Genomic DNA, 56,358 nt, shown 5'->3' with positions numbered 1-56,358 from the left:
GGACAGAAGAACAGTAACGCACCAGGGGCGGTACATTCGTACCGCCCTTCCCCCCGGCGATTCTCGCCATCCCCCGCCTTTCACATGACCAGCCACATGAGCTTCTTCGCGCCCTGACCGCAGTACTGTCGCGCATCCGGCAGATGCGCTGGCTGGATAGGCAATCGAGTGTGCGTTTTATCGTAGGCCGCTGGCGCTGTCCTGGTGCCCGTACTGTCGCGAATCCCGCACGCCACCAGGCATTCGTACAGGTACGATAAGCTCCAGGTCGCGCTGTACGATCCTGAAGCCATACATTATTTATTCCAATCCTGAAACACTGCCCATATCAAACAACCACTTCGATAGCGATCAATCGAATAACCACCCGCCACTCTCACCGCATGCATTAGCGATATGGAAGTGGCAATCAGCGGCCAAATACCCACACGACTGGAACTTCCATCGCCTCTTCAAACCAACACTCCGTGAACAGGACTATCGGTCGCAGTGTCATTCAGTCACACAGCCTATGCAATAACAGCCGCGCCCGTCCACGCTGCATGAATTGACTCGATTTCCGTGACGATAGCGACTATCAGGTTCAGGTAGGGGGCGCCGTCTGCACCTGAGCCGGGAAGCCCGCGTGCATGGCGGGTCCTGGCTCGCGAGATCGTGAACAGGCTCTTAACGCCCTTCATTATTTCCTGTCGTTTGACAGCCAATTACGGCAAGGAATAACCGGAAATAATAAATACCCATCAGTTAAACCAATAATCCGCGACAGGATGCCGCGACATATCCACTTGCAATCTCTTTGTAATACTCCTAACTTCTCATCCAGCAATAATATTATCCATGCAAGGAGCAACATGATGCGCAGACTTCTGAATATATTAAAAGATGACGAGCGCGGAGTATCCGCATTGGAATATGCCATCCTGGCGGGAATACTGGTAGTCGTGATAGTGACCGGCGTCACCAACTTCAAGGGCGATATCGAGACACTATTTGAAAACGCTGGAACCGCCATCACTAATGCCGCGACAGAATCGACACCAGATTAACGCCAATGCTACCCGGCGGTTACCTGTCACTGCCGCTGGCGGCGATCTTCTGGCAACTGGCCCGCGCCGATCTGCTCCGGCGCCGCCTGCCGAACCGCTGGGTGCTGCTGTATGCCGGGCTGTTCCCGCTCAATGCATGGCTGGGCGAGATGGGCTGGAGCGCGTTAGCCCTGCATGGCCTGGCCGCCGCGCTCACCTTCCTCTCGCTGTTGCCGCCCTTCATGCACGGCGGCATCGGCGGCGGTGATGTCAAGCTGGCGACGGTGCTGATGCTGTGGGCCGGGCCGTCCGGAGCACCTGCCGCGTTGCTGGCGACCGGCCTTGGCGGCCTGCTGCTGGGCATCGCCGGCTGGCTGGCGGACCGCTGCCCGGGCAGCTCGCCGAGGGGCTTGCGCCATGCCCTGTCGGCGCGGCGCGGGGTGCCCTACGGGGTGGCGCTGGTGCTCGGCGGTATCGTCGTGCTGCTGCTCGAACAACGGGGCTGACAGCCAAGGGGCGGATGTCCGGTTGCGCACGGCCCCTACGGGCACTGATCCATATGCCGGCATTGATACTTGACGCCACACCAGGGAGTGATCGATGTCATCGGTATTGAAGCTCGCCTTGATCCTGCTCGCCGCCGCCGCCCTGGCGCTGCTGGCGCGGGGCTGGTTCGTCAGCCGTACCCCGGAGCCACCGCCGCAGGCGCTGCGCATCAGGGCCGCCGCCGCCGCGCTACCGGCCGGCCTGCTGCTGCGCGAAGGTGACCTGGAATGGCGGGCGGTCGCCGCCGACAGGCTGCCCAAGGGCGCCCTGGCCGAAGGCACGGCAGGCAGCGAATTGCACGGTGCGCTGATGCGCGGCGCGAAACCGGCCGGCGCGCTGATCCTGGAAGGCGATGTGATCCGCCCGGACGCCCCCGGCTTCCTGGCGGCGGCGCTCAAGCCAGGCATGCGGGCCGTTTCCGTGCCGGTCAACGATGTATCCGGCAACGCCGGCCTGATCCAGCCGGGGGATTTCGTCGACATCATCCTCACCCAGAAACTGAGCCAGGCCGGCAAGAATGGGGCGCGCGCCACGACCCTGGTGGTGAGTGAAACCGTGGTGGAGCGGGTACGCATCATCGCGGTGGGCTCCAGGTTCCAGGGCAACGCGCAAGACAACAAGCCCAGCCGCGCCAGAACCATCACCTTCGAGGTGGCGCCGCGCGCGGCGGAAGCCGTCACCGTCGCCACGCAACTGGGCAGCCTGTCCATGGCCTTGCGCAGTTTCGCCGTGGAGGAGCGCGAGGCGCGGGCCGATGCCCAGGCGCCAGCGGCCTCCGTGGTGGCCTGGGACAGCGCCAGCGGCGAGGAGCGTCGCCCGGTGTGGGGCGGCGATGTGTCCCGTGTACTGGACGGCACGGCAACGGAAAACAGCCAAGGCCCGGCGGCGCCACGGCGGGTACTCATCCTGCGCGGCAGCCAACGACAACAACAGGAATTCGACACTCATGCACGCTGACAAGCCGTTGAACAAGCTGGGCGAGGCCGTTTTTCGACGGCCGGCCAGGCACGCATTCCAGGCACTGCTGGTCGCCGGCCTGCTGGCGAGCGCACCGGCCTGGGGGCAGTTGGCGCTGGCCGTCGGCGAAGGTTCGCTGCTGCGGGTGGGCGGCGAACTGGCGACGGTCTTCGTCGCCGACCCGAAGATCGCCGACGTGCAGTCGCCCACCGCCGGCACCCTGCTGGTGCTCGGGGTGCGGGTGGGCAGCACCACGCTGTACGCGCTGGACGCCAACGGCAGGACGCTGCTCAAGCGCCAGTTGCTGGTGCGGCACAACCTCGCCGAAATGCAGGCCGCACTGCGCCAGCGCTTCCCGGCCCTGCGCCTGTCGCTGGCCTCGGCGCCCGGCTCGCTGATGGTCTCCGGTGCGGTGCCCGATGCCGGCACCGCCGAGGCCATCCTGCAGACCTTGCGCCCCTGGCTCGGGGAGGAGGACCAGGTGGTCAACCGGCTGGGCCTGTCCAGCCCGGTACAGGTATACCTGCGGGTACGCGTGACCGAGGTGTCGCGCGCCATCACCCAGCAACTGGGCATCAATTGGCAGGTGCTCGCCTCGCCGGGCAGGTTCACCCTCGGCCTGGCCAACGGGCGGGACTTCACCGGCACGGACGGCTATGTCTACTCTTCCGACGCCTACTCCTTCCTCGGCGGCTACAGCAAGGGCGGTACCTCAATCCAGGCGATGATCGACGCGCTGGACCAGGAGGGCCTGATCAGCATCCTGGCCGAACCCAACCTCACCGCCATTTCCGGGCAGACCGCCAGTTTCCTGGCCGGCGGCGAGTTCCCGGTGCCGGTGCGCCAGGAAGAGAACACCACCACCGTCGAGTTCAAGGCCTTCGGCGTGGCGCTCGACTTCACCCCCACGGTGCTGGCCGACGACCGCATCAGCATCAAGGTGCGCCCCGAGATCAGCGAGATCGACACCGACAACAGCGTGACCGTGGACAACATCAGCATTCCCGGCATTTCCGTGCGGCGGGTGGAAACCACGGTGGAAATGGCCAGCGGGCAGAGCTTCGCCATCGGCGGGCTGCTGCAGAACAACATCAGCGACGTGCTTTCCAGGGTACCCGGCCTGGGCGCCATCCCCGTGCTGGGCAAGCTGTTTTCCTCGTCGGACTACCGCAACAACAAGAGCGAACTGGTGGTGATAGTGACGCCCTACCTGGTCCGCCCCACGTCTCCCGGCCAGTTGGCAACGCCGCTGGACAGCATGCGGGCCAATTCCGATATCGAATACATGCTGCAGCGCAAGAGTGGCTACGACCCCTTGCAGAGCAGCGTTCCACGCCTGACCGGGACGGCTGGCTTCGTCTACTGACGGCACCTGGCCGTCCGCCCAGAGGAGACTGCGAATGGCAATCCACACGGAAATATACCGCCCCGCCACGACACTGCTGGTGGCCGGGCTGGCATTGCTGCTGCCCGGCTGCGCGAGTTGGCAGCGGGATGCCCAGGGCGTACCGGACGCGTCGGTCATCCAGTTGCAGCGCTTCGGCGAACACTGGGTCGGCGTAGCGCCCGATTGCCGCGCCCTGGAACAGCCCGCCAGGCGCCAGGGCGAGGACCGCCAGCGCTGGCGGATCGCCTTCGGCTGCGCGACCTACGGCAACCTGGCGGCGAGCCTGGCACGCCCGCAGGACCTGGCGCAGCCCCTGCGGTATCCGGGCATGCACGCCGACGCGGCGGCCCTGGCGGTCACCCGCTACCGGGAAAACAAGGTGGAGGCGCTACGCGAAACCGCGTCCACCGAAGATCTGGACAACTGAAACGGATGGGGATGAATGAACCTGCCAGGTGATAGGGAACGTGCCGAGCAACGCGTGCTGACATTCGCCGCATTCGTCACGGACAGCGACAGCAAGCAAGCGCTGGGCAGTTTTTTCAAGGCCAGCACGCCAACCGACTACCGGGTAGAGCGTGGCGATATCGACGACTGCATCGGTTGGCTGAAAAAGGCCGGGCGCTCGCCACAACGCCTGCTGGTGGACATCTCCGGCTCCAGCGGGCCGCTGGATGAACTCGAACGGCTGGCCGACGCCTGCGAGCCCTCGGTGAAGGTCTATGTGGTGGGCGAGCGCAACGATGTCGGCCTGTATCGCAACCTGCTGTCACGCGGCATCCAGGACTACCTGGTCAAGCCACTGGGCATGGAGTTGCTGCGGCGCGTGCTGCTCGACGAGGGCAACCGTCCAGTGCGCCAACGACGCCTGGGCAAGACCGTCGCGGTGGTCGGCAGCCGCGGCGGCGTCGGCACCACCAGCGTGGCGGTACATCTGGCGCGCTGCCTGGCCAACGCCGGGGCGCACCGGCGCGTGATCTACATCGACCTGGACCTGTATGGCGGCTGTGGCACCAGCATGCTCGGCCTGGGCGGCGGCAGCGCGCTGATCGAACTACTGAACAATGTCCGGCGCCTGGACCCGCAGTACCTGGAACAGCTTCTGAGCACGGTCTCCGGGCGGCTGTACGCGGTAGGCGCGGAACTGGACTACATGGACGCCTACACGATCGCCGAAGGCGTACTGGGGCAACTGCTGGCCGTACTCAGCCAGCACTACCACTACATAGTGCTGGATGTGCCACAGCGCGGCGGCACGCTGGCCAACGAAGCCTTCCTGCACGCCAACCTCGCCTGCGTGGTGGCGGAGCCTTCGGTCCATTCGGCCAGGACACTGGTCAGGCTGGTGCGCAGCATCGAGGCACAGCCCACGCCGGCGACGGTATACAGCATCATCAACCAGCCACAGCCGCACAATCGCAACAAGGTCGCCATCAACGACTTCATCGACACGGTCGACATCCCCATCGCGCTACAGATCGGCTACGACGCCCAGGCCCTGTCGCTGGCGGAAAACCTGACGCAGTCCATGCCCGAGCGCAGCGAATTCGCCCAGGGCATCGCCCGCCTCGCCAGCCTGCTGACCGGAGAGACAGCAACGGCGCCCGGCAAACCCTGGTGGCAACGCCTGGCCAGCAAGGGGGCGGCATGAGCTTTGGTCGCAAATCGTCAGCCCCTGCACCGCCCGAGGCCGGGCAACCGCAACAGTCCCGCGCGTCCGCGGGCACGCCGGCTGCGGCGGCCGGCACGGGGCATGACGAAGTGCCCTCCCAGCGCCCGGGCGATAGCGAAGACAGCATCGTCCGCTCCGACAGCTATGCCCATATCCGCCAGACGCTGTTCGCCACGCTGGACATTTCCAGTGCCCTGGAGCGCCCGCGCGACGACGTGCGCCGGGAGGTCGAGACAATCATCGCGGAAACCGTCGCCGGCGAAGGCACGCCGGTGCCGCACAGCGAGCAGTTGCTGATGGCGCAAGCGATCCTCGACGACATGTTCGGCGTCGGCCCGATAGAGCCCCTGCTGCAGGACGATAACGTCAGCGACATCATGGTCAACGGCCCGGACCAGATCTACGTCGAGCGCTTCGGCAAACTGGAATTGACGCTGCTGAAGTTCCGCGACAACGCCCACGTGGTCAACGTCGCCCAGCGTATCGCCTCATCGGTGGGGCGCCGGGTCGACGAAAGCAGCCCGATGGTCGACGCCCGCCTCGCCGACGGCAGCCGCGTGAACGTGGTATTGCCACCGCTGGCGATCGACGGCGCGGCCATCTCTATCCGCAAGTTCTCGCGCAAGGACCTGACGCTGCAGCGCCTGGCGGCGAAAGGCAGCCTGTCCCAGGCGATGGCCCGGGTGCTCGAGATCGCCGCGGCGAGCCGGCTGAACATCCTGATTTCCGGTGGCACCGGCTCGGGCAAGACCACCCTGCTCAATGCCCTGTCGCGCTTCATCTCGGTGGCGGAGCGCATCATCACCGTGGAGGATGCCGCCGAACTGCAATTGCAGCAGCCCCACGTGCTGCGCCTGGAAACCCGGCCGGCCAACCTGGAGGGCGGCGGCCGGGTCACCCAGGGCGACCTGGTGCGCAACGCGCTGCGCATGCGCCCGGACCGCATCATCCTCGGCGAGACCCGTGGCGCGGAGGCGCTGGACGTGCTGCAGGCGATGAATACCGGCCACGACGGCTCGATGACCACCCTGCACGCCAACACCCCGCGTGACGCGCTGATCCGCCTGGAAAGCATGGTACTGATGGCCAACGGCAACCTGCCGCTGTACTCCATCCGCCGCCAGATCGCCAGCGCGGTGCAATTGATCGTGCAGGTGGAGCGCATGCGCGACGGCAGCCGCCGCGTCACCAGCATCGTCGAGCTGGCGGGCATGGAGGGCGATGTCATCGTCACCCAGGAACTGTTCCGCTTCAATTACGACGACAGCGCCTACGACGACCTGGTCAAAGGTACCTACGACAGCAGCGCCATGCGCCCGATTTTCGCCGAGCGCGCCCGCTACTACGGCATGGAAAGCGCCCTGCTGGAGGCGATGCAGCCATGAGCCGCGCGGATATCGTCATGCTGGCCACCTTTCTCGCCTGCGTACTGCTGGGGCTGGCACTCGGCGTGCTGCGCGACGCCCTGCGCCAGCGCCCGGCGGCGCGCATCCAGCAGCGGCTGCAAGGGCTGCTCAGCGAGTCGTGCGACGTTTCCCGGCAGAAAATTCTCCAGGAACTTGCCCAGGCCCGGGCCGAGGCGCGGCGGCGCCAGCGCCACCAGGCCATGGGCAGCCTGGGCTACTACCTCAACCGGCTGGACACGCTCGGCGGCCGGCGTGGCTACCGGCTGCTGCTCGTGGCCGCCGCCGCGCCGCTGCTGGGGGCGGTCGCGCTGATGGCATTCGGCTGGTTGCCGCTCAACCCCTGGAGCATCGCCCTGGCGCTGTTCGCCGCCCCGCTGCTGACGGCCGTGGCGGTCTACCGCAAGCTGCTGGCGAACTTCCAGCTCAGGTTCCTCGACCAGTTGCCGGAGGCGATGGACAGCATCACCCGCGCCAGCCAGGCGGGGATTCCGGTCACCCAGTCGATCCGCAACGTCGGGGCGCAGTTCGCCGCCCCACTCGGCCCGGAGTTCGCGCGCATGGGCCACAGCCTGGTGCTGGGCAACGACATCCAGAATGTCATGGACGAAGCGCTGCTGCGCATCGAACTGCCCGATTTCGCCTTCTTCGCCGTATGCCTGGCGCTGCAACGGGATACCGGCGGCTCGCTGGTGGAAGCCCTGGGCAACCTGGCCACGATCATCCGCACCCGCCGCGACCTGCGCCTGAAGACCCGGGCGATGACGGCGGAAGGCAGGCTCTCCGGCATGATCCTGGCCGCCTTGCCGTTTTTCATCGCCGGCTCGCTGTTCCTGCTGAGCCCCGACTACGTCGGCGTGCTGTTCTCCAGCGAGGCCGGGCAGGAGCTGCTGTGGCTGGCGGCTGTCATGCTGGCGCTGGGCGTGCTGTCGATCCAGCGCATCGCGCGGCTGGAGGTATGAGATGCCGCTACTGAACCTGCTTTCCCTGCTGTCGCTGTTCTGCGCATCGCTTGGCGGCGCCCTCTACCTGTATGCCCGCGCCGGGCGGCGGGCCAGGTTGCTCGAACGGATGCGCTGCGAAGTGCAGCGCAAGAGCCAGCAGCCGCCGCGACTGGCCGCCAGCCACTGGCAACGCCACCTTCTCGCGCAGCGGCTGCTGGCGGTGCTGCGCGGCATCGGCCAGCGTGTGCCGCTGCTGAGCATGGCGCAACGCATGGAGGTCGCGGAAAAACTGCTGCGCGCCGGCTTCCGCGGCCCGCAGGCGATCATGGTGGTCACCGCGCTGGCCTTGCTCTGCATGTGCCTGTGCGTGGCGCTGGTACTGCTGTTCGTCTGGCCGTTGCTGGGCGACAACCGGCTGTATGCCGCGCTGCTCTGCCTGCTGGCGATCTACCTTGGCCTGCTGCTGCCCCGCCTGCTGCTGGATCGGCTGGTGGTACGACGCCAACGCGCCATCGAACGAAGCCTGCCGGATGCCCTCGACCTGCTGGTGATCTGCAGCAACGCCGGGCTCGGGCTGAACAGCGCGATCGCCCGCGTCGCCGAGGAAATGACTTCGGTCTGCCCGGCGCTGGGCGAGGAACTGGGGCTGACCTCCAGCGAGCTGCAACTCAGCAGCGACACCGAACGGGTGCTGCAGAACCTGGCGCGGCGCACCGGGCTGGAATCCATGAACTCACTGGTCAATACCCTGCTGCAATCGCGCCAGTACGGCACCGCGATCACCCAGGCGCTGCGCATCCTCGCCGCCTCGGAACGCACCGCGCGCATGATGCGGCTGGAAGAGGCGGCCGCCAAGCTGGCGGTGAAAATCACCCTGCCGATGATGCTGTTCATCCTGCCAACCGTCCTGATCGTGGCGGCCGGCCCTGCGGTACTGGGGCTGGCTGCGTTTTTCGGTAGCCAGGGATAACCCCGGAGGAAAAGCCAATGACAGAGCGATATCGCATACTGGCGCTCCTGCTGCTGGTACTGCAACTGGCCGGCTGCGCCGGCCTGCGCAGCCCGGCGCTGCACACCGATGGCTCGCTCGAACAGGCCGCGCAACGACTGGAGGCCGGCGAATTGCGCATCGCCGGCAGCGCGCTGCAAAGCGGCGACCTCGACCTCGCGCTGTCACTCTACGAACGGCTGGCGCGGAAGAACCCCGAGGTCGCCTCGGTCTGGCTGGGCCTGGCGGATACCCGCTTCCTGATGGGCACCCTGGCCGCCGCCAACGATGCCTACGCCACCGCGCAACGGCTGGCGCCGGAGAACCCCGCCAGCCAATTGGGGCAAGCGCGTATCCTGCTGCGCCAGCGCCGGCTGCCCGAGGCCATCGCCCGTTTCGAGGCGATCCTCGCCCGCTTCGCGGACCACCCGCAGGCCCTCGCCGGCCTGGGCGTGGCCCATGACCTGGGCGGCGACCCGCGGCAGGCGCAACGCATCTACCGCCAGGGCCTCGCGCGCTATCCCGACGACGCCGCCCTGCGCAACAACCTCGGCCTGTCGCTGGCACTGGACGGCAAGCCGCGCGAGGCCGTGAACATACTGCTGGGCACCCAGGGCCTGTCCGGCCAGTTGCCGCAGGAACGCGACAACCTGGCGCTGGCCTACGGCCTGCTCGGGCGCGACGAGGCCGCCGAGGAAGTCCTCGCGGGCAATCAATCCCGCGACCGGGTACAGGACAACCTGGCGTTCTACCGCTACCTGCGCCAGCTCAGCGAGGTGCCCGATGCAACGGCGATCGCGCAATAGCCTGCGGCGCCTGGCCGGCGACCGGCGTGGCGTGACGGCGCTGGAATTCGCCCTGGTGGCGCCGTTGCTGTTCGGCGTGCTGTTCGTCGTCGTCGAGATATCGGTCATCATGCTGGCGGACGCGCACCTGGACGTCGCCGCCAACCAGGTCGCGCGCCTGGGGCGCCTGCGGCTGGATGGCGATTGCGGCCCGCAGGTGCGCAAGGTGATGAGCGATACCCTGGCGCACTGGGTGGACGCCGCCAGCATGCGCATCGATGCCAAGGTCTATACGCCGGGCGCGAACAACGCGTTCGACGAGGTGGGCGAGGACTACCAGCCCGTCTGCGACACCGGCGAACGCGGCGACATGGTGATCTACCGCCTGGGCTTCGATCGCGCCGGGCTGACCGGCTTCATCGGTTGGCTGGGCGGCGACCGGCTGCGCTTCGAACGCGTGGTGCTGATCCAGAACGAACCCTGAGGGCAGCGCGATGAAAAACCTCTCCCGTCTTGGCAGGCTCTGGCGACGCAGCGCCCTGCGCCGCCTCGGCCTCGCCAGCGGCGGCTCGGTGGCGATAGAAGCGGCGCTGCTGCTGCCACTGGGGCTGTTCGCCGGCATTGGCGCCTGGGAACTCTACAGCTACTACCGGGCCGTGTCGGTGGTGGACCGTGCGGCATTCATGATCGCCAACAGTGTCGCCATGCAGCGGCAACTGGTGGATGGCGGCGACTGCGACCTCTCTGACCATATCTGCACCTATGGCGCCCTGGCGCCGGACCTGTTGCAGCCTCTCGGCTACCGCGAGGGCGGCGGCCTGGTCATCAGCCTGTTCGCCACGCAAACCCTTGCGGACGATGCTACGCCGGCCTGGGAAGAACAGCAGCGCTGGCAGAGGGCCTACCAGGGCAGCGCCAACCTGGCCAGGCTGGCGTCGCGGCTCGATCCACCGAGCGGCTTCCCGCAAGCCTCGACCGGCGACACCATGGTCGTGGTGGAGGTCTTTTACGACTACAGGCCGTTTTCCATGAGCACGGCCTTCTGGCAGAGCCTGGGCGGCGAAAGAACCATCGCCAGCCGGGTGTTCCAGCGCCCGCGCTTCACCTCGCTGCAGGCGCTGCAGTGAATCTAGCCGCCGCAATGGCAAAGGAGGCCCCATGAGCGCGCCACGCACCTTGCCCCACCTGTGCCGCGACCAGCGTGGCGCGGTGGCGCTGACCTGCCTGCTGTGCCTGCCGCTGATCGTGCTGATGCTGGTCGGCGCGCTCGACTTCATCCGCTACAGCATGGCGCAGGGCAAGCTGCAGAACGCCCTGGACAGCACGGTGATCTCGGCGGGACGGCGGCTGGACACCCATACTCCGACGCCCGGCTCCGATGCCGAAACGAGCTGGAAAGACGACGCCCGCAGCTACTTCGCCAGCAATATGCCCAAGGGCTACCTGGGCAGCGACATCGCCACCGACGACCTGATGATCACCTACCTGCCGGCCAGCGCCGACGACAGCGCGGAGCGCATCCGCATGCGCGCCGACGGCAACCTGCCATTGCTGGTCAGCGGCCTGATGCGGCGCAGCGCGTTCAGGCTGGCGGCCAGCAACCAGGCTGAGCGCCGCACCCGCAGCGACCTGGAAATGGTGCTGGCGCTGGATCTCACCGGATCGATGGAGGGCACCAAGTTCGACACACTGAAGACCGAGTCGAAAAACCTGGTCAGCACATTGCTGGATTCGGCGCGGAACGCCGATAACCTTGAACGGACCTTCATCGGCATCGTGCCCTTCGCCGACACCGTCTATGTCGGCCCGCAACGCAGCCACTGGCTGACGGAACAGGCACAGGCCTATCCCTATATCCAGGCGGGCGACATCTGGGGCGGCTGCGTGGTGGAGCCCTATGCATCCGGCCGTTTCAACGCGGAGCCGGGAGAGCCGCCGGGACTGTTCGAACCGCTGATGACGGTGGGTACCCTGAGCAGTGCCAACGGCCTGGTCGGTACCGAGCAACTGAAGCAGCGCTATGCCAACGACAGGGGCCTCGGCTACAACCAGGTGGTAAGCGAATTCCAGGTCCTCGACTCTCCCGCACCCAGCATCAGCGGCAAACGGGCGATCCGCGTCGATCTCGACGGCAGCGGCAACCTGGTACCGCAGTTCGCCTTCAACCCCGACTGGCTGTACCTCAGCGCTACCGGCACGCGCTACCGTTTCTGCCAGGCGGCCAGGGCGATGACCTTCCTGGACAACGCCAGGGATGGACTGAACGCCAAGATCGACGCGCTACGGATCGACGGCGGCACCATCATCCCGCTCGGACTGCTGTGGGGCTGGCGCATGCTCGACCCCGCCTGGCGCGGCAGCGATGGCTGGGGCGACGAGGCCAAGCCACGCGACGCCGAGGCCGGGCTGAACAAGATCATCGTGCTGCTGACCGACGGCAACAATGGCCTGGACCCCAACTGGGACAACGGCAGCAGGTATGACAATGGCGTGGCCATCGACGGCGAACGCAATATCACCGGCAGCTATACCCTCGGCTACAGCTACCGGGCCAGGATATGCAACCGCCAGGGCCAGTCCTGCAGCACGGAAACGGGAACGCGCAGCGATACCCTCAGCCTGCCAGCCAGCGGCCTGAACGACGACAACCATTATTTCAATTGCGGCGCCTATTGCATGTACGCCAGCCGCTCCGACTTCAACTCGTTGCGGGTGGGCAGCAAGGCCGAGCTGCAGAACAGCGACACCCGGCTCAGCCCCTACGGCCAGTTGTATGCAGGCAACAGCGGCGGCCAGGAGGACTGGCAATACGGCAACCCCACCCTCAATGAACTGACCGACGAACTGTGCGCCAACATCAAGGCGCAAGGCATCATCCTCTATACCGTGGTGCTGGGCAGCGGCGTCAACGACCAGACCAAGGACCTGATGCAGGGCTGCTCCAGCGGCGCCCAGGCCGGCTATTACTATGATGCCTCCAACGTCGGCAACCTGGCCGCCGCGTTCGCCTCCATCGCCAACTCCCTGACCGAACTGCGCATCACCGAGTAACTGCGACCCTGGCCGCCAATCAGGCATTCGCACAGGGACGATGAGCCCGGGATCGCACCCTGCCAGCGGCCTACGAAAGAGGTTCCTACAGGGCGCGCCATAGTCACTGGTTTCAATATGCGCACTTCCCGCCAGGTTCTTATATATGCAGCACTATTTACACTCGCTTATCGTTTACATTTGAAACTTCCATTCATGCGACTTTCTGCCGCATTAATTATCCATAAATATCATTTCCCCTTTCGTGCCAGGGCCGCAAACTCGAGCAGGTCCAACATGGTCCGCGCAATACCGGGAAAGCGCCGCCCCGACTTCTCGCGGGCGTCCGCCCGGATACGGTTGCACGGCCTTGAACGGCGGCGGGTGCGGTTTGCATTACCCCCCTCCTTTATCCATACTTGCCGCCGCTTTACCCTTAATAAAAAAATGCCTATAGCGTGGAAGCCTTGTATGAGCACTGCGATAACAGAAACTGCTTATAACTATAAAGTGGTTCGCCAATTCGCCATCATGACGGTGATATGGGGGATCATCGGGATGGGCCTGGGTGTACTGATCGCCGCACAACTGGTGTGGCCTCAGCTCAACTTCGACCTGCCGTGGACCAGCTTCGGCCGTCTGCGCCCACTTCACACCAATGCGGTGATCTTCGCCTTCGGCGGCAGCGCATTGTTCGCCACCTCCTACTATGTAGTACAACGCACCTGCCAGGCCCGGCTGATCTCCGATGCGCTTGCAGCCTTCACCTTCTGGGGCTGGCAACTGGTCATCGTATTGGCGGTCATCACCCTGCCGCTGGGCTTCACCAGTTCCAAGGAATACGCGGAGCTGGAGTGGCCGATCGATATCCTGCTGGCCGTCGTCTGGGTCACCTATGCCGTGGTGTTCTTCGGCACCATCATCAAGCGCAAGGCCAGGCACATCTATGTCGGCAACTGGTTCTTCGGCGCCTTCATCCTGGTTACGGCGATGCTGCATATCGTCAACAACCTGGAAATCCCGGTCACCCTGCTCAAGTCCTACTCGATCTATTCCGGCGCCACCGACGCCATGGTCCAGTGGTGGTACGGGCACAATGCCGTGGGCTTCTTCCTGACCACCGGCTTCCTCGGCATGATGTATTACTTCGTGCCCAAGCAGGCCGAGCGCCCGGTCTATTCCTACCGGCTGTCCATCGTGCACTTCTGGGCGCTGATCACCCTGTATATCTGGGCCGGCCCGCACCACCTGCACTACACCGCCCTGCCCGACTGGGCGCAATCCCTCGGCATGGTGATGTCGATCATCCTGCTGGCGCCGAGCTGGGGCGGCATGATCAACGGCATGATGACCCTCTCCGGCGCCTGGCATAAGCTGCGCACCGACCCCATCCTGCGCTTCCTGGTGGTGTCCCTGGCCTTCTACGGCATGTCCACCTTCGAAGGCCCGATGATGGCGATCAAGACCGTCAATGCCCTCTCCCACTACACCGACTGGACCATCGGCCACGTGCACGCCGGCGCCCTCGGCTGGGTGGCGATGATCACCATCGGCTCCATGTACCACCTGATCCCGAAGGTATTCGCCCGCGAGCGGATGTACAGCATCGGCCTGATCAACGCGCATTTCTGGCTGGCCACCATCGGCACCGTGCTCTACATCGCCTCGATGTGGGTCAACGGCATCACCCAGGGCCTGATGTGGCGCGCGGTGAACGACGACGGCACCCTGACCTACTCCTTCGTCGAAGCGCTGGAAGCCAGCCACTCCGGTTTTATCGTGCGCGCCCTGGGCGGCGCATTCTTCCTCACCGGCATGCTGCTGATGGCCTACAACACCTGGCGCACCGTGCGTGCCGCCAAGCCGGCCGAATATGAAGCCGCCGCGAAGATCGCCTGAGGAACCGAGCAGAAATGACAACGCATAACGAGACCAAGCACGAGAAAATCGAGAAGAACATCGGCCTGATGGCCATTCTGATGGTCTTCGCCGTGAGCATCGGTGGCCTGACGCAAATCGTCCCGCTGTTCTTCCAGGACGTGGTCAACGAGCCGGTGGCGGGCATGAAGCCCTACACCGCGCTGGAACTGGAAGGCCGCGACATCTATATCAAGGAAGGCTGCGTCGGTTGCCACACCCAGATGATCCGCCCGTTCCGCGCCGAGACCGAACGCTACGGGCACTACTCGGTCGCTGGCGAGAGCGTCTACGACCACCCCTTCCTGTGGGGTTCCAACCGTCGCGGCCCGGACCTGGCCCGGGTAGGCGGTCGCTACTCCGACGACTGGCAGCGCGCGCACCTGTACAACCCGCGCAACGTGGTCCCGGAATCGAAAATGCCGGCCTACCCATGGCTGGTGGAAAACGTACTCGACGGCAAGGACACCGCCAGGAAAATGCAGGCGCTGCGCGCCCTGGGCGTGCCCTACACCGACGAAGACATCACTGGCGCCAGAGACGCCGTCAAGGGTAAGACCGAGATGGACGCCATGGTCGCTTATCTGCAAGTGCTCGGCACTGCACTCACTAATAAACGGTAACGCATGATGGACATCGGGACTCTTCGCGGTTTGGGCACTCTACTGGTATTCGTCGCCTTCACTGGCATCGTGGTGTGGGCTTACAGCAGCAAGCGCAAGAAAAGCTTCGACGAAGCCGCCAACCTCCCTTTCGCTGACGACGAGCCCGCTCCCAAGAAGCGTGATGAAGAAGAAGCATCCGGAGAAAAGTAAATGACGTCGTTTTGGAGTTGGTACATAACGCTGCTGACCCTGGGCACCATCGCCGCGCTGGTATGGCTGCTGCTTGCCACGCGCAAGGGGCAACGCATCGGCGCTACCGAAGAAACCGTCGGCCATTGCTACGATGGCATCGAGGAATACGACAACCCGCTGCCCAAGTGGTGGTTCATGCTGTTCGTCGGCACGGTCATATTCGCCCTCGGCTACCTCGCCCTCTACCCGGGCCTGGGCAACTGGAAAGGCCTGCTGCCCGGCTACGAGGACGGCTGGACCCAGGCCAGCGCCTGGCAGAAGGAAATGCACAAGGCCAGCCAGCAATACGGGCCGCTCTATGCGAAATACGCCGCCATGCCGCTGGAGGAAGTCGCCAGGGACCCACAGGCACTGAAGATGGGCGGACGACTGTTCGCCTCGAACTGCTCGGTCTGCCACGGCTCGGATGCCAAGGGCGCCTATGGCTTCCCCAACCTGACCGACGACGACTGGCTGTGGGGCGGCGATGCGGCCACCATCAAGACCACCATCCAGCATGGCCGCATCGCCACCATGCCGGCCTGGCGCGATGTGATCGGCGAAGAGGGCATCCGCGATGTCACCGGCTATGTGCGCAGCCTGTCCGGCCGGGAGAATCCCGAGGGAATCGCCATCGACCTTGAGCGTGGTCAAAACATATTCGCCAGCAACTGCGTAGTCTGCCATGGCTCCGATGGGAAAGGCCTTGCCATGCTCGGCGCACCGAACCTGACCGACAATGTATGGCTCTACGGTTCGAGTTTCGCCCAGATCCAGCAGACCATTCGCTACGGGCGCAATGGACGCATGCCGGCCCAGGAGAACATCCTGGGTAACGACAAGGTGCATTTGCTCGCCGCCTATGTGTACAGCCTGTCCCGGAAAGCACAAGACTGATCCGCCGCTCAGTGCAATACCCCCCAGGGTGTAGTAGTCAGTGACGCACTGTCGCACCAGCCACCCTGGCTTTCGGGAGTACCATTGGCGCAGGATCAAAGAGATCCCGGTCGGCACGTATCGGCCGGGGCACCCACTTTCCGCCGTGGTACGCATTAGATGACTGAGCATCAGATACCCGTTCGGGATGTCACACCGCCGAACACCAAGAACGCCTCCGCCCCCTTAGACCTCTACGCTTCTCGCGCTCAAATCTACACCCGCGCCTTCACCGGCCTGTTCCGCAACCTGCGCCGGGCGGGTGGAGCGCTGCTGTTCCTGCTGTTCTTCGGCACGGCCTGGCTGCAATGGAATGGACGCCAGGCCGTCTGGTGGGACTTGCCGGAACGCAAGTTCCATATATTCGGCGCCACCTACTGGCCACAGGACTTCATCCTGCTGTCGTCGCTGCTGATCATCTGCGCCTTCGGCCTGTTCTTCATCACCGTATTCGCCGGTCGTGTCTGGTGCGGCTATACCTGCCCGCAGAGTGTCTTCACCTGGGTATTCATGTGGGCGGAGAAGATCACCGAGGGTGATCGCAACCAGCGCATGAAACTCGACAGGGCCCCGATGACCGGGCGCAAGCTCGCCCGCAAGGCGGCCAAGCACGCCATCTGGCTCGGCGTCTCGCTGCTGATCGGCATCACCTTCGTCGGCTACTTCACGCCTGTCCGCGAGTTGGTGGCCGACCTGCTGACCCTGCAGGTCGGCGGCTGGGCGGCCTTCTGGATCGGCTTCTTCACCCTGGCCACCTATGGCAATGCCGGCTACCTGCGCGAGCAGGTGTGCATCTACATGTGCCCCTACGCACGTTTCCAGAGTGTGATGTTCGACAAGGACACCCTGATCGTTTCCTACGACCCGCGCCGTGGCGAGAAACGTGGCCCACGCAAGAAAGACACGGACTACAAGGCTGCCGGCCTGGGCGACTGCATCGACTGCACCATGTGCGTACAGGTCTGCCCCACCGGCATCGACATCCGCGACGGCCTGCAGATCGAATGCATCGGCTGCGCCGCCTGTATCGACGCCTGTGACGCCATCATGGAGAAGATGCACTATCCCAAGGGGCTGATCAGCTACACCACCGAACACAACCTGTCCGGGCAGAAGACCCGCCTGATCCGGCCACGGCTGATCGGCTATGCTATCGCCCTGGTCACCATGATGGGCGTCTTCGCCTATGCCGTGGCCGAGCGCCCGCTGGTCAAGCTGGATGTACTGAAGGACCGCGTGCTCTACCGCGAGAACGAAAAGGGCTACGTGGAAAACGTCTACACCCTGAAGATCATGAACAAGGCCCAGCACCCGCAGACCTTCAGCATCCGCGCCTCGGGGCTGGATGGCCTGAACTACGAAGGGCGCCGGGAGGTCCGCGCCGAGGCGGGAGAACTGCTCACCTTCGCGGTGGAGCTGTCCATCGCGCCGGAGAAACTGCCATCGAGCACCAACGAGATCATCTTCCACGTCCAGTCGGCAGATGATGCATCCATCAACGACGACGCCGACAGCCGCTTCATCGGCCCGAGCGTCCGCTGAGAAAAGGCCGTACATGCGTTCCGATAACGAGCAAGTCACCCGTTGGTACACCCAGCCCTGGGCCTGGTTCATCATCGCCATCCTGGTGACCTCGGTGGTCCTCGGCAGCGCCCTGCTGACCATCGCCATCCGCAACCCGGTGTCGCTGGTGGTGGAGAACTACTATGACGTGGGCAAGGGCATCAATACCTCGCTGGAGCGGGAGAAGCTGGCCGAGCGCCATGGCATCAGGGCACAGCTGCGGCTCGACGAAGAAACCGGTACGGCCCGCCTGACCCTCGAAGGCGACAGCCGCCCGGCGCAACTGGTGCTCAACCTGATCTCCCCGACCCAGCCGGAGAAGGACCGTCGCATCGTCCTGCAACCCCAGGGTGAAACCGGTGACTATGAAGGCTTCATGCAGGAAGCGGTGACCGGCCGCCGTTTCATCGAGCTGCTGGGCAGCGAGGGTGAACAGGACTGGCGTCTTTACGAAGAGGAAACCATCGTCAGCGGGCAAGCCATCGAACTGACTCCCTGACACACGATGAGCCAACCGACTCCCTGCTATCACTGTGGCCTGCCGGTTCCCGCCGGCGGCACCTTCCATGCCGATGTACTGGGGCAGACACGTGATTTCTGCTGTCCGGGCTGCCAGGCGGTGGCACAGGCCATCGTCGCCGGCGGGCTGCAAAGCTACTACCAGCACCGCAGCGACACCGCTATCAACCCGCGGGAACTGCCGCAGGTCCTCGGCGAGGAGATGGCGCTCTACGATCGTCCGGATGTCCAGCAGCCCTTCGTCAGCCACGATGCCGAGCTGGCCAGTACCGCGCTGCATATAGAAGGGATCAGTTGTGCCGCCTGCGGCTGGCTGATCGAGCGCCACCTGCGCTCACTGGATGGGGTCGGCGAAGCGAGCCTCAACCTGTCCAACCACCGGCTGCGCGTAAGCTGGGACGACAGTCGGCTGCCGCTCAGCGAACTGCTCGGGCAATTGCGCCGCATCGGCTACGCCGCCCACCCCTACCAGCCCGACCAGGCTGCCGCGCGCATCGCCCGGGAAAACCGCCGCGCCATGCGCCAGCTCGGCGCCGCCGGCCTGCTGTGGATGCAGGTGATGATGGCCACCATGGCGACCTGGCCGGAGTTCAACCTCGACCTCTCGGCGGGCATGGCCAGCATCCTGCGCTGGACCGCCCTGCTGCTCACCACGCCCATCGTCTTCTACTGCTGCAGCGACTTCTTCCGTGGCGCCCTGCGCGACCTGCGCACCCGCCACCTGAGCATGGATGTCTCGGTATCCCTGGCCATCGGCGGCGCCTACCTGGCCGGCATCTGGTCGACCCTCACCGGCCAGGGCGAGCTGTACTTCGACGCGGTCGGCATGTTCGCCCTGTTCCTGCTGGCCGGCCGCTACCTGGAACGGCGGGCGCGGGAGCGTACCGCCGCCGCCAGCGCGCAACTGGTCAACCTGCTGCCCGCCTCCTGCCTGCGGCTGGACGAACACGGGCAGAACAGCCGTGTCCTGCTCAGCGAACTGAACACCGGCGACCATGTGCTGGTGCAACCCGGCGCCCTGGTGCCGGCCGACGGGGAAATTCTCGAAGGCCAGTCGAGCATCGACGAATCCGTCCTCACCGGCGAGTACCTGCCGCTGCCGCGCAGCGTCGGTGACGCGGTGACCGCTGGCACGTTGAACGTCGAAAGCCCTCTGGTGATACGCGTACGCGCCCTCGGCGACGACACCCGCCTGTCGGCGATCGTGCGCCTTCTGGAACGCGCCCAGGCGGAAAAACCACGGCTGGCGGAACTCGCGGACAAAGTCGCGCAATGGTTCCTGCTGGTGGTGCTGCTGGCGGCGGCGGTGGTCGGGCTGGTCTGGTGGCAGATCGACCCGCAACGCGCCTTCTGGATCGTCCTCGCGCTGCTGGTCGCCACCTGCCCCTGCGCCCTCTCGCTGGCGACGCCAACGGCGCTGACCACCGCCACCGGCACGCTGCACAAGCTCGGCCTGCTGCTGACCCGCGGCCATGTGCTGGAAGGCCTCAACCATATCGACACGGTGGTGTTCGACAAGACCGGCACACTGACCGAAGGCCGCCTGACCCTGAGCGCCATCCAGCCCCTGGGCGAGCTGGATGCCGACACCTGCCTGGGCCTCGCCGCCGCCCTCGAGAACCGCTCGGAACACCCCATCGCCAAGGCCTTCGGGCGGGCCCCCGAGGCCGCCGACAGTGTCGAAAGCCACCCCGGCCTGGGGCTCTCCGGCAACCTCGGCGGGCGGGCCCTGCGCATCGGCCAGCCGGCCTTCGTCGCGGCAGGCTACGCCGGCACTGCGCCGCCGATACCGGGCGCACAGGGTCAATGGCTGTTGCTGGGCGACCAGCAGGGGCCGCTGGCCTGGCTGGTACTCGACGACCGCCTGCGCGGGGACGCTCCGGCACTGCTGGAGGCCTGTCGGCGCCAGGGCTGGCACACCGTCCTGCTGTCCGGCGACAGTTCACCGATGGTCGGCCAGATCGCCGCCCAGTTGGGCATGGACGAAGCCGTCGGCGGGTTGACGCCGGACGCCAAACTGCAGCACCTGCAAGCGTTGCAGGCGCGGGGACAGCGCGTACTGATGCTCGGCGATGGCGTCAACGACGTACCGGTACTGGCCGCCGCCGACATCAGTATCGCCATGGGTTCGGCCACCGACCTGGCCAAGACCAGCGCCGACGCGGTGCTGCTGTCGAACCGCCTGGACAGCCTGGTGCAGACCTTCTCGATTGCCCGGCGCAGCCGCCGCATCATCATCGAGAACCTGCTCTGGGCCGGTCTGTACAATGGCCTGGTACTGCCCTTCGCTGCGCTCGGCTGGGTCACTCCGCTATGGGCGGCACTGGGCATGTCGCTCAGTTCATTGCTGGTAGTATTGAACGCCCTGCGGCTGACCCGGCATTGACTGCCATGTGCAACATTGCCCGCCAGTCGCCAGCAAGCCCCTTTCCCGTGGTCATCCCGGAGGCCCCATGGCCGCCTTGTACGTTCTGATCCCCATCGCCGTGGTGCTGGTCGCCCTGGCCATCTGGGTCTTCTTCTGGGCGGTCGACAGCGGCCAGTACGACGACCTGGAGGGACCGGCGCACAGCATCCTGTTCGACGACGACCTGCCGCCGCCGGATTCCGGGCAGAAAGCCGAAACGACCGACGAAACCCCGCCGGAGCGCCCGGAGCGTGACTGAGCTGCTGCCGCTGATGCTCTCCGCGCTGGTGCTGGGGCTGCTTGGCGGCGGCCATTGCCTGGGCATGTGCGGCGGCCTGATGGGTGCGCTGACCATGGCCATTCCGCCGCAGCAGCGCGCCCGCCGCTTCGGCCTGCTGCTGGGCTACAACATCGGCCGGGTCCTCAGCTACGCACTGGCCGGCTTTATCCTCGGGCTGGCCGGCTGGGCGCTCGCCAACGGCCCCCTGGCAAGCGCCATGCGCATCGTCGCCGGCCTGCTGCTGATCGCCATGGGGCTCTACCTGGCCGGCTGGTGGAGCGGGCTGACGCGCGTGGAAGCCATCGGCAAAGGGCTCTGGAAACTCATCCAGCCCCTGGCCAGCCGACTGCTGCCGGTCAGCAGCCTGCCCCGCGCCCTGCTGCTGGGCGGGCTCTGGGGCTGGCTGCCGTGCGGGCTGGTCTACAGCACGCTGCTCTGGGCCGCCAGCCAGGGCGACGCCGTGGACAGCGCCCTGTTGATGCTCTGCTTCGGCCTCGGCACCTGGCCGGTGTTGCTGGCCACCGGCCTCGCCACCGAACGCCTGGGCGCTTTCCTGAGAAACCGCGGCGTACGCATGGCCGCCGGGGCGCTGGTCATCCTCTTTGGCCTATGGACCCTGCCCGGCCCGCACCGGCACTGGTTGATGGGGCACTGAAAAAGCAGCCGTAAGCTTCAAGCCTGAAGCCTGAAGCCTGAAGCGAAGTTTCCGCCATTCTGCTCGGCTTGTAGCTTGAAGCTGCTCAAGGCTCCTTCGGCTGTTGCCGTTTGTGCGCCGTCCTGTCGTAGGTGTCGATGATGATCCGCGCCACTTCAGGATCGACAGGGCGCCCCAGCAGGAAAGCGTCGATATCCTGGTAACTCACGCCATGCGCTTCTTCGTCGGGCTTGCCGGGCGCCAGCTCTTCCAGATCGGCGGTCGGCACCTTGTGTACCAGTTGCTGTGGAGCACCGAGCGCATCGGCCAGTTGCCGGACCTGGCCCTTGACCAGCCCGGCCAGCGGCGTGAGATCGCAGGCGCCGTCACCGAACTTGGTGAAAAACCCCATCACCGCTTCCGCCGCGTGGTCGGTCCCCACCACCAGCCCCTGGCGGGCATTGGCGATGGTGTACTGGGCGACCATGCGGATACGCGCCTTGGTGTTGCCCAGGGCGAAGTCCCTGGCCGCCGACGACAGCCCCTGCAACGCCTCGACCTCCCCCGCCAGCGCCTGTACCGAAGGCGCTATGTTCACGGTATGCGACTCGTCCGGCGCGATGCTGGCCACCGCCAGGGCGGCCTCCTCTTCGTCATGCTGGAGCAGGTAGGGCAGGCGGACGGCGATAAAGCGGTAATCGTCCCCTTCCCCCGCCTCGCGCAACGCTCTCACGGCACGCTGGCAGAGCAGCCCCGCCGTGGTCGAATCGACACCGCCACTGATCCCCAGCACCAGGGTCTTCATGCCCGACTGGCGCAGGCAATCCTGTATGAACGCCACCCGACGGGCAATTTCGGCAGCCACCGCGGTTTCATTCTCCATGGGGTCCCGCACCCCCAGGGCAGTTGCGATTTCCTGTTGGCGACTCTGCATCTCTATCTCCTGGCGATTGAATGAACTTATCCGGTCGGCGGTAAACGGCAACACGCGCCGCCAAGGGTCAAGGCAAGCTTGATACAGGTCAAGTCAGCTCGGCAACCTCCAACCTAGAATCCGGCTACCGTCACCCAAACCGGAAAAGCCACATGCTAGACGCCATCCGTTGGGACGCAGACCTGATCCGCCGCTACGATCAGGCGGCGCCTCGTTATGCATCCTACCCATCGGTGGTCAGGTTCGACGGTGGCATCGGCTCATTCGACCTGCTGCATGCCCTGCGTGACAGTCGTCGGGCAGGCCGCCCCCTTTCGCTCTACCTGCACCTGCCGTTCTGCGCCAACGCCTGCTACTACTGCAACCGCAACAAAGTGATCACCAAGGACCGGGGGCGCGCCCAGGTCTATCTCGACAGCCTGGAGCACGAGATGGCCCTGCTGGCCAAGCACATCGGCACCGGGCAGTACGTCGAGCAACTGCGGCTGGGTGGCGGCACCCCGACGTTTCTCTCGCACCAGGAACTGCGGCGCCTGATGGCCTCCCTGCGCAAGCATTTCAACCTGCTGGACGACGATTCCGGGGACTACGGCATCGATATCGACCCGCGCGAAGCGGACTGGCCGACCATAGGCCTGCTGCGCGAACTGGGCTTCAACCGTATCAACCTCAGCGCCCAGCCGTTGTCCGCCGAAGTGCAGCAGGCGATCAACCGCCTGCAGACCGCGGAACAGACCCGCGCCATCATCGAGGCCGCGCGCACGCTGCAATATCGCTCGGTCAATATCGTCCTGCACTACGGGCTACCCCGGCAGAACCTGGCGAACTTCTCGCAGACGCTGGATTCGATCGTCGAACTGCAGCCGGACAGTCTTTCGATCAGCCGCTACCGGCACCAGCCCGAATATTATGTGAGCCAACGCCGGATAAAAGCAGAAGAACTGCCCGACGCGAGCGAACAACTCGCCATGTTCCAGCATGGCATCGAGCGCCTGACCGAAGCCGGCTACCGCTACATCGGCATCGACCACTTCGCCCTGCCCGATGACGACCTGGCCATCGCCCAGGAAGACGGCACCTTGCAACGCAACCTGCTCGGCTATACCACCCATGGCCATTGCGACCTGCTCGGCCTGGGCGTCTCGGCCATCAGCCAGATCGGCGAACTCTACTGCCAGAACCATACCGACCTGGCCCGCTACCAGCAGAGCCTGCAACAGGACCAACTGGCGACCCAGCGTGGACTGCACTGCAACAAGGACGACCTGATCCGCCGCTCGATCATCCATTCGTTGATCTGCGATTTCGAGCTGGATATCGCCCAGATCGAAACCAGGTTCTCCATCGACTTCGAAGAGTATTTCCTGGATATCCGTCCGCAACTGGCACAGATGGAGGCCGACGGCCTGATCGCCCTCTCGCCCGAGCGCCTGCTGATAATGCCGCCTGGGCGCCTGCTGGCACGGGCTGTCTGCATGCTGTTCGATCACTACCAGGCCAGCCAGTTGGAACCGAAACACTGGTATCAACCGGCCTGAAAGACTCCGCGCCGGCATTTTGGTTCCATAGACGATTGGCGACATGCACCAGGGTGGGGTAACCTTGCACGGCCAGTAAGGTTTTTCAGGAACCCCGAATGTCCGAATCCATCAAGATCCGTACGCAGCGACAAGCTCACTGCAAGGATTGCAGCCTTTCTGCCCTGTGCCTGCCATTGTCACTGAACATGCAGGACATGGATGCTCTGGATGAGATCGTCAAGCGTGGCCGCCCCTTGAAAAAGGGCGAAACGCTGTTCCGCCAGGGCGAGACGTTCAACTCCGTATTCGCGGTGCGTTCCGGTGCGTTGCGGACCTTCAGCGTCACCGACAGTGGCGAGGAACAGATCACCGGCTTCCACCTGCCCAGCGAACTGGTCGGCCTGTCCGGCATGGACACGGAAAGCTACCCGGTTTCCGCACAGGCTCTGGAGACCACGTCCGTCTGCGAGATCCCCTTCGAGCGCCTGGATGAACTGAGCATTTCACTGCCGCAGTTGCGTCGCCAACTGATGCGCATCATGAGTCGGGAAATACGTGACGATCAGCAGATGATGCTGCTGTTGTCGAAGAAAACCGCCGACGAGCGCATCGCCACCTTCCTGATCAACCTGTCGGCACGCTTCAGCGCCCGCGGGTTCTCGGCCAACCAGTTCCGCCTGCCGATGTCACGCAACGAAATCGGCAACTACCTGGGCCTGGCGGTGGAAACCGTTTCCCGGGTATTCACCCGCTTCCAGCAGAACGGCCTGATCGAAGCGGAAGGCAAGGAAGTGCGCATCATCGATTCGATCAGTCTCTGCGCCCTGGCTGGCGGCACACTGGAAAGCTGAGCGGGGAGGCGGCGAATGATCTTCGATGAGTTCAGCATCAAGAAACTGGTGCGCCCCGTGCCGGACTTCCCGAAACCCGGCGTGGTGTTTCGTGATATCACCCCGCTGTTCCAGTCGCCGCGCGCGATGCGCATGGTCGCCGACAGCCTGATCCAGCGCTATGTGGAAACCGAGTTCAGCCATATCGGCGCACTGGATGCCCGGGGCTTCATCATCGGCTCCATCCTCGCCTACGAGCTGAACAAGCCGCTGGTGCTGTTTCGCAAACAGGGCAAATTGCCCGCGCAGGTACTCAGCCAGGGCTACAGCACCGAATATGGCGAAGCCTTCCTCGAGGTGCACGCCGACAGCCTGTGCGAAGGCGATTCGGTACTGCTGGTCGATGACCTGATCGCTACCGGCGGCACGCTGCTGGCCGCCGCGCAACTGGTGCGACGTATGAATGCCAGGGTGCATGAGGTAGCGGCGGTGATCGACCTGCCGGAGCTGGGCGGCTCGCGGAAACTGCAGGAAGCCGGGATCGCCGCCTATACCCTCACCGCCTTCGCCCTCAACGAGCGCTGACAGGGAAAACGCAGGAACCACGCCCTCGCCGCCTGTCGCGCCGCGGAGGCGGGCTTGCCCGCGAAGTTCTGCCATCCGCGGGTCATCGCGGGTCATGCATCAACGCAGGCTGATCGGCTTGCGCCCCGCCAGCGCGTGCGCCAGCGTTCCCCCATCGACCAGCTCCAGCTCCCCGCCCAGTGGCACACCATGGGCGATACGGCTGATGACGATATCGCGATCGGCCAGTGTCTGTGCGATGTAGTGGGCGGTCGCCTCGCCTTCCACCGTCGGGTTGGTGGCCAGGATCACTTCGGCAAAGCCACCTTCGCCTATCCGCGCCAGCAGTTCAGGAATACCGATCGCCTCGGGGCCAAGCCCGTCCAGCGGCGACAGGTGCCCCTTGAGCACGAAATAACGCCCGCGGAAACCTGTCTGCTCCACGGCGAATACATCCACCGGGCTCTGCACCACGCACAGCAACTGATCATCGCGCCGTGGGTCGGCACACAGGGCGCACACCGGGTCCTCGCTCAGGGTCCGGCACTGCTGGCAATAACCGACATGCTGCATGGCCCGCGACAGCGCCTCGGACAGGCGCAGCCCGCCACTGCGATCACGCTCGAGCAGATGCAGGGCCATGCGCTGGGCGGTCTTCTGCCCGACACCGGGCAAACCGCGCAAAGCCTCGACAAGCTGCCGAATCAGGGGACTGAAACTCATAGATCTCTCGGTAACCGCACCCGCTTACGGCCTCTGGCCGCAAGCAAGTGACCATCGCACGCTTCAGCCTGAAGCCTGAAGCCTGAAGCCTGAAGCCAATCAGAATGGCATCTTGAAGCCGGGCGGCAATTGCATGCCGGCGGTCATGCCGGACATCTTTTCCTGGCTGTTCTGTTCGATCTTGCGCACCGCGTCGTTGACGGCGGCGGCGATCAAGTCTTCGAGAATGTCCTTCTCTTCGTGCATCAGGCTGTCATCCAGGCTGACACGCTTGACATCATGGCGGCCGTTCATCACCACGCTGACCAGGCCAGCGCCGGACTGCCCGGTTACCTCGGCATTGGCCAACTCCTCCTGCATCTTCTGCATCTTTTCCTGCATCTGCTGTGCCTGCTTCATCAGGCCGGCCATGCCACCTTTCATCATGGGAGGATCTCCTAATCGGGTTGGTTCGATACTCAGGGGTGTTCTACCGGCTCGATACTGTCATCACGAATGACCGCATCGAACTGCTCGAGCAATTGCCGCACCAGCGGATCGGTATGGATGGAGACTTCCGCCGCCTTCTGCCGTTCCAGTCGGCGCCGCGCGGCTGCCTGGGCCGGCGTTTCCTGGAGCGGTTTGGCAAGTTCGATCACCAGCGTCAGCGTACGCCCGTGATACTGGTTCAAGGCTTCGTTCAGGCGCCGCTGCTGGGTACTGTTGAACAGCGCGCTCTGGGCCGGATCAAGATGCATAAGCCAGCGGTCGCCCTCGACCGCCACCAGGCTGCAGTTGGCCGCGATACTGCCCGTCAGGCCGGACAAGCCGAGCTTGAGGAACAACGCCTGCCAGTCCGCCGCCAGGCCGGTCGCAGGCGCTACCGCAAGCTGGGGTTCCGCTGGGGTGTCCGCTTCGGGCAAGGGCTCCAGCGCATCGACGAAAGCTTCGGCGCGGCTTTCCGCGACGAAGTAGTCTTCGTCGGAGATGGGCGGTTCTTCGTCTTCGACCTCGTCTTCATCACGCTCATCGGGCGCGGGCAGGCTGTCGAAGGCCGGCGCGGATGGCGGTGGCGCTTCATCCCAGGGCAAGTCGCCGGGAGGAGGCAGCTCGTCCAGAAACGGCGCATAGTCCATGGGCGGCTCTGGCTCTGGCTCTGGCTCTGGCTCTGGCTCTGCAGGAGTATCGGGCGCCTCGGGCTGCGTGGCGACGACATTCGCCACGGGTTCGCCGGCTGCGGCAGGCGATAGCGCCACGACAGGCTGCGTGCCCGGTCCTGACGTGGCCACCGTTGCCGCCTGGGAGTCAGTCGTGGCCGCCGTGACTCCCAACGGCTTTAGCGGCACCATCGGTGCCCCGCCCTGGCCCGCCGGCCTGAATGCCAGCATGCGCAGCAGCACCATCTCGAAGCCATTGCGCGGGTCGGGCGCCAGAGGCAGGTCGCGCCGCCCGATCAGGCCCATCTGGTAATAGAACTGTACGTCCTCGGCCGGTAGCGCCTGGGCCAGCGCCAGCACACGCTCACGATCGCCCTGGCCGTTATCGACCGCCTCGGGCAATGCCTGGGCGACGGCGACGCGGTGCAGCACATTGAGTATCTCCGCCAGCACACCGCCCCAGTCCGGCCCCTGTTCGGCCAGGTGGCGCACCGCCTCCAGCAGTGCCCGGGCATCGCCCTCGAGCAGTGCCTGCAGCACACCGTAGACCTGCCCATGATCGAGCGTCCCCAGCATGGCGCGTACATCGGCGGCCAGCACCCGCCCCTCGCCAAAGGCGATGGCCTGGTCGGTCAGGCTCATGGCGTCGCGCATCGAACCATCGGCGGCGCGCCCCAGCAGCCACAGCGCATCGTCCTCGAACGGTACCTGCTCGACCGAAAGCACATGGCTCAGGTGCTCCACCACACGCTCCGGCGGCATGTTTTTCAGGGAGAACTGCAGGCAGCGCGAGAGAATGGTGGCCGGCAACTTCTGCGGATCGGTGGTGGCCAGCAGAAACTTGACGTGGGGTGGCGGCTCTTCCAGGGTCTTCAACAGGGCGTTGAAGGAGCTGGTCGAGAGCATGTGCACTTCGTCGATCAGGTAGACCTTGTAGCGCCCGCGGCTGGGCGAGTACTGCACGTTATCGAGCAGTTCGCGGGTGTCCTCGACCTTGGTGCGGCTGGCGGCGTCGACTTCGATCAGGTCGACGAAGCGCCCCTCGTCGATCTCGCGGCAGATGGAGCACTGCCCACAAGGCGTCGAGCTGATCCCCGTCTCGCAGTTCAGGCACTTGGCGATGATCCGCGCGATGGTGGTCTTGCCCACGCCACGGGTCCCGGTGAACAGATAGGCATGGTGCAGGCGCTGGCTGTCCAGCGCATTGATCAGTGCCTTGAGCACATGCGTCTGCCCGACCATTTCACGGAACGAACGCGGACGCCATTTGCGGGCAAGGACCTGATAACTCATAGCACCATCACGGGTTAAAGCGAAAGACGGCCAATGCTAGCGGAGCAGGCCACAAATTGCATCCAGCGCGGCGCAATCAGACCAGCCGCGCGCCCAGCGCCCGCACCAGCCGTTGCAGCGCCGCACTCTCGCCGCGAATGCCGACGCCCAGCCCTTCGATCTCGCGACGCGGCGGATAGTTCTTGCGCAAGCGGTCGAAAGCCAGCCGCCGCTGCGCCTCATCACCCAGCAGGCTGCGGCGGAAATCGGCATCGTCGCGGCGCGGGTCATAGACCGCACGGCACAGGGTCGCCATGGCCTCATCCGGAGAAGACGCCGCATCGAAAAGCAGCGACTGCAGTTGCGCGGGCGGCACCAGGACCTCCAGCTCCGCCCGCGACGCGATGCCCATTGCCGCGCAGAATGCCTGGTAGACCTGCCAGGTGCCACGCAGCTTGCCGTCCAGGCTGTAGCCAGCGATATGCGGCGTCGCGATCCGGCATCGCCGCGCCAGCTCGACATCCACCAGCGGCTCGCCCTCCCACACATCAAGCACCACCTGGAGATCCGCTCGCTGTTGCAATATCCGCAGCAGCGCCTGGTTATCCACCACCGCGCCACGGCTGGCATTGATCAGCCAGGCACCCGGCAACAGGCGCTGCAGGCGCCGTTCATCGAACAGGTGGCGCGTCGCCTCCTGCCCCTCGCGTGTCAGCGGCGTATGCAGGCTGATCACATCGCAGCGCTGGAGAATTTCATCCAGGGACACGAAATCCCCACCTTCATCGGCGGCGCGCAGCGGATCGCAGGCCAGCACCTGCCAACCGAGCTGCCGCAGGACCTTCAGCAAGCGTCCGCCCACCTGCCCGGCGCCGACCACGCCATAACAGCGCTGCGCCAGCGCCACCCCCTGCCACTCGGCCAGCGCCAACAGGCTGCCCAGCACATAGTCCACCACGCCACGCGCATTGCAGCCAGGCGCACTGGCCCACTGGATGCCGGCTTCGCGGAAGAAATCCAGGTCGAGGTGATCGGTACCGATGGTGCAGGTGCCGACGAAACGCACCCGGCTGCCTTCCAGCAGGGCACGGTCGACCGTGGTCACGGAACGCACCAGCAGCGCATCGCAATCCGCCAGCACGGCCCTGTCGATGGCCCGCCCGGGCCGGCGTTCGATGCTGGCGAAAGAGGCGAACAGCTCATCGACCAGCGGAATGTTTTCATCGGCGACAATACGCATCATCGGTCCCAGGCAAAGGAAGGCATTCTAGGCGCAGCCAGGGCCGGATGCGAGCGGCCCGCTCCCGCCACCCGGTACTCGCGCCGCCACTATCGGCGGTGCCGGAAAGAAACGACCCGCGAAACCGCAATCCGCGCGGCACTGAGGGCTCTCTCCATCGTCGCCTCGGTATTCGCCACGGGGCGAGGCGGGTTCGCGACACAATGGACAAAAGAACGCCGACAGCGGAGTACGAGCTGCCGCGAACTTGATTGCCAATGCGCTCGCCAGCCATTGCCGCCCGGCATCGTGGAACGCGGCACTCGCGCACTTTCTGCCCTCTCCAAAGCAGCGTAGACTGCCCGGCTTTTCACGCTCCGGACACAGCAAAATGCCCATCGGCACCAGAATCGAGCGCATCCGTAACGAATTACGCGCCCTGTTCGCCATTGCCATTCCCATGACGGTCGCTCAACTGGCGACCACCGCCATGGGCTTCGTCGACACCATGATGTCGGGTCGCGTCAACGCCCACGAACTGGCGGCAGTAGCCCTCGGCAATTCGATCTGGGTGCCGATGCTGCTGATGATGAACGGCATCATCCTCGCCACCACCGCCAAGGTCGCACAGCACTTCGGCGCCGGCCACCACGAACGGATCGGCCCGCTGGTGCGCCAGTCGCTGTGGATGGGGCTGGGCATCGGCCTGCTCTGCACGTTGCTGATGTGGAACGCCGCGCCCCTGCTGCGCGTCATGGGCGTACAGGCCGAACTGGTCGATACCAGCATGAGCTACCTGCGCGCGGTGGCCTGCGGCTTTCCCGCCATGGGCCTGTACCAGGTACTGCGCAGCTACAGCGATGGCCTCGGTCATTCGCGACCGAGCATGGCGATCGGTATTCTCGGCCTGCTGCTGAATATCCCGCTGAACTACATCTTCATCTACGGCAAGCTGGGCATGCCGGCGCTCGGTGCGGTCGGCTGCGGCTGGACCACCGCGCTGGTCATGAGCTTCATGCTGGCGGGCATGTTGTTCTGGATACGTCGCTCACCGCATTACCGTGGCTCTGCCCTGTTCGCCCGCTTCGACTGGCCATGCTGGTCGCAACTCGCACCGCTGCTGGCTCTCGGCACGCCCATCGGTATCGCGGTATTCGCCGAAGTGAGCATCTTTTCGGTGATCGCCCTGCTGATCGGCGGGCTGGGCGAGACAGTCATCTCCGGGCACCAGATATCCCTCAGTTTCACCTCGCTGATCTTCATGATCCCCTTGTCGCTGGGCATGGCCGTCACCGTGCGCGTAGGCCAGTCGCTCGGGCGTGGCGCGCCCCGGGATGCGCGCTTCGTTGCCGGGCTGGGCATCGCCACCAGCCTGGTCTACGCCTGTTTTTCCGCCAGCGGCATGCTGCTGTTCAGCGAACCGATCGCCCGTATCTACAGCACCGACCCGGCGGTGATCGCCATCGCCTCCGGGCTCTTCGTCTATGCCGCGCTGTTCCAGTTCTCGGATGTGGTACAGGTTACCGCCGCCGGTGCCCTGCGCGGCTACCAGGATACCCGCATGACCATGATCTTCACCCTGTTCGCCTACTGGCTGATCGGCCTGCCGGTAGGCTACCTGCTGGGCCTGACCGACTGGATGGGCCCGCCCAGCGGCCCGGTCGGCCTGTGGCAGGGGTTGATCGCAGGCCTGAGCTGCGCCGCCCTGCTGCTGAGCCTGCGCCTGCACTACAGCGCGCACCGGGCCATCGTCAAAAGCGCCGCCAGGGCTCGCAGACAGTCCGTCCAGGCATAGACTCGTGCCGATGGCGAGGGTTTTGCGTGGGGCATGCCCTAACGCATCAAATGTCGGCATGTGCCTGGGCGCTTTGCCGTAGGGTGAGCCGTGCGCACCAGGGATAGCGGCATCGAGCGCTCAGGTGCGCTCGCGGTTCCCTGCTACGGCTTGCTCTTTTCAGGTCTCCAGCGCCAGCAACGCCGCACTCGCGACCAGAAAGCCGCTGAACAGCATTCTCAGCAGAGGCTCCGGCAACGCGTGCGCCAGCCGCACACCGAGACTGACGCTCAGCAGGCCGCCCAGCGCCAGCGGCAACCCCAGCAGCCAGTCGACCTGGTCATGCAGGCCATAGGCGACCAGCGTGACACTGGTACTGGGTACCGCCAATGCCAGGGATAACCCCTGGGCGACCACCTGGCTGGCGCCGAACAGGCTGGTCAGCACCGGAGTCGCCAACACCGCGCCGCCGACCCCGAACAGCCCGCCCAGGGCACCGGCCCAGGCGCCCAGCAGGCTCAACCAGGGCCAGCCATATTTCAACCCGGAGCTTCCCGGTGCGCTGCGCAACCAGACCCGCACGACGCTATACAACGCCAACAGCAACAGGAAGACGATGAACGCCCAGCGCATCCGCCCGGCGTCGAGCGAGAGCGCATAGCGGGCACCGATGATCGCGAAGCAGAAGCTGGTGACCGCCAGCGCCGCCGCATGCCGCCAGTCGATACGATTACGCTGGTGATAACGCCAGACGGCCAGCAGTACATTGGGCACCACCATCACCAGCGCCGTACCCTGCGCCAGTTGCTGGTCCAGGCCGAACAACACGCCGAGCACCGGGATCGCTATCAGCCCCCCACCGATCCCGAACAGCCCCCCCAGTGTTCCCAGAGCCAGCCCCAGCAACAGATTGATTGCAAAATCGACGATCATGGCAGGCCTCGGGAAAAAGACCGCATGCTACAGCTTGAAGCCCGCAGCTTGAAGCTTGAAGATGGCGCGCCAGCCCCATCCCAGCGGGATCACCCATGCCCTACTCCGTATCCCCCATCGGCTTCATGCGCTCCTGCTTTCGCGAGAAGTTCGCCATTCCACGCCAGCCGCAACTCGCTCCGGCCGCGCGCGGGACCCTTGAACTGCTACCGCCCTACGACCAGCCGCAAGCGCTGCAAGGGCTGGAGCAAGTCAGCCACGTCTGGCTGCTGTTCCTGTTCCACCAGGCACTGGAAGAACAGCCGCGCCTGCGGGTAAGGCCGCCACGACTGGGCGGCAACCGCATGCTCGGGGTCTTCGCCAGCCGTGCCAGCCACCGCCCCAACGGCATCGGGCAATCGGTGGTACGCCTGGACGCGGTGGAAGCGGGCCGCCTGCAACTGTCCGGTATCGACCTGCTGGACGGCACCCCGGTGCTGGACATCAAACCCTACGTACCCTACGCCGACGCCCTGCCCGATGCCTGCAACGCCATCGCCAGCCAGGCACCGCAGCGAATCACCGTACAGTGGGCTGAGGGCATCCTGCAAAAGGCCCAGGCCGAAAGCCAGCGCCTCGGCCAGCCACTGACAGAACTGGTGGAACAATGCCTGGCCCAGGACCCGCGCCCGGCCTACCAGCGCCCCGAGCCCGAGCGCCGCTACGGCACCCGCTTCTGGGACGTATCGGTACGCTGGCACTACCCGAGCCCGGAACTGATCCGTGTCATCGAGATCGAGCGGGAGTAGAGCCCGAGCGGTTGCGCCAGGGGTTGCAACGGATCGAAAAAGCGCTGAAGGCTGGACGAAAAGACGGGAGTGCCCCGGGCATTTCCTCCAGCTTTCCAGCCTCCAGCGCCTTTATCGGACAGCCTGCCCCTACCTGGCCGGGGTCAGCAACAGGCGCTTGCCGCCATACACCTTGTCGATATTCCCGGCCTTGAACGGGAAGCTCATGTACTGGGCCCGGCGCCAGGCTTCGATGCCATCGGCATAGTGCGGGCTGGCCGGGTTAGCGGACTGGCCACTGCTGTTCAGCCCGATCAGCGGCTCGTCACGATTGAAGTCGACCAGGATGCGCATGGCGGGAATCAGCCAGGTATCGAAATCCTGGCCCCAGTGATAGGCCGAGACATTCAGCGTGCTGTGATCGCCGCCGGCCTGGTAAGGCCCGCGCTCGAGATACCCCTTGATGGCGTTGATGCGACTGCGCTGCGTCACCGGCATATGCGGCGCCAGTCGCGTGGCATCGCTGGCCCAGGTGTAAGTGTGCGACCTGCCCCAGCGCCAGGCCTGGCGATCGCCGCCCTGCTGGCTCTCCAGCAGGGTTACGGCGGCAGACAGGCTGCGCGCGAGGATGGCCGGCTTGTCCTCCTTGGTCGGCGTGCCACGATCATCCCAGAACGGGCTGTCCTCGCGCCCCAGCAGATGGTCGGCCTGGGCTGAGTAAGACAGGTCGGCCATGCGCACGAACGCCTGCCAGGACGGGCTGTCTTGCGGCCCCAGCTCATCGAGAAATATCTGCCGGGCGCTTTCATGCAGGAAAGCACCATACAGGGCCGCATCAGCGGAATCCGCCGCCAGGCGCCCGTCGAAGGCCAGCAGACGCGACAGCGCTTCCCGCGCCTTGCCGCGCTGCTCTGCCGGCAGCGCCCCGATGGCTTGGCGCAACGGCTCCTGCATGCCCGCCGAGGTGAACATGGCCTTGAGCTTGGCGGCGAACAGCGTGGTCTGGTCATACTGCATGGCGATCACGCTACGGGTGTCATGCCCGCCCCTGCTCGCCAGTTCGGCGAGACGCTCATAGCGCTCGGGGTAATGCCAGGAGTTGGACAGTTGCACCCCGTAGCCACGGTTGACCGTGCGTTGATTGGCGGTGCCGAGCCAACCCTGGAGCGGGTCCTGGTCGTAGGGGTGCAGCATCGGATCGGTATAGCCATCCCAGCCGTAACGCTGGTCCCAGCCCGGCGAGGGCAACAGGCCCTGGCCTTCCCTGCGGTTCGGATAACGCCCGGTGACCTGCCAGCCGATACCGCTCTCGTCGGCGAACACCAGGTTGAGCGCCATGGCGCGGATATCACGGGCAACCTCGAAGGCCTGGTCGACGGACGCGGCGCGAGACAGCTCGAAGAAGGCATCCAGGCTGCGATCCTCCTCGTACGAGGCGGTTTTCAGCGCCAGCCCGTAGCCGCTCTCGAACGGCAGTGGTTGCAGCGCATGTTTGCGCTCGCCAAGCACGGAATTGAGCAAGGGGCCGTTGCGCGTCTCGTGCACCACTTCGCGCACCGGGCGCTGCCCCTTGACGATGAACGTCTCATGACGCTGCCGCGCCGGCTGCCACTTGCCATCGGCCAGGTACTGCAAACGCCCGTCCCGCTCGCGCAGGCGCTCGACGAACACATCCTGGGTATCGCCCATGACCATGGTCATGCCCCAGCCGATCTTGCCATTGAATCCGGCGATCACCGCGGGAATCCCGGCAACCGAGACACCCCCCGCCTGGAATTTCGGCGAGCGAATCTGCACGAAATTCCAGTAGGAAGGCATCGACAGCGGCAGATGGGTGTCATTGGCCAGGATCGGGCGCCCGGAGCGGGTCTGGCGCCCCGACAGTGCCCAGTTGTTGGAAGCGGCCACGCCGAGCATGCTCAAGCGGGACAGGTCGGCCACGGTACGGTCGACCCGGGCCAGCCCCGCGACCCCAGCCGCGGTCATGAATTCGAGCTTTTGCGCCTCGTCGAACGGCAACGGCTCGTCCGGATAGGTGGGCAGCAGCCAGGCCAGGCGCTGGTGGCCGACCTTCTGCGCGAGGATCAAGGCGGCTATCTCTTCCTGCAGGTTGGTCGACAGGCCGAAATTCAGCAGACAGAAGATCAGCGCGGAGTCCTCTGCCTTCCAGTACTCCGGCTGGTAGCCGGAGGCATCCAGGTCCATCGGCAACTTGTCGCGGTAGCGGTACATATAGGCGTTGACGCCCCGCGCATAGACCTCGAAGAAGCGCTGCAAGCGCGGCGAGGCATTGCGATACAGCACCTCGGCATCCTTGCGCAGGTTGACCGCCCGCATGAAGCGGTCGATATCCAGCGCCCCCTCGCCGATCATCTCGGCCAGGCGCCCCTGGGCCATCAGGCGCATGCCGACCATCTGGCTCAGGCGGTCGCTGGCGTGCACATAGCCCAGTGCGAACAGCGCGTCATGGAAGGAAGAAGTCTCGATCAGCGGCATGCCCAGGGCATTGCGGCGCACGCTGACATTGCCCGCCAGCCCTTTCAGCGGTTGCACGCCCTCGCTCGGCGGCAGGCTCTCGCGATAGCGCTGGTCCAGATACGACTGGCAACCGCTCAGTCCCGCCAGGACCAGCAGTGTGCCAAGCGCCATACGAACCAGGGAGTAAGCACGTACAGACATCGATGATTCCTTCGATATGAAGCAGCAGGAACAGGGACTCAGCCGGGGATGGCCTCATTCAGCAACCAGCGCGCCGCGCGCCGGGCATCTTCGCCATGGCGCGACTCCAGTGCGCGGAAGTCCGCCTCATGACGGCGCTGCTCATCGCGCTCCAGCGCCTTCCAGGCGTCATGGGTCGGGATATGCGCGGTAGCCCCATGGATGGCCTGGAGCGCCTCGCTGCGCGGATCGTTCGCCAGCCCCGTATCATAGCTGTCCAGCAGCACCTTGATGCGAATGGCGCCCTCAATCAGCGGCAACTGCCCATCCAGCAGGCTCGCGGCCAGGATCCGCAGGTCCCCCGCCAGGGCCTGGTGGCGCTGGCGCAGGGCCTGGGCGATCTGCCGCTGGCGTAGCCAGACCTTGCGCCATAACAGGCCGGCGTGCACGGACAAGGCCACGATCAACAGCAGCGCCGCGGCATAGAGGAAAGTGACGAGCGAAGACACGGGCGATCAGGCGCCGTGGCACTTCTTGAATTTCTTCTCGCTACCGCAGGGACAGGGGTCATTGCGACCAACGTCCTTCAACGGATTGCGCACAGGTTCGGCGCCGTGATTGCAGTCCGGGCCATGCACATGGCCGTGCTCATGCCCATGATCGTGATTGCAGTCGGGACCGTGTACGTGGTGCTGGTGATTCATCGTCTTCACTCCGGAATGAAATTCCCGGGAATTATCTCGCCGCGCCTGGAAATATGCACGCGTCGACCGGACATCAGACCGATCTTCAACTCCCCGTCCAGGCGGTAGGCGATGGGCCGATCCGGCTTCTCCAGCAAGCGCACGACATACTTCATGTGGCGCCAGAGGTTGGTATGCACGGGGACCTCGTAATACGCGAAGCCATTCGCCGGCACCGTCAGCCAGGTGCTGGACTCGCCGCTGGCCAGTTCGATGTCGTTCAGGTGCACGGTATAGATCAAGCCACGAACCGGCAGGCTGTGATCGTTGGGATTGTCGATGCGAAAACGCAGCAGGAACTCCTGCTCCAGCAGTCGGGCCTTGACCACATCGACCTTGTCGAGCTGGACTTGAGGCTCCTCGAAAGAAGATGAAAACCAGGTTGAACAGCCACCGAGGCTGCCAAGCAGGCCCAATAGCGCCAACGCTCTGAAGAGGTTCGATGTTCGTGCCTGGCAACGCATTCCGGTACTCCAAGGGACGGCCCAGTGTAGCAAGCACGACACCGACCGCAAGGCCCGCTCATAGGAAACCGAAGCAAAATGCCATCAATTATCGGTTTTACACCAGTTCGGCTTCGCGCAGCGCCTGCAACCCTTGCAACCAGCGTGGATCACACCGGTAATCGGGCAGCACCTCTGCCCGCCGGACCATCCGCCGCAGACGTGGCGCCGGCATCACATCGCGGCGTTGCAGCACACTCAGGGCCAGTTCCGCCGACGCACGGTCGTTGCACACCAGCCCCATATCGCAGCCCGCACCCAGCGCGGCCAGGATACGTTCCCCGGCATCCCCGGCCACATGCGCCCCCGCCATCGACAGGTCATCACTGAAGATCACACCATCGAAGCCCAGTTCGCCGCGCAGAATCGTCTGCAGCCAGTACGCGGAAAAGCCGGCGGGCCGCTCATCCACCGCCGGATAGATCACATGAGCCGGCATCACCGCATCCAGCACGCCACCGAGCGCCTGGAACGGTTGCAGATCCTGCTGGCGGATCTGTGCGAGGTCACGCTCGTCCAGCGGAATGGCGACATGGGAATCCGCCTCGGCCCAGCCATGCCCCGGAAAATGCTTGCCGGTAGCAGCCATGCCGGCAGCATGCATGCCCTTGATAAAGGCACCGGCCAATTGCGTCGCCCGCCAGGGATCGCCCTCGAAGGCCCGCGCACCGATCACCGCACTGCGCTGGTGGTCCAGGTCCAGGACCGGCGCGAAACTGAAGTCGATACCCACGGCCAGCACCTCGGTCGCCATCAGCCAACCCGTCAGCTCCGCCAGGGCCAGCGCATCGTCGCACTCGGCGAAGCGACGCATTGCCGGCAGACGCACGAAACCCTGGCGTAAACGCTGCACCCGTCCGCCTTCCTGGTCCACCGCCAGCAGCAGATCGGGCCGCACCTGGCGTATCGCCCGGGTCAGCTCCAGCACCTGGCGTGGGTCCTCGATATTGCGCGCGAACAGAATCAGCCCGCCTACCTGTGGCTGGCGCAGCAGTTGGCGGTCCTCGGCGGTCAGCCAGGTGCCGGCGATGTCCAGCATCAAAGAGCCTTGCATAGCGATCCTCGGAACCTGTTCACGATCTCGCGAGCGACTGTCGTTCGCGGTGGGAACAGGTGAAACATGACGCCAGCGGAGTGACAGCCGAAGGCCGGCCCGCAGGGCGAACGTAGTGGGTCAAGGGCGCAGTTTACAGTAGTGAAGGAGCATGTTTCCAAGGCTGCGGAGCCGAGCCACAACAGGTCGTGAACAGGCTCTCAGGAAATGACGGCCCGCCGCCATTGCGGGCAGGGCCGCTCAGCGAGCATAACGCGGCAGTGAGCCGGAACGAGGGGAAACAGCCGCAGCAGATCGGCATTGCGCATGCGTATGCAGCCATGGGACAACGCCACGCCCATCGGCTCGACATCCGGCGTGCCGTGCAGGTAAATGTAGCGCCGGAAGGTATCGACAGGCCCCAGGCGATTGACACCGGGCTCGCAGCCGCTCAACCAGAGAATGCGCGTCAGTATCCAGTCACGCCCGGGAAAGGCGGCGTGCAGCTCGTCGCTCCAGACTTCGCCGGTCCAACGGCGGCCACGCAGCACCGCGCCACAGGGCAGCCCTTCGCCGATGCGCGCACGCACCTGATGCATGCCCCGCGGCGTGCAACCGGAACCGTTCAGTTCCCCGGCCCCATTGCGCGCGGTCGAAACCGGGAAGCGCAGGCGCAGCACACCATCGGAAAAGCCATAGAGCAGTTGATCCGCCAGGGATATATGGAGCAGGTCGAGCATCCGCACGGCACTCATATGCGCAGTGTTCATCGTTTCTGCGGCATCGCCAGGGCATTGCGGCGGACCTTGGGCCCGGCCTCCAGCAGCGCCGGATCGTCCATGCCACTCTCGGCGCGCATGCCCGCCGCGACGAAGGGCACCATCATGCGCATGACCTGCTCGATGGAAACCCTGGCGCCGAAATCATTCTCGGCGATCGCCCGCAATGCCTTGATACCGGACATGCTGAAAGCCACCGTCCCCAGCATGAAGTGCACGCGCCAGAACAGCTCGATCGGCGTGATCGTCGGTACCGCATCATGGACCCGCATCATGTAGCGGCGAAAGATCCTGCCGTACATATCATCCAGATAGCGCCGCAAATGGCCCTGGCTCTGGCTGAAGGCCAGGCCGAGCAGCCGCATGAAAATGGACAGGTCATCCCCGCTGCGCGGCTTCACCGACAATGCCTGGACCACCAGCATTTCCAGCAGGTCCTCGAGCCGGTCCTTCTGGCTGGCCTGCGCCTCGCACCGATCCAGCTCCTTCTCCAGGCTCATGCAAAATGGCCCGAGAAAACGCGAGAACACCGCCTGTATCAGCGCCTTCTTGGAACCGAAGTGATAGTTCACCGCGGCCAGGTTGACACCCGCCTTGCTGGTAATCAACCGCAGCGATGTCTCGGCGAAGCCCCTCTCCGCGAACAACTGCTCCGCGGCATCGAGAATACGCTCAACGGTTTCCGACTGCGCCATGCGCCCTCCAAAGACCAACAACTGTTTGAAACCTACGTTTCGGGCCCTGGCAAGTCAACCATGAAAGCCTGAAGCACGGATTATAAGTGGATTTCAGCGCTTCCAGGGCTGCCCCGCGATATGCCGGAAATAGCGCTGGAAAGCCGAAGGCCGGACGGGAAACGTGTTTCTCGTCCGGCGTTCCAGGCCCTGGCGCGCTTCTCGGAACGGATAGCCGCGTAGCGCGATCGCCGCGGCTCGCCAGCGCAAATATTGCCAAGCGCCGATTACTGTATATAATCCCAGTTACTGTACAAAAGGACAGAACGCCCATGATCAAGTTGACGCCCCGCCAGTCGGAAATCCTCGCCTTCATCAAGCGCTGCCTGGAAGAGAACGGCTACCCCCCGACCCGGGCGGAAATAGCCCAGGAGCTTGGGTTCAAGTCGCCCAACGCGGCCGAGGAGCACCTCAAGGCATTACGCAACAAGGGCGCCATCGAAATGACTCCCGGCGCTTCCCGCGGCATCCGCATTCCGGGTTTCGAGCCTGGCGGCCATGAAGTCGACAATGGGCTGCCGGTCATAGGTCGAGTAGCCGCAGGCGCACCTATCCTTGCCCAGCAGCATGTCGAGGAATCCTGCCGGATCAACCCGGACTTCTTCCATCCGCGGGCCGACTACCTGCTACGGGTGCACGGCATGAGCATGAAGGACATCGGTATCTACGATGGCGACCTGCTGGCCGTGCACACCACACGTGAGGCACGCAACGGCCAGGTCGTGGTGGCCCGCATCGATGACGAAGTCACGGTGAAGCGTTTCAAACGCGAGGGCAGCAAAGTCTGGCTGATCGCGGAAAATCCCGAGTTCGCACCGATAGAAGTCGACCTGCAACGACAAGAACTGACCATAGAAGGCTTGAGCGTCGGCGTGATCCGCCGCTGACAGGAGGTATCTACCCATGCAGTTCCCTCTCTACACCAACGCACAGACCAGCCAGTTGCCTCTGTTCGAGGCCTTCCTGGCACCCAGCGCACCATTCGATGCGCCAGCGACGCCTACCCGCGCCGCCGACGTACTCAGCGAGATGAGACTGACTGGCCGCAATGGCCTGCAACTGCTGGCGCCCGTACTGCGTGAACTCAGCAGGGAGAACGACGAGCGCTGGCTGACCATAATCGCCCCGCCCGACCTAGTGAGCTACAACTGGCTGCGCGATGCAGACCTGAACCGTGAGCGCATCCTGCTGCTACCCTCGCGCAACGACCAGGACCCGCTGGAGCTGGTATGCAGGGCCTTGCGCCTGGGGCGCAGCCATACAGTGATCAGTTGGCTCAGGCTGGATGCCTTCGACCGCAAGCTGCTCGCGGCGGCGGCCCGCCAGGGAAATGCCCAGAGCCTCAATATCCGGTTTGCATGATAGGGCACGCACGATGCCGTGCCCTTCCCGGGAGCCGGGACAATGGAAACGGCGTGAGCAGCCGACTCAGTGCAGTACGCGCGAATCATGCTCATGTTCGAACTCATCGTCGAACACGCGCCCAGCCATCTGCACACCCGCCGTCAGCATGACCTTGGCTATTTCGACATGCTGCCCCTGCAGAAACAGGCGCGCCTCATCCGAGAAGTCCAGCGTCACCAGCACCTCCTCATCTTCGGCCCGCCGCAACACAATGCGGCCATCAGGCAGTTCGACGATTTCCAGAAAAGAGGTTTGCATGGCCGGCCCTCGGAAAAGAAGGCGGGCATTGTAATGCCAAATGGCTGGCGCGACCTCATGTAAAGATTGAAAGGCCGGAGCGGTAGTGCCATGCCGTCATTCACGGGCAAGGGGCTTCGATAAAAGCGCTGGAGGCGGGACGGCTGGACGAAAAACGCCGGTTGCCACGCGTTTTCGTCCAGCCTCGAGCTTTCCAGCGCTCTTTCGGCTCTTTGCCGCGCATAATGCGGCCGCCCTGAACATCGGCACTGCCGTTACAGCGCACGACACGGCCAGCCGCTATAATCGCCGCTTTTGCGAGAAACCCAAGTGGCCAACAAACGATACAGCTGCGTCGGCCTGTTCAATCCCAAATCCCCCGGCAACGTCGGCTCGATCATGCGCGCGGCAGGCTGCTATGGCGTCAGTTCGGTGTTCTACAGCGGTACTCGCTACGATCGTGCCCGGGACTTCATAACCGACACCAAGCGTGTGCATCAGGACATACCGCTGATCAACATCGATGACCTGCGCAGGATTCTGCCCCTTGGTTGCACACCAGTAGCCGTGGAACTGGTGGAAAGCGCCCGCCCCTTGCCCGAATACACCCACCCTGATCGGGCCTTGTATATCTTCGGCCCGGAAGATGGCTCTCTGGATCGGGAAATCCTCGACTGGTGCGAAGATGTCATCTATATCCCGACCCAGGGCTGCATGAACCTCGCGGCCACCGTCAATGTGGTGCTCTACGACCGCATGGCGAAGGGCAACAACACCCGCTCCGGGCCTCGATTCAAATGACCCGGCCAACTGCCCCCAGCGTGTGAGCGGCGCACCCGCGAAGCTCTTGCGGGCAACGCTATTCGCGGCCGATGGCGCATTAATCCTCTGCTTTGAAAAAGGCTATGTCCCTGTTACGTGTTGCAAGACTAACCTGAGAGTAGGTGCCCCCTGAGGAGGTCTACTCATGGATACCCAAGCGTTCCAACACTGGCTGGCTCAGTTGAACCAGCTCAGCGCCAAGCAAAGGTCCGCTCTCCAGCATGCCCTGCACGAGCGACCTCGGCAGGACAGACTTGAAGGCAGTTTGCCGGACTTGAACGCCTGTCCGCATTGCGCAGCGCCAGCCGCGCAATTAGCGCCGTGGGGCTGGAGTCGCGGCTTGCGCCGTTATCGTTGTCGAACCTGTCGATGCACCTGTAATGCCCTGACAGCCACTGGGCTGGCGCACTTACGCAAAGCCGATCACTGGCCGGACTATGCCCAAGCTCTGATTGATGGCCTGACTGTCCGCAAGGCGGCCAGGCAGTGCGGTATCAGCAAAAACACAGCGTTCCTCTGGCGGCATCGCTTTCTGGCACAGGCGGCCGAGCACCACGACAGGCGTGAAACCGGCATCGTCGAAGTCGATGAGACCTTCTTCCTGGAGTCATTCAAAGGCCAACGCGACATGCCGCGCCCGCCCCGCAAGCGTGGGGGTGTGAGCAAGGCGCGTGGTACAGGGCCGGATCAGATCCCCGTTCTGGTCGTTCGCGACCGCGAGGGGCGCACCGCTGACTTTCAGTTGGAGAAGCTCGACGGCCCGCACGTGAGTGCCGCACTCAACCCTTTGGTGGATAAAGCGGCGGTGCTCTGCTCGGATGGTGCGGCGGTCTATACGGCGTTTGCGCGTCGCAGCGGGATTACCCACAAGGTGGTGCATGCCAGGCCTGGATCACGCGTTCGGGAAGCGGCTTTCCATATCCAGAACGTCAACGCCTGTCACAGTCGCTTGAAGGGCTGGATGGTGCGTTTTCATGGGGTGGCCACCAAATATCTCGTCAACTACCTGGGCTGGCGTCGAATGCTGGAGCGCTACCGGCAGACAATCCAGCCCAGCTACTGCTTGCAGGAGGCGGTGGGTCGCCCCATGCAACACGTAACTGGGGCATAGCCTTGAAAAAACCTTTCGGTGCGTAGGTTGTACGGCAAGCGCATGAACGCTCACCTCCGCTCCGGGCAGGCATATGCCTCGCCTCAGCGGACGAGGCAGTGCGAGCGGATTGGCAATAGTGCCTCAGGCTTCAGGATCGTAGAGCGCGATCTCGGGCTCATCGTCCCTGTGCGAAGGCCCCGTCCCGCCACCAGGCATCCGCACAGCCACCTCCAGCAGCGCCTGTGGGAAAGAGCGCGATACCGGAAGCCCTGCGGATGATTCGGTACTGCGTTGATAGCTCATTCCATAGTCACCACGTTATTCACCGCGAGCCCGTCCAGCCCCGCGACGAAACCTTCGCCGGCAGGGACGCAGACGAAGAGCGCCCCGTTATTCATATGAGCGGAGGGTTCATGGGTGTTCCGCAGCGGAACTGGACGGGCTCGCGACTCCACGCTCAGTAGAACACCGACAGCGGCGTACGAGAAAACGCACGCTTGATTGCCAATCCGCTCGCAACGAGGCGGATCACGATTACCCAGCTTCCACGGTCATGGGCCGGGACTTCATGCAATCGCCCCAGATGGGGAAAATTCACTCGCCTATACGTGATCACAGCGAACTGTGCCGACAATGACCCCTCGCCGATACCGCGCGAAGCATGTTCCCATGGATGTACGCTCCATCAGACAAGCTGCCAGCTTGGCTGGCACATGGCGCATCTTTTGCTGCATGACATCACTACCCCCTCGACGGGTAACACCGTGCCGACCACCGCCGATCATCGAAAAATGCGCTACAGAGCGGCTCATGCGGCTCCGCACCCATTGACGGACTGATGCCATGCTCAAGAATCGCAAGTTCCAGCAGGTCGCCTTGATTCTTTTCGTCACACTGATGGTGTTGATAGTGCCCAATCTTGGGCGCCTGCAGGGCTGAAGGCCGGCAAACCGGCCGGTTGTCATTGGAATCCAGAAACCGATCACCCGAAATCAGGCTCTACCAAGGAGTCGGTATACCGACCCACAGGCGTTATCATGACGCCGGTAATGCCATCCACAGTTCGGGATCCCCCCAAATGAAATCACTGCTCGCGCCGATCAGTTCTCTGCTCGCAGGCGTCGCCCTGCTGCTGCTCGGTCATGGTCTGCTGAATACCCTGCTGACGCTGCGTGGCGTCGAAGAGGGCTATACGACCAGCCTGATCGGCCTGCTGATGTCCGGCTACTTCATCGGCTACCTGCTCGGAACCTGGCTGGCACCGCCGCTGATACGCCGTATCGGGCATATTCGCACCTTCGCTTTCTATGCCGCCCTGGCCGCCACCACCGCCCTGCTGCACATCCTGATCGTTTCCCCCTGGGTCTGGATGCTGCTGCGCGTACTTTATGGTGTGGCCATGGTCACGCTCTATATGGTCATCGAGAGCTGGCTCAACGCCAAGGTCAGTGGTGAAAAACGCGGACAGGTATTCGCCATCTACATGGCCGTCAACCTCGGCGCCCTGGCTGTGGCGCAGCAGTTATTGAGCCTGGACAGCCCGATGAACTTCACGCTGTTCGCACTGTCGGCCATTCTCATCTGCTGCGCACTGATGCCCATCACCCTGACACGCCAGGTGCAGCCCAGCCTGCCGGATATCCCGCCAACCGACCTGCTGCAATTGGCCCGTATCGCCCCGCTGCCACTGATGGCAGCCGCCCTGTCCGGCCTGGCCCTCGGCGGATTCTGGGGCCTCGCCCCGGTCTACGCCAGCCAGAGCGGTTTCGACTCATCCGGCATCGGCCTGCTGATGAGCCTGACCATTCTTGGCGGCGCCGTGCTGCAGTGGCCGCTGGGCCTGCTCTCGGACCGCAAGGATCGTCGCAAGGTGATGCTCTGGGTAGTCAGCCTGGCCGCCCTGCTGGCGTTGTTGATGACCCCGCTTTCGGCAGGACCGCTGTTGCTCGGCCTGATGTTCGTTTGGGGCGGACTGGTATTCTCCATCTACTCCATCGCCATGGCGCAAATGGTCGACCACCTGAACCCTGATGAAATCCTCTCGGGCTCCAGCGGCATGCTGCTGGCATTCGGCCTGGGCTCGGCCATAGGCCCGGGGCTGGCGGGCGCATTGATGCATTTCGGCCCATGGACACTGCCGCTGTTCTTCGCCACCTCGCTGGCGCCCCTGGCGCTTTATACGCTTTACCGTGCCCGCCACGTGGTCGATCTGGTCAGCGCGCCTTACGGGCATTTCACACCCATTCTGCGCACCAGCCCGACCGTGATGGAGATGATGCCGGACTCGCCGCAGAACGCGGAGGAGGATGTGGAGGATGCCAGCGCAGAGGAAAGCACCGGTGATGCGGCTGCGACAACAGCCACTGCGGTATCCGATGCGCCAGCGCCAGACCCTGCGGAACACAAGTGAAGGGCACCCCCAGCAGCCTCGCCCTTCACTTGCGGCCTGGAGCCTGCTGCCCTACATATGGCTCTCCGCATATTCGGCCAGCACCGAACGGGGAACGCCCTGCAAGGCGATATGAACGCCATGGGGGAAATCCTTGAAACGTTCGGTGAGATAGGTCAGGCCGGAGCTGGTGGCTGACAGGTAGGGTGTGTCGATCTGCGCCAGGTTGCCCAGACAGACCACCTTGGAGCCATTGCCCGCCCGCGTGATGATGGTCTTCATCTGGTGCGGCGTGAGGTTCTGGCTCTCGTCGATGAGGATCAGGCTCTGCTGGAAACTGCGCCCACGGATATAGTTGAGCGATTTGAACTGCAAGGGCACCTTCTGCAGGATGTAGTCGACACTGCCATGGGTGCTTTCGTCATCCAGGTGCAGGGCCTCCAGGTTGTCGGTGATCGCACCAAGCCAGGGCTCCATCTTTTCCGCCTCGGTTCCCGGGAGAAAACCGATATCCTCATCCAGCCCCTGCACGCTGCGTGTCGCGATGATGCGCCGGTAGCGCTTGCTGACCATGGTCTGTTCGATGGCGGCGGCCAGCGCCAGGATAGTCTTGCCCGAACCGGCGGCGCCGGACAGGTTGACCAGGTGGATATCGGGATCGAGCAGTGCGAACAGGGCCAGGGCCTGGTAGATATCGCGAGGCTTCAAGCCCCAGGCTTCCTGGTGCAGCAGCGGCTCCTGGTGCATATCCAGAATCAGCAGCTCTTCGCCATCGATACGCTTGACCCAGCCGACGAAGCCCTGCTCGTCGAGGATGAACTCGTTGATATGGACGGCTGGCAGGTTGTCGGTCAGCAGCACCCTGTGCCAGGTCCGGCCCTGCCCCTGCTGGGTCTCGACCTTGCTGACACGGTCCCAGAAGGAGCCGGACAGGTTGTGATAACCACGGGAAAGCTGGCCGACATCATCGACCAGCTTGTCGGTCTGGTAATCCTCCGCCGCAACCCCGCAGGCACGGGCCTTGAGACGCATATTGATGTCGTTGGTCACCAGGACCACAGGCACATCCGGCCGCCGCGACTGCAACTCGACCACCTGGTTGATGATCTTGTTGTCGTTGTGATCTTCCGGTAATCCATGCGCGATACTGGCCTGGCGCATGAGAATGGACAGGCTGCCACGGCTCTCGCCGCCATCGCGCACGATCGGCACGCCATTCTCGACTTCCTCCGGAGACGCCTTGCCAAGCACTTTGTCGATCAGCCGTATGACCTGCCGGCATTCGGCCGCGACACTGTGCTTGCCGGTCTTCAGTTGGTCGAGTTCTTCCAGTACGGTGAGGGGGATAGCGACCTGATGCTCCTGAAAGTTCAGTAAGGCATTGGGATCGTGAAGCAGAACATTGGTATCGAGCACATAGATGGTGGGCCTTGTCGCACGCTGTCTGCCATAGTCGTCCATACGCGATCACCTTATTCGAAGATCGGGGACGGAGCGTCCGTCACGCTCCGCCAGCGGAACCGCCGTACCAGAGAACGAACCAGGGCAACCATACCAATGACATACGCCAACGATATGCGCCGACGACATGCAAAGCGGGCGGTAGCCGCCCCATACGTCCTCGGGTTCGGCGGTCCGGAATGATCGGAAGCGAAACCTGCAAGGCCCGACTCCGATGACTCCTGTTTGCCGTAATACCGTAAAAAACATGACAAGAAAAAGTCTTTTCTCAAGCTGGCGCGTTTTTTTTACCAGTGCGACGAATGACCTTGGCGGCTTGCCGTACAAGCGTTAGATTCGTCGATGTGACCGCGCCTGGAACACCCTTCGACGACTGGCTGTTAGAATCTCTCCAAGCCACAGGAGACAGCCCATGTTGATGGTGATTTCACCCGCCAAGACCCTCGATTACGACACCCCTCCCGCCACTCCGCGCTACACCCTGCCTGAACACCTGGAGCATTCCGCAGAACTGATCGAGCGTCTGCGAGAACTGTCGCCCCAGGAAATCAGCGAACTGATGCACCTCTCCGACAAACTCGCCGCCCTCAATGTCGCACGCTACGGCAGTTGGTCCGTACCATTCACCCCCGACAATGCCAAGCAGGCCCTGCTGGCTTTCAAGGGGGATGTCTATACGGGCATGCAGGCCGAAACCTTCAGCGAGGAAGACTTCGACTTCGCACAGCGCCATTTGCGCATGCTTTCAGGGCTGTATGGCGTGCTGCGGCCCCTTGACCTGATGCAGCCTTATCGCCTGGAAATGGGTACACGCCTGAACAACGAGCGCGGCAAGGATCTCTATGCATTCTGGGGCGATCGCATCAGTGGCTGGTTGAACCAGGCGCTTGCCGAGCAAGGTGACGACCTGCTGCTGAACCTGGCCTCGAAAGAGTATTTCAGCGCGGTAAAGCTCAAGGCGCTCGATGCCCGCGTGATTGATGTCGACTTCAAGGACCTGAAGAACGGCCAGTACAAGATAATCAGCTTCCATGCCAAGAAGGCACGCGGCATGATGGCCCGCCATGTCATCAGTCAGCGACTGACGACGCCGGAGCAACTCCAGTCTTTCGACCTCGAAGGGTATCGCTACAGTGCGCAGCAATCCTCGCCCAACCATCTGGTATTTCTGCGCGAGCACGCCTGACACGACTATGACGGCCATACCCCGCGGCAGGGGTATGGTCCGTAAACACAAGCGGAACTTACAGTTTCCTTCTCCACCTCGCCATAATTAAGTAGTAGAGTTACAAGCCTGCCAATGAGGTCACTGACGCAAGGCCGGGCCTGACAGCTCGCTCATGGTGACTCGCGCATATATGCCTGGATGGCACTCCCAATATTCGCGACTGCGTCACATCCAATTCCATGGAAATCCGGGAAACTGCGCTTTGGCAATATTGCCGCTACAAAGGTTGAGTTAATGACGAAAGAAGAACTGCGTATGGAGCTTGAACGACAAGCCAATCGATTCAAGGACGTTTACGGTGGCGAAGTGACCAACTATGCCGCCCAGCCCGACCCGGAACGCAAGCCCTGGCGCAAGAGGCCCAGCCTGCTGGATCAGGTGTTCCAGGAAGAGTTGCAGAAGATGGAAAAGGAAAAAAGCAAACAACAACAGGAAGAGGCCTGAGCCGGTACGGCCTGCGACAGGGCACTCGCGCCATGACGTTGTTCCGCGACCAGGCCCCTCGATAAAAGCGCTGGAAAGCTGGGCGAAAAGTGCGGGCTATCCGCTGTTCGTTCAGCGCTCCAGCGCTCTTTATCGTCTTTCGAGAACCTGCCACGACAGCCCAAGCCCGGGGACCGTTCAGCGCTTGCCGCCCATCAAGGAACCCATGATCCCCCGGACCAGTTGCCGCCCCAACTGGCTGGCCGCTTGGCGCAAGGCGCTTTTCACCGCGCGCTCGGCCAGATCGCCCAGCCCCATGTCATTCTTGCCCGCCTTGCTCTTGGCGGGTTCGGCAGGCGTTTCCTGCACGGCCTGGCGGGCTCGGGCAGTCAGTACCTCATAGGCGGACTCGCGATCGATCGGCTTGTCGTAGAGCCCGCGCAATGCGGACTGGGCAATCAGCGCCGCACGCTCCTGCTCGCTCAACGGACCGACCCGGGACTCGGGCGGGGCGATGGCACCCCGCAGTACCATCGCCGGCGTTCCCTTCTCTTCCAGCCCGCCGACCAGCGCTTCGCCGATTCCCAGTTCGGTCAGCACCTGCAAGGAAGAAAACTCCGGGTTCGCGCGGAAACCATCGGCCACCGCCCGCAGGGATTTCTGTTCCTTGACGGTATAGGCGCGCAAGCCATGCTGAATGCGCAAGCCGAGCTGGGCCAGCACATCGTTCGGCAGGTCCGCGGGCGACTGGGTCACGAAGTAGACACCGACGCCCTTGGAACGAATCAGCCGCACGACCTGCACCAGGCGCTCCTGAAGCACCTTCGGCGTATCGCCGAACAGCAGGTGCGCCTCGTCGAAGAACAGTGCCAGCAAGGGCCTGTCGGCATCCCCGCGTTCTGGCAGTTGCTCGAACAACTCGGCCAGCAGCCAGAGCAGGAACGTCGCATAGACCTTGGGAGCCTCATGCACCAGGCGGCTGGCATCGAGCAGATGGATACGCCCACGGCCATCGCGATCGGGCCTGAGGATATCTTCGAGCTGCAGCGCCGGCTCGCCGAACAGCGCCTCGGCGCCCTGCTGCTCCAGCGTGGCCAGGCGGCGCTGCAATGCCTGTGACGAGGCACTGGTGAACAGCGCACTGTCCTCTCCCAGCAACTCGGGCTTTTCCCGCAGGTGCAGCAACAGCGCTTTCAGGTCCTTCAGGTCGAGCAACAGCAGCCCTTCCCGGTCCGCGACCTTGAACGCTGCATACAGTGCGGCCTGCTGGCTATCGGTCAACGCCAGGAGATTGCCCAGCAGCAACGGCCCCATTTCACTCAGAGTGGTCCGCAGCGGATGCCCGCTGCGGCCTTCGATATCCCAGAGCACGACTGGATAGGCCTGGGGCTTGTGATCCAGCCAGGGCATGCTGGCGATACGCTCTGCGATCTTGCCCTGCGGCGAACCCGCCGCACCCAGGCCACACAGATCGCCTTTTATGTCCGCGGCGAACACCGCCACGCCCGCGGCGCTGAACTGCTCGGCCATACGCTGCAAGGTAACCGTCTTGCCGGTGCCCGTTGCTCCTGCGATCAATCCATGGCGATTGGCCATGCGCAATGCATGAGTAATCGGCCGGCCATGGCTATCGGCCCCCAGTACAAAAGAATCCGACAAAGGCATAATGCCACTCCTGAGCGTTATGAAAGTGCGCTCGGCGACTTTCACTGTTTCGATAGACGGCAGAGAATACACTGCCACTCGTCGTGTCGGTGATCACGACGACAATTCGAAAGTCGCCAAAGCCCCCATGAGGGCCTGCTGACGCTTCGTCGCGACAACGCGGCTTGCGCCGAAACGTCAACAGACCCTAGCCGCCGACATACATCCGGCTCAGCGATAAAAAGAGTGGACGAACCGCCTGCGTAGCCCGTGCAGCGTTATCCATGGATAACGAAAATGGATCACTCCATACAGCGCACGATCAATCGTCCTCGAATGGATATAGAAAACATGGCCAACTCATTGAAATTCAGTCAGAAAATACTTATAGCAGCCTCCCTCGTAGTCATTACGGCCTTCGCTCTCTTCAGTGTCTACAACGACTATCGGGAACGCCGCAACATTCAGGACGAGCTGGAAAGCCGACTGCATGACGCCGGAGCGGCCACCGCCAACAATATCCAGAACTGGCTGCAAGGCCGGATACTGCTGCTGGAGAATCTTGCCCAGAACATAGAGCTGGAACCGAACAATGTGCGTCAGTTCGTATCCCGCCCGACCCTCGAACGCTCCATGTTGTCGGCCTATTTCGGTGCTGCGGCGGATGGCGCCTTCACGCCCCACCCGCCGGCCCAGATGGCTGCCGACTACGACCCTCGCCAGCGCCCCTGGTACAAGGACACGGTCAGTGCGGGCAGCACTACGCTGACCGATCCCTACATCGACCAGATCACCAAGACCCTGGTGGTTTCCGTGCTCTCCCCGGTACGCCACAACGGTAGCCTGATCGGCGTCGCTGGTGGCGACCTGAGCCTGAAGGCCCTCGACAACATCATCAATACCCAGGACTTCGGCGGCATCGGCTATGCCTTCCTCGCCAGCCAGGACGGTACCATCCTGGTCCATCCGGACAGCAATCTCCTGCTGAAGAACCTGAAGGATATCTACCCGGGCATGACCCTGCGCATGGATGGCTCGTTCAGCGAAGTCGAGTTGCAGGGCACCCCGCGGCTGCTGACGTTCACCCCGGTGAACGACCTGCCCAGCGTCGAGTGGTATGTGGGGCTGTCAATCGACAGGAACCTGGCCTACGCCCAGTTGAAGAACTTTCGTACCAGCGCCATCGTCGCCACGTTCATCAGTGTCGTCTTGATCATCGGCCTGCTGGGCCTGTTGATGCGCGGCCTGATGCGGCCTCTGCATACCATGGGGCGAGCCATGCGCGATATAGCCCAGGGCGAAGGCGACCTGACCCGCCGCCTGAGTGTGCATTCACGGGATGAGTTCGGCGAAATGGCGCTTTCCTTCAACCAGTTCGTCGAGCGCATCCACGGCTCCATACGCGAGGTCTCCTCGGCGACACGCCAGTTGCACGAAGTCGCCACCCTGGTGATCAATGCCTCCAACTCGTCGATGAGCAACTCGGACGAACAATCCAGCCGCACCAACAGCGTCGCCGCCGCCATCAATGAGCTGGGCGCGGCCGCCCAGGAAATCGCCCGTAATGCCGCCGATGCCTCGCACCAGGCCAGTGCGGCCCGCACCCAGGCGGAAAGTGGCCAGCAGGTGCTCGATACCACCATCCAGGCCATGAATGAACTGTCTGCGCGCATCAGCGAGTCCTGCAGCAACATCGAGGCGCTCAACAGCAAGACCGTCAATATCGGCCAGATCCTGGAGGTGATACAGGGCATTTCCGAACAGACCAACCTGCTGGCGCTCAACGCCGCCATCGAGGCCGCTCGTGCCGGCGAAGCGGGCCGCGGTTTCGCGGTGGTGGCCGATGAAGTGCGCAACCTGGCACACCGTACCCAGAGCTCGGCCCAGGAAATTCAGACGATGATCGAGGAGTTGCAGGTCGGTTCGCGGCAATCGGTACAAACCATGGTCGAAAGCCAGGCCTATAGCGAGAACAGCGTGCAGGTGGCCAACCAGGCGGGGGAAAGCCTGGGCGTCGTCACTCATCGTATCGGCGAAATCGACGGCATGAACCAGTCGGTCGCCACCGCCACCGAGGAGCAGACCTCGGTGATAGAAGCGCTGAACATGGACATCACCGAAATCAATACCCTCAACCAGGAAGGCATCGAAAACCTGCAGGCCACGCTACGGGCGTGCACGGACCTGGAGCAGGCCGCCGAACGTCTCAAGCACCTGGTCGACAGCTTCCGCATCTGAACGACCACACTCGCATGAAAAACAGGGCGCCTCGGCGCCCTGTTTCATTTCAATGCGATGCCGCCTGACGCTCAGTTGAAGACCATCGTCTTGTTGCTGTGGACCAGTACACGATCCTGCAAGTGATAACGCAGCCCACGTGACAGCACCATTTTCTCGACATCCTTGCCGAGGCGGACCATGTCCTCGATGCTGTCGCGGTGGCTGACGCGCACTACGTCCTGCTCGATGATCGGGCCGGCGTCCAGCTCCTCGGTCACATAGTGGCAGGTCGCGCCGATCAGCTTGACGCCACGCATGGATGCCTGGTGGTAGGGCTTGGCCCCGGCAAAGGAAGGCAGGAAGCTATGGTGGATATTGATCGCTCGCTGGGCGAACTCGCTGCACAGTTCGGCCGGCAGTATCTGCATGTAACGCGCCAGCACGATCACGTCGGCCTGGTGCTCCCGTACCAGCCGCGTCACTTCGGCAAAGGCTTCCTGCTTGCGATCCGCCTGGACCGGCACATGGAAGTAGGCAATGCCATGCCACTCGACCAGGCTGCGCAGGTCATCGTGGTTGGAGATGACGCAGGGGATATCGCAATCGAGCTCGCCGCTGTGCCAGCGGTGCAGCAGGTCGACCAGGCAATGGGACTCCCGGCTGGCCATCAGTACCACACGCTTGCGCTGTGCCGAGTCGGTGATCCGCCACTCCATGGAAAACTCACGGGCAATCGGCGTGAAGGCCTGGCGGAAACCTTCCAGATCGAACGGCAGGGAATCCGCACTGATTTCATGGCGCATGAAGAACCAGCCACTCTGATGGTCCGAATGGTGACTCGCTTCGGTGATCCAGCCATTGTAGGTGGCGAGGAAGTTACTGACCTTGGCGACAATGCCAACGCCATCGGGACAGGCAATGACCAGCCTGAAAGTGCGCATCCTGGGGAACTCCAGCTTACGAAAAGACGGTGCATTCTAGGGGCGCGCAAGCATTGCCGCAAACCGCATTGCCATGACGGCGAGCGATCCGCGCGACGCCCCATACGGGGTACGGCACTCCATGCCCATCGGCGAATCGTTCACTGAATAGAATCCGCATCAATGAAGATTAAATCGCGGCCATATCGCCAGCGGCATAGTGGTTAGTCATGCGAAACAAAAGAACATCAGGGCGCCTCCCCGGAAAACTTTTCCTCATTTTCGTTGCCGGAGTCCGACTGGCAATGCGACGGCAAGTAATATTTCAAGGAGAACAAATATCGCACTTAGCAGCCTTGATATATTTACTTGTACCTTGCGCATGTTTATGATTACGCACACTTGCAGCCTTAAACCCTAATACCAAGGAAATACCATGTCTCTGATCAACGAATACCGTGCTACCGAAGAAGCCATCAAGGAACTTCAAGAACGCCTGAAATCCCTGTCGGCCGATGACAAGCTGCAGAAAGAACTGGAGTTCGAAGGCAAGCTGCGCGGTCTGATGGGCGAATACCAGAAGTCCCTGCGCGATATCATCGCCCTGCTCGACCCGGAAGCCCGTACCAGCAAGGGCGCACGTGCCGCCAAGGCTCCCGCTGCCGGCAAACGCGCCCGCCGCGTCAAGCAATACAAGAACCCGCACACTGGCGAAGTCATCGAAACCAAAGGCGGCAACCACAAGACGTTGAAAGAGTGGAAAGCCCAATGGGGCGCCGAAGTGGTCGAAGGCTGGGCGACCCTGCTCGGCTGATAAGCGACATCCCTCGAAACGCCGCCTTCATGGCGGCGTTTTCATTTCCACTTCAACCTTGCACGGGCAGTGGAACAGCCTGGTCCAGGGCATAACGCTCGCCAAGTACCCGCGCATGTTCTTTCCAGGCAAGAAGTATCCGTTGTTGTTCAAGCGTCGCTTCCTTCATCGACTCGGCCAGAGCCGTCTCGAACTGTGCCAGCGTATTGGGTGCGCCCCATTGTGGTGCAATCAACCGTTGTTGACAGAAGGAATACCATTGCCGCCTTTCGTTCTCGTCAAGACTGTCGGCAAAGTTGCGCGCGCGATACCTGAATAACAGTGGCGCAAGCCTGGGATCATCGAAAGGCCAATTGCGTTTGCCCAGGCTATCGCCGGCACAGGCCCTGACCTCTTCACTCAGGCGTTTATCGCGCTCCCCGAGAAAACCGTCATAGAGTTGCTGTTCCGGGTCATCCACCTCGATAAAACCCTCGCTACCAGCCGCATAAATCCTCTGGATATTATCCAGCCATTTATCACGGTTATTCCGCAGTGCCTGCGCCCTCTCCCGGCAAACCTGTATATCCAGCCCAAGGCGCGAGATATCTTCGGGGCGCAACACATTCATTGGCGCCAGCACCGGGCATTTATTGATATGCACCAGTTTCAGAGGAACCGCTGAAACGCCCTCGGGCAAGTCTTCATGACGGGTATAAAGACGCTGGCGCAGGGCTTCGGGCTCCTCGCTCCAGAGCGCCGCGGCCTCCTTCTGCAGGTCGCAGACGATCAGCGCATTGCGGTTGCTGGGGTGCCAGGCCAGCGGCAGTACCACCGACAGATAATGCCCCGCAGCGGAAAAGCGCCCGGAAACGTGTACCAGCGGCTTGAGCAACTCGATGCGCTCCAGCACCGCCTGCTTGCGGCGCAGCCCGTAGAGATAGTCGTACAGGCGTGGCTGGCGCTGGCGGATCAGCCGGGCCATGGCGATGGTCGCACGCACATCGGACAAGGCATCGTGCGCCTGCAGATGCTCCAGCCCGTTGGCGGCACTGAGGCGCTCCAGGCGTAGCGTCACCCGGCCATCTTCCTCCGGCCATTCGAACCCTTCCGGGCGCAACGCATAAGCCGTACGCACCATATCGATCAGGTCCCAGCGGCTGTTGCCGCCCTGCCACTCCCGCGCATAGGGATCGAAGAAGTTTCGATACAGGCCATAGCGCGTGACCTCATCGTCGAAACGCAGGCTGTTGTAGCCGGCGCCACAGGTGCCTGGGAGCGCCAGTTGCCGATGCAGGCGAGTCATGAACTCGGCCTCGCACAGGCCCTTTTCCTCCAGGACCTTCGGCGTGATACCGGTCACCAGGCAGGCCATCGGGTGGGGAAGGATATCGTCCGAAAGGCGGCAATGGAGATTCAACGGTTCGCCGATTTCCTCCAGCGCCTCGTTGGTACGGATACCCGCCACTTGCAGCGGACGGTCATTGCGCGGGTTCACCCCCGTGGTTTCGTAGTCGTGCCAGAAAATACTCGCGCTCACTGGAAGTCCGCCTGTCATGAAGGGTCGACAAGTCTACCCCAGCGACCGCATCGCCGCCGACCGGGTCGGAGCTTGTCAGGGCGATCGCCTGAAATCCCGGACCATGGTTGAAAAAGCTGGGTAATCGTGCGTTGCCTCGTTGCGACCGGATTGGCAATCAAGTTGTAATTGATCGTACACCGCTGTCGGAGCCCTGTTGTCCATGTTGTCGCGAACCCGGCCCGCCCCGCTAA

General features: G+C 63.7%; 55 protein-coding genes (1 of these 55 only partly in view). 37 read left to right on the top strand and 18 right to left on the bottom strand.

The features are described 5' to 3' along the window. The 23 genes from ccoP (DNJ95_RS11475) to DNJ95_RS11365 form a co-directional block, all read left to right on the top strand. A protein-coding gene (gene ccoP, locus DNJ95_RS11475; RefSeq protein ID WP_131184864.1) for a cytochrome-c oxidase, cbb3-type subunit III crosses the window boundary here: on the top strand, positions 1-17 show its end. It extends 919 nt beyond the left edge of the window; only the last 17 of its 936 coding nucleotides appear in the window; its start codon lies beyond the left edge, outside the window; it ends in the stop codon at positions 15-17. Positions 18-854: 837 nt separating this feature from the next. Then, entirely contained in the window at positions 855-1,046 is a 192-nt protein-coding gene (locus DNJ95_RS11470) for a Flp family type IVb pilin (protein WP_131184863.1), read from the top strand. 5 nt (positions 1,047-1,051) lie between these two features. Beyond that, a complete protein-coding gene (locus DNJ95_RS11465) occupies positions 1,052-1,531 on the top strand; it encodes an A24 family peptidase (RefSeq protein ID WP_131184862.1) in 480 nt (159 codons plus the stop codon). Between the two features lie 94 nt (positions 1,532-1,625). Next, positions 1,626-2,528: a Flp pilus assembly protein CpaB gene (cpaB, locus tag DNJ95_RS11460; RefSeq protein ID WP_131184861.1), complete on the top strand. Its 903-nt coding sequence runs from the start codon at positions 1,626-1,628 to the stop codon at positions 2,526-2,528. After that, positions 2,518-3,894, top strand: coding sequence for a type II and III secretion system protein family protein (locus tag DNJ95_RS11455; RefSeq protein WP_131184860.1), 1,377 nt, complete (start codon positions 2,518-2,520; stop codon positions 3,892-3,894). The genes cpaB and DNJ95_RS11455 overlap by 11 nt, the downstream gene beginning before the upstream one ends. A 34-nt stretch (positions 3,895-3,928) precedes the next feature. Continuing rightward, positions 3,929-4,342, top strand: coding sequence for a hypothetical protein (locus DNJ95_RS11450; protein ID WP_131184859.1), 414 nt, complete (start codon positions 3,929-3,931; stop codon positions 4,340-4,342). 15 nt (positions 4,343-4,357) lie between these two features. Further along, the gene (locus tag DNJ95_RS11445; protein ID WP_131184858.1) at positions 4,358-5,566 is read left to right on the top strand and encodes a CpaE/TadZ family protein; all 1,209 of its coding nucleotides are present in this window, start codon (positions 4,358-4,360) and stop codon (positions 5,564-5,566) included. Then, positions 5,563-6,972 (top strand): TadA family conjugal transfer-associated ATPase, encoded by a 1,410-nt coding sequence (locus DNJ95_RS11440; protein WP_131184857.1) that lies wholly within the window; start codon positions 5,563-5,565, stop codon positions 6,970-6,972. The genes DNJ95_RS11445 and DNJ95_RS11440 overlap by 4 nt, the downstream gene beginning before the upstream one ends. Next, positions 6,969-7,952, top strand: coding sequence for a type II secretion system F family protein (locus DNJ95_RS11435; RefSeq protein WP_131184856.1), 984 nt, complete (start codon positions 6,969-6,971; stop codon positions 7,950-7,952). The genes DNJ95_RS11440 and DNJ95_RS11435 overlap by 4 nt, the downstream gene beginning before the upstream one ends. A 1-nt stretch (position 7,953) precedes the next feature. After that, positions 7,954-8,904, top strand: coding sequence for a type II secretion system F family protein (locus tag DNJ95_RS11430; RefSeq protein ID WP_131184855.1), 951 nt, complete (start codon positions 7,954-7,956; stop codon positions 8,902-8,904). A gap of 17 nt (positions 8,905-8,921) precedes the next feature. Then, a complete protein-coding gene (locus DNJ95_RS11425; RefSeq protein ID WP_131184854.1) occupies positions 8,922-9,728 on the top strand; it encodes a tetratricopeptide repeat protein in 807 nt (268 codons plus the stop codon). Continuing rightward, entirely contained in the window at positions 9,706-10,191 is a 486-nt protein-coding gene (locus tag DNJ95_RS11420) for a TadE/TadG family type IV pilus assembly protein (protein ID WP_131184853.1), read from the top strand. The genes DNJ95_RS11425 and DNJ95_RS11420 overlap by 23 nt, the downstream gene beginning before the upstream one ends. Positions 10,192-10,201: 10 nt before the next feature. Then, a complete protein-coding gene (locus DNJ95_RS11415) occupies positions 10,202-10,834 on the top strand; it encodes a TadE/TadG family type IV pilus assembly protein (RefSeq protein WP_131184852.1) in 633 nt (210 codons plus the stop codon). Positions 10,835-10,865: 31 nt separating this feature from the next. Next, positions 10,866-12,758, top strand: coding sequence for a pilus assembly protein (locus DNJ95_RS11410; RefSeq protein WP_131184851.1), 1,893 nt, complete (start codon positions 10,866-10,868; stop codon positions 12,756-12,758). A gap of 450 nt (positions 12,759-13,208) precedes the next feature. Beyond that, a complete protein-coding gene (gene ccoN / locus DNJ95_RS11405) occupies positions 13,209-14,636 on the top strand; it encodes a cytochrome-c oxidase, cbb3-type subunit I (RefSeq protein WP_131184850.1) in 1,428 nt (475 codons plus the stop codon). A 14-nt stretch (positions 14,637-14,650) separates the two neighbouring features. Further along, positions 14,651-15,277, top strand: a complete 627-nt coding sequence (gene ccoO / locus DNJ95_RS11400) for a cytochrome-c oxidase, cbb3-type subunit II (RefSeq protein WP_131184849.1) — start codon at positions 14,651-14,653, stop codon at positions 15,275-15,277. A gap of 6 nt (positions 15,278-15,283) precedes the next feature. Beyond that, positions 15,284-15,469 (top strand): cbb3-type cytochrome oxidase subunit 3, encoded by a 186-nt coding sequence (locus DNJ95_RS11395; RefSeq protein WP_131184848.1) that lies wholly within the window; start codon positions 15,284-15,286, stop codon positions 15,467-15,469. Further along, positions 15,470-16,387: a cytochrome-c oxidase, cbb3-type subunit III gene (gene ccoP / locus DNJ95_RS11390; RefSeq protein WP_131184847.1), complete on the top strand. Its 918-nt coding sequence runs from the start codon at positions 15,470-15,472 to the stop codon at positions 16,385-16,387. A 159-nt stretch (positions 16,388-16,546) separates the two neighbouring features. After that, on the top strand, positions 16,547-17,968 hold the full coding sequence (ccoG, locus tag DNJ95_RS11385) for a cytochrome c oxidase accessory protein CcoG (RefSeq protein WP_131184846.1): 1,422 nt from the start codon (positions 16,547-16,549) through the stop codon (positions 17,966-17,968). A 13-nt stretch (positions 17,969-17,981) separates the two neighbouring features. Beyond that, positions 17,982-18,488, top strand: coding sequence for a FixH family protein (locus tag DNJ95_RS11380; protein WP_131184845.1), 507 nt, complete (start codon positions 17,982-17,984; stop codon positions 18,486-18,488). A gap of 6 nt (positions 18,489-18,494) precedes the next feature. Further along, positions 18,495-20,894, top strand: a complete 2,400-nt coding sequence (locus DNJ95_RS11375) for a heavy metal translocating P-type ATPase (RefSeq protein ID WP_131184844.1) — start codon at positions 18,495-18,497, stop codon at positions 20,892-20,894. Between the two features lie 67 nt (positions 20,895-20,961). Continuing rightward, positions 20,962-21,174: a cbb3-type cytochrome oxidase assembly protein CcoS gene (gene ccoS / locus DNJ95_RS11370; RefSeq protein WP_131184843.1), complete on the top strand. Its 213-nt coding sequence runs from the start codon at positions 20,962-20,964 to the stop codon at positions 21,172-21,174. Next, on the top strand, positions 21,167-21,850 hold the full coding sequence (locus DNJ95_RS11365) for a sulfite exporter TauE/SafE family protein (protein ID WP_131184842.1): 684 nt from the start codon (positions 21,167-21,169) through the stop codon (positions 21,848-21,850). The genes ccoS and DNJ95_RS11365 overlap by 8 nt, the downstream gene beginning before the upstream one ends. Positions 21,851-21,935: 85 nt before the next feature. On the opposite strand, the gene nadE is transcribed toward DNJ95_RS11365, so the two are convergent. Next, positions 21,936-22,763 (bottom strand): ammonia-dependent NAD(+) synthetase, encoded by an 828-nt coding sequence (gene nadE, locus DNJ95_RS11360; protein WP_131184841.1) that lies wholly within the window; start codon positions 22,761-22,763, stop codon positions 21,936-21,938. A gap of 152 nt (positions 22,764-22,915) precedes the next feature. Here nadE and hemN point away from each other — a divergent pair, with 152 nt between their 5' ends. From hemN to DNJ95_RS11345, 3 genes are all read left to right on the top strand, one after another. Beyond that, positions 22,916-24,301, top strand: a complete 1,386-nt coding sequence (gene hemN / locus DNJ95_RS11355; RefSeq protein WP_131184840.1) for an oxygen-independent coproporphyrinogen III oxidase — start codon at positions 22,916-22,918, stop codon at positions 24,299-24,301. 98 nt (positions 24,302-24,399) lie between these two features. Further along, positions 24,400-25,134 (top strand): fumarate/nitrate reduction transcriptional regulator Fnr, encoded by a 735-nt coding sequence (gene fnr / locus DNJ95_RS11350; RefSeq protein ID WP_131184839.1) that lies wholly within the window; start codon positions 24,400-24,402, stop codon positions 25,132-25,134. Between the two features lie 15 nt (positions 25,135-25,149). Continuing rightward, on the top strand, positions 25,150-25,698 hold the full coding sequence (locus DNJ95_RS11345; RefSeq protein ID WP_131184838.1) for an adenine phosphoribosyltransferase: 549 nt from the start codon (positions 25,150-25,152) through the stop codon (positions 25,696-25,698). 99 nt (positions 25,699-25,797) lie between these two features. Here the strand turns inward: DNJ95_RS11345 and recR are convergent, their stop codons facing one another. The 4 genes from recR to pdxB all read right to left on the bottom strand — a co-directional run bounded on the left by recR (position 25,798) and on the right by pdxB (position 30,048). Then, positions 25,798-26,400, bottom strand: a complete 603-nt coding sequence (recR, locus tag DNJ95_RS11340) for a recombination mediator RecR (RefSeq protein WP_131184837.1) — start codon at positions 26,398-26,400, stop codon at positions 25,798-25,800. A gap of 99 nt (positions 26,401-26,499) precedes the next feature. Further along, a complete protein-coding gene (locus tag DNJ95_RS11335) occupies positions 26,500-26,826 on the bottom strand; it encodes a YbaB/EbfC family nucleoid-associated protein (protein WP_131184836.1) in 327 nt (108 codons plus the stop codon). 32 nt (positions 26,827-26,858) lie between these two features. Continuing rightward, positions 26,859-28,829 carry a DNA polymerase III subunit gamma/tau gene (gene dnaX / locus DNJ95_RS11330; RefSeq protein ID WP_131184835.1) on the bottom strand — a complete coding sequence of 657 codons (1,971 nt, stop codon included), beginning with the start codon at positions 28,827-28,829 and terminating at the stop codon, positions 26,859-26,861. A gap of 76 nt (positions 28,830-28,905) precedes the next feature. Further along, positions 28,906-30,048, bottom strand: coding sequence for a 4-phosphoerythronate dehydrogenase PdxB (gene pdxB / locus DNJ95_RS11325; RefSeq protein ID WP_131184834.1), 1,143 nt, complete (start codon positions 30,046-30,048; stop codon positions 28,906-28,908). A gap of 370 nt (positions 30,049-30,418) precedes the next feature. Here pdxB and DNJ95_RS11320 point away from each other — a divergent pair, with 370 nt between their 5' ends. Next, entirely contained in the window at positions 30,419-31,822 is a 1,404-nt protein-coding gene (locus DNJ95_RS11320) for an MATE family efflux transporter (protein WP_131184833.1), read from the top strand. Between the two features lie 159 nt (positions 31,823-31,981). On the opposite strand, the gene DNJ95_RS11315 is transcribed toward DNJ95_RS11320, so the two are convergent. After that, the gene (locus DNJ95_RS11315; RefSeq protein WP_131184832.1) at positions 31,982-32,734 is read right to left on the bottom strand and encodes a sulfite exporter TauE/SafE family protein; all 753 of its coding nucleotides are present in this window, start codon (positions 32,732-32,734) and stop codon (positions 31,982-31,984) included. Positions 32,735-32,829: 95 nt separating this feature from the next. Here DNJ95_RS11315 and tsaA point away from each other — a divergent pair, with 95 nt between their 5' ends. After that, positions 32,830-33,522 (top strand): tRNA (N6-threonylcarbamoyladenosine(37)-N6)-methyltransferase TrmO, encoded by a 693-nt coding sequence (gene tsaA / locus DNJ95_RS11310; RefSeq protein WP_131184831.1) that lies wholly within the window; start codon positions 32,830-32,832, stop codon positions 33,520-33,522. Between the two features lie 129 nt (positions 33,523-33,651). Here the strand turns inward: tsaA and DNJ95_RS11305 are convergent, their stop codons facing one another. The 7 genes from DNJ95_RS11305 to DNJ95_RS11275 all read right to left on the bottom strand — a co-directional run bounded on the left by DNJ95_RS11305 (position 33,652) and on the right by DNJ95_RS11275 (position 39,912). Beyond that, positions 33,652-36,180 carry a penicillin acylase family protein gene (locus tag DNJ95_RS11305; RefSeq protein WP_131184830.1) on the bottom strand — a complete coding sequence of 843 codons (2,529 nt, stop codon included), beginning with the start codon at positions 36,178-36,180 and terminating at the stop codon, positions 33,652-33,654. A gap of 38 nt (positions 36,181-36,218) precedes the next feature. Continuing rightward, on the bottom strand, positions 36,219-36,668 hold the full coding sequence (locus tag DNJ95_RS11300; RefSeq protein ID WP_131184829.1) for a DUF2489 domain-containing protein: 450 nt from the start codon (positions 36,666-36,668) through the stop codon (positions 36,219-36,221). Positions 36,669-36,674: 6 nt separating this feature from the next. Next, on the bottom strand, positions 36,675-36,863 hold the full coding sequence (locus tag DNJ95_RS11295) for an SEC-C metal-binding domain-containing protein (protein WP_131184828.1): 189 nt from the start codon (positions 36,861-36,863) through the stop codon (positions 36,675-36,677). A 5-nt stretch (positions 36,864-36,868) separates the two neighbouring features. After that, a complete protein-coding gene (locus DNJ95_RS11290) occupies positions 36,869-37,366 on the bottom strand; it encodes an LEA/WHy family protein (RefSeq protein ID WP_131184827.1) in 498 nt (165 codons plus the stop codon). A 97-nt stretch (positions 37,367-37,463) separates the two neighbouring features. Continuing rightward, on the bottom strand, positions 37,464-38,459 hold the full coding sequence (gene nagZ / locus DNJ95_RS11285) for a beta-N-acetylhexosaminidase (RefSeq protein WP_131184826.1): 996 nt from the start codon (positions 38,457-38,459) through the stop codon (positions 37,464-37,466). 200 nt (positions 38,460-38,659) lie between these two features. Beyond that, on the bottom strand, positions 38,660-39,184 hold the full coding sequence (locus tag DNJ95_RS11280) for a L,D-transpeptidase (protein WP_181953389.1): 525 nt from the start codon (positions 39,182-39,184) through the stop codon (positions 38,660-38,662). A 20-nt stretch (positions 39,185-39,204) separates the two neighbouring features. Further along, complete coding sequence (locus tag DNJ95_RS11275) at positions 39,205-39,912, bottom strand: TetR/AcrR family transcriptional regulator (RefSeq protein WP_131184825.1); 708 nt, start codon at positions 39,910-39,912, stop codon at positions 39,205-39,207. A 311-nt stretch (positions 39,913-40,223) separates the two neighbouring features. On the opposite strand from DNJ95_RS11275, the gene lexA reads away from it, so the two are divergent. Both lexA and sulA read left to right on the top strand, forming a co-directional pair. Beyond that, positions 40,224-40,838 carry a transcriptional repressor LexA gene (lexA, locus tag DNJ95_RS11270; protein ID WP_131184824.1) on the top strand — a complete coding sequence of 205 codons (615 nt, stop codon included), beginning with the start codon at positions 40,224-40,226 and terminating at the stop codon, positions 40,836-40,838. Between the two features lie 16 nt (positions 40,839-40,854). Further along, positions 40,855-41,313: an SOS-induced cell division inhibitor SulA gene (gene sulA, locus DNJ95_RS11265; RefSeq protein ID WP_131184823.1), complete on the top strand. Its 459-nt coding sequence runs from the start codon at positions 40,855-40,857 to the stop codon at positions 41,311-41,313. A 66-nt stretch (positions 41,314-41,379) separates the two neighbouring features. Here the strand turns inward: sulA and DNJ95_RS11260 are convergent, their stop codons facing one another. After that, complete coding sequence (locus DNJ95_RS11260) at positions 41,380-41,613, bottom strand: hypothetical protein (RefSeq protein WP_131184822.1); 234 nt, start codon at positions 41,611-41,613, stop codon at positions 41,380-41,382. Positions 41,614-41,922: 309 nt separating this feature from the next. Here DNJ95_RS11260 and DNJ95_RS11255 point away from each other — a divergent pair, with 309 nt between their 5' ends. The 3 genes from DNJ95_RS11255 to DNJ95_RS11245 all read left to right on the top strand — a co-directional run bounded on the left by DNJ95_RS11255 (position 41,923) and on the right by DNJ95_RS11245 (position 45,917). Then, the gene (locus tag DNJ95_RS11255) at positions 41,923-42,393 is read left to right on the top strand and encodes an RNA methyltransferase (protein WP_131184821.1); all 471 of its coding nucleotides are present in this window, start codon (positions 41,923-41,925) and stop codon (positions 42,391-42,393) included. Positions 42,394-42,559: 166 nt separating this feature from the next. Then, positions 42,560-43,525, top strand: a complete 966-nt coding sequence (locus DNJ95_RS11250; RefSeq protein WP_131184820.1) for an IS1595 family transposase — start codon at positions 42,560-42,562, stop codon at positions 43,523-43,525. Positions 43,526-44,585: 1,060 nt separating this feature from the next. Further along, positions 44,586-45,917, top strand: a complete 1,332-nt coding sequence (locus DNJ95_RS11245; protein ID WP_131184819.1) for an MFS transporter — start codon at positions 44,586-44,588, stop codon at positions 45,915-45,917. A gap of 51 nt (positions 45,918-45,968) precedes the next feature. Here the strand turns inward: DNJ95_RS11245 and DNJ95_RS11240 are convergent, their stop codons facing one another. Next, on the bottom strand, positions 45,969-47,357 hold the full coding sequence (locus DNJ95_RS11240) for a PhoH family protein (protein WP_131184818.1): 1,389 nt from the start codon (positions 47,355-47,357) through the stop codon (positions 45,969-45,971). A 412-nt stretch (positions 47,358-47,769) separates the two neighbouring features. Here DNJ95_RS11240 and yaaA point away from each other — a divergent pair, with 412 nt between their 5' ends. Both yaaA and DNJ95_RS11230 read left to right on the top strand, forming a co-directional pair. Continuing rightward, positions 47,770-48,543, top strand: a complete 774-nt coding sequence (gene yaaA, locus DNJ95_RS11235; protein WP_131184817.1) for a peroxide stress protein YaaA — start codon at positions 47,770-47,772, stop codon at positions 48,541-48,543. Between the two features lie 276 nt (positions 48,544-48,819). Beyond that, entirely contained in the window at positions 48,820-49,029 is a 210-nt protein-coding gene (locus DNJ95_RS11230; RefSeq protein ID WP_131184816.1) for a hypothetical protein, read from the top strand. Between the two features lie 177 nt (positions 49,030-49,206). On the opposite strand, the gene DNJ95_RS11225 is transcribed toward DNJ95_RS11230, so the two are convergent. Then, on the bottom strand, positions 49,207-50,673 hold the full coding sequence (locus DNJ95_RS11225; RefSeq protein ID WP_131184815.1) for a helicase HerA-like domain-containing protein: 1,467 nt from the start codon (positions 50,671-50,673) through the stop codon (positions 49,207-49,209). 330 nt (positions 50,674-51,003) lie between these two features. Between DNJ95_RS11225 and DNJ95_RS11220 the strand changes: the two genes are divergently transcribed. Continuing rightward, positions 51,004-52,890, top strand: coding sequence for a methyl-accepting chemotaxis protein (locus tag DNJ95_RS11220; RefSeq protein WP_131184814.1), 1,887 nt, complete (start codon positions 51,004-51,006; stop codon positions 52,888-52,890). Positions 52,891-52,961: 71 nt separating this feature from the next. Here the strand turns inward: DNJ95_RS11220 and purU are convergent, their stop codons facing one another. Beyond that, on the bottom strand, positions 52,962-53,813 hold the full coding sequence (gene purU / locus DNJ95_RS11215; protein WP_131184813.1) for a formyltetrahydrofolate deformylase: 852 nt from the start codon (positions 53,811-53,813) through the stop codon (positions 52,962-52,964). Between the two features lie 415 nt (positions 53,814-54,228). Here purU and mvaT point away from each other — a divergent pair, with 415 nt between their 5' ends. Continuing rightward, positions 54,229-54,606, top strand: a complete 378-nt coding sequence (mvaT, locus tag DNJ95_RS11210) for a histone-like nucleoid-structuring protein MvaT (protein ID WP_131184812.1) — start codon at positions 54,229-54,231, stop codon at positions 54,604-54,606. Between the two features lie 52 nt (positions 54,607-54,658). On the opposite strand, the gene sbcB is transcribed toward mvaT, so the two are convergent. Continuing rightward, the gene (gene sbcB, locus DNJ95_RS11205; protein ID WP_131184811.1) at positions 54,659-56,125 is read right to left on the bottom strand and encodes an exodeoxyribonuclease I; all 1,467 of its coding nucleotides are present in this window, start codon (positions 56,123-56,125) and stop codon (positions 54,659-54,661) included. Between the last annotated feature and the right edge of the window lie 233 nt (positions 56,126-56,358).

Origin of the sequence: Stutzerimonas kirkiae (assembly GCF_004327335.1) — a bacterium.
In the GTDB taxonomy this organism is placed as follows: Bacteria; Pseudomonadota; Gammaproteobacteria; order Pseudomonadales; family Pseudomonadaceae; genus Stutzerimonas; species Stutzerimonas kirkiae.
Note: the sequence above shows the minus strand (reverse complement) of the source record. Positions and strands in the feature narration are given on the sequence as shown.

Excerpts from the sequence above, each read along its gene's own strand:
- DNJ95_RS11470 (WP_131184863.1), top strand. The coding sequence starts at position 855 with ATGCGCAGACTTCTGAATATATTAAAAGATGACGAGCGCGGAGTATCC.
- DNJ95_RS11465 (WP_131184862.1), top strand. The coding sequence starts at position 1,052 with ATGCTACCCGGCGGTTACCTGTCACTGCCGCTGGCGGCGATCTTCTGG.
- cpaB (WP_131184861.1), top strand. The coding sequence starts at position 1,626 with ATGTCATCGGTATTGAAGCTCGCCTTGATCCTGCTCGCCGCCGCCGCC.
- DNJ95_RS11455 (WP_131184860.1), top strand. The coding sequence starts at position 2,518 with ATGCACGCTGACAAGCCGTTGAACAAGCTGGGCGAGGCCGTTTTTCGA.
- DNJ95_RS11450 (WP_131184859.1), top strand. The coding sequence starts at position 3,929 with ATGGCAATCCACACGGAAATATACCGCCCCGCCACGACACTGCTGGTG.
- DNJ95_RS11445 (WP_131184858.1), top strand. The coding sequence starts at position 4,358 with ATGAACCTGCCAGGTGATAGGGAACGTGCCGAGCAACGCGTGCTGACA.
- DNJ95_RS11440 (WP_131184857.1), top strand. The coding sequence starts at position 5,563 with ATGAGCTTTGGTCGCAAATCGTCAGCCCCTGCACCGCCCGAGGCCGGG.
- DNJ95_RS11435 (WP_131184856.1), top strand. The coding sequence starts at position 6,969 with ATGAGCCGCGCGGATATCGTCATGCTGGCCACCTTTCTCGCCTGCGTA.
- DNJ95_RS11430 (WP_131184855.1), top strand. The coding sequence starts at position 7,954 with ATGCCGCTACTGAACCTGCTTTCCCTGCTGTCGCTGTTCTGCGCATCG.
- DNJ95_RS11425 (WP_131184854.1), top strand. The coding sequence starts at position 8,922 with ATGACAGAGCGATATCGCATACTGGCGCTCCTGCTGCTGGTACTGCAA.
- DNJ95_RS11420 (WP_131184853.1), top strand. The coding sequence starts at position 9,706 with ATGCAACGGCGATCGCGCAATAGCCTGCGGCGCCTGGCCGGCGACCGG.
- DNJ95_RS11415 (WP_131184852.1), top strand. The coding sequence starts at position 10,202 with ATGAAAAACCTCTCCCGTCTTGGCAGGCTCTGGCGACGCAGCGCCCTG.
- DNJ95_RS11410 (WP_131184851.1), top strand. The coding sequence starts at position 10,866 with ATGAGCGCGCCACGCACCTTGCCCCACCTGTGCCGCGACCAGCGTGGC.
- ccoN (WP_131184850.1), top strand. The coding sequence starts at position 13,209 with ATGAGCACTGCGATAACAGAAACTGCTTATAACTATAAAGTGGTTCGC.
- ccoO (WP_131184849.1), top strand. The coding sequence starts at position 14,651 with ATGACAACGCATAACGAGACCAAGCACGAGAAAATCGAGAAGAACATC.
- DNJ95_RS11395 (WP_131184848.1), top strand. The coding sequence starts at position 15,284 with ATGGACATCGGGACTCTTCGCGGTTTGGGCACTCTACTGGTATTCGTC.
- ccoP (WP_131184847.1), top strand. The coding sequence starts at position 15,470 with ATGACGTCGTTTTGGAGTTGGTACATAACGCTGCTGACCCTGGGCACC.
- ccoG (WP_131184846.1), top strand. The coding sequence starts at position 16,547 with ATGACTGAGCATCAGATACCCGTTCGGGATGTCACACCGCCGAACACC.
- DNJ95_RS11380 (WP_131184845.1), top strand. The coding sequence starts at position 17,982 with ATGCGTTCCGATAACGAGCAAGTCACCCGTTGGTACACCCAGCCCTGG.
- DNJ95_RS11375 (WP_131184844.1), top strand. The coding sequence starts at position 18,495 with ATGAGCCAACCGACTCCCTGCTATCACTGTGGCCTGCCGGTTCCCGCC.
- ccoS (WP_131184843.1), top strand. The coding sequence starts at position 20,962 with ATGGCCGCCTTGTACGTTCTGATCCCCATCGCCGTGGTGCTGGTCGCC.
- nadE (WP_131184841.1), bottom strand. The coding sequence starts at position 22,763 with ATGCAGAGTCGCCAACAGGAAATCGCAACTGCCCTGGGGGTGCGGGAC.
- hemN (WP_131184840.1), top strand. The coding sequence starts at position 22,916 with ATGCTAGACGCCATCCGTTGGGACGCAGACCTGATCCGCCGCTACGAT.
- fnr (WP_131184839.1), top strand. The coding sequence starts at position 24,400 with ATGTCCGAATCCATCAAGATCCGTACGCAGCGACAAGCTCACTGCAAG.
- DNJ95_RS11345 (WP_131184838.1), top strand. The coding sequence starts at position 25,150 with ATGATCTTCGATGAGTTCAGCATCAAGAAACTGGTGCGCCCCGTGCCG.
- recR (WP_131184837.1), bottom strand. The coding sequence starts at position 26,400 with ATGAGTTTCAGTCCCCTGATTCGGCAGCTTGTCGAGGCTTTGCGCGGT.
- DNJ95_RS11335 (WP_131184836.1), bottom strand. The coding sequence starts at position 26,826 with ATGATGAAAGGTGGCATGGCCGGCCTGATGAAGCAGGCACAGCAGATG.
- dnaX (WP_131184835.1), bottom strand. The coding sequence starts at position 28,829 with ATGAGTTATCAGGTCCTTGCCCGCAAATGGCGTCCGCGTTCGTTCCGT.
- pdxB (WP_131184834.1), bottom strand. The coding sequence starts at position 30,048 with ATGCGTATTGTCGCCGATGAAAACATTCCGCTGGTCGATGAGCTGTTC.
- DNJ95_RS11320 (WP_131184833.1), top strand. The coding sequence starts at position 30,419 with ATGCCCATCGGCACCAGAATCGAGCGCATCCGTAACGAATTACGCGCC.
- DNJ95_RS11315 (WP_131184832.1), bottom strand. The coding sequence starts at position 32,734 with ATGATCGTCGATTTTGCAATCAATCTGTTGCTGGGGCTGGCTCTGGGA.
- tsaA (WP_131184831.1), top strand. The coding sequence starts at position 32,830 with ATGCCCTACTCCGTATCCCCCATCGGCTTCATGCGCTCCTGCTTTCGC.
- DNJ95_RS11305 (WP_131184830.1), bottom strand. The coding sequence starts at position 36,180 with ATGTCTGTACGTGCTTACTCCCTGGTTCGTATGGCGCTTGGCACACTG.
- DNJ95_RS11295 (WP_131184828.1), bottom strand. The coding sequence starts at position 36,863 with ATGAATCACCAGCACCACGTACACGGTCCCGACTGCAATCACGATCAT.
- DNJ95_RS11290 (WP_131184827.1), bottom strand. The coding sequence starts at position 37,366 with ATGCGTTGCCAGGCACGAACATCGAACCTCTTCAGAGCGTTGGCGCTA.
- nagZ (WP_131184826.1), bottom strand. The coding sequence starts at position 38,459 with ATGCAAGGCTCTTTGATGCTGGACATCGCCGGCACCTGGCTGACCGCC.
- DNJ95_RS11275 (WP_131184825.1), bottom strand. The coding sequence starts at position 39,912 with ATGGCGCAGTCGGAAACCGTTGAGCGTATTCTCGATGCCGCGGAGCAG.
- lexA (WP_131184824.1), top strand. The coding sequence starts at position 40,224 with ATGATCAAGTTGACGCCCCGCCAGTCGGAAATCCTCGCCTTCATCAAG.
- sulA (WP_131184823.1), top strand. The coding sequence starts at position 40,855 with ATGCAGTTCCCTCTCTACACCAACGCACAGACCAGCCAGTTGCCTCTG.
- DNJ95_RS11260 (WP_131184822.1), bottom strand. The coding sequence starts at position 41,613 with ATGCAAACCTCTTTTCTGGAAATCGTCGAACTGCCTGATGGCCGCATT.
- DNJ95_RS11250 (WP_131184820.1), top strand. The coding sequence starts at position 42,560 with ATGGATACCCAAGCGTTCCAACACTGGCTGGCTCAGTTGAACCAGCTC.
- DNJ95_RS11245 (WP_131184819.1), top strand. The coding sequence starts at position 44,586 with ATGAAATCACTGCTCGCGCCGATCAGTTCTCTGCTCGCAGGCGTCGCC.
- DNJ95_RS11240 (WP_131184818.1), bottom strand. The coding sequence starts at position 47,357 with ATGGACGACTATGGCAGACAGCGTGCGACAAGGCCCACCATCTATGTG.
- yaaA (WP_131184817.1), top strand. The coding sequence starts at position 47,770 with ATGTTGATGGTGATTTCACCCGCCAAGACCCTCGATTACGACACCCCT.
- DNJ95_RS11230 (WP_131184816.1), top strand. The coding sequence starts at position 48,820 with ATGACGAAAGAAGAACTGCGTATGGAGCTTGAACGACAAGCCAATCGA.
- DNJ95_RS11225 (WP_131184815.1), bottom strand. The coding sequence starts at position 50,673 with ATGCCTTTGTCGGATTCTTTTGTACTGGGGGCCGATAGCCATGGCCGG.
- DNJ95_RS11220 (WP_131184814.1), top strand. The coding sequence starts at position 51,004 with ATGGCCAACTCATTGAAATTCAGTCAGAAAATACTTATAGCAGCCTCC.
- purU (WP_131184813.1), bottom strand. The coding sequence starts at position 53,813 with ATGCGCACTTTCAGGCTGGTCATTGCCTGTCCCGATGGCGTTGGCATT.
- mvaT (WP_131184812.1), top strand. The coding sequence starts at position 54,229 with ATGTCTCTGATCAACGAATACCGTGCTACCGAAGAAGCCATCAAGGAA.